General features: G+C 46.3%; 55 protein-coding genes and 2 pseudogenes (2 of these 57 running past the window's edge). 6 read left to right on the plus strand and 51 right to left on the minus strand.

Going from position 1 to position 57671, the window contains the following annotated elements:
• On the minus strand, nucleotides 1-288 hold the beginning of the coding sequence (locus K334_RS0101480; RefSeq protein ID WP_025880841.1) for a DUF4230 domain-containing protein. It extends 357 nt beyond the left edge of the window; only the first 288 of its 645 coding nucleotides appear in the window; it begins with the start codon at nucleotides 286-288; its stop codon lies off the left edge, out of view.
• Nucleotides 278-946 carry a DUF4230 domain-containing protein gene (locus tag K334_RS0101485; protein ID WP_025880842.1) on the minus strand — a complete coding sequence of 223 codons (669 nt, stop codon included), beginning with the start codon at nucleotides 944-946 and terminating at the stop codon, nucleotides 278-280. The genes K334_RS0101480 and K334_RS0101485 overlap by 11 nt, the downstream gene beginning before the upstream one ends.
• A gap of 78 nt (nucleotides 947-1024) precedes the next feature.
• Here K334_RS0101485 and K334_RS0101490 point away from each other — a divergent pair, with 78 nt between their 5' ends.
• Nucleotides 1025-1633 carry a DUF4738 domain-containing protein gene (locus K334_RS0101490; protein WP_025880843.1) on the plus strand — a complete coding sequence of 203 codons (609 nt, stop codon included), beginning with the start codon at nucleotides 1025-1027 and terminating at the stop codon, nucleotides 1631-1633.
• Between the two features lie 141 nt (nucleotides 1634-1774).
• Here the strand turns inward: K334_RS0101490 and K334_RS0101495 are convergent, their stop codons facing one another.
• From K334_RS0101495 to K334_RS0101505, 3 genes are read right to left on the minus strand one after another with little or no spacing between them, the layout of a single operon-like run.
• Nucleotides 1775-2161 carry a hypothetical protein gene (locus K334_RS0101495; RefSeq protein ID WP_021589083.1) on the minus strand — a complete coding sequence of 129 codons (387 nt, stop codon included), beginning with the start codon at nucleotides 2159-2161 and terminating at the stop codon, nucleotides 1775-1777.
• Nucleotides 2162-2172: 11 nt separating this feature from the next.
• Nucleotides 2173-2649, minus strand: coding sequence for a 6,7-dimethyl-8-ribityllumazine synthase (ribH, locus tag K334_RS0101500; protein ID WP_021589026.1), 477 nt, complete (start codon nucleotides 2647-2649; stop codon nucleotides 2173-2175).
• Entirely contained in the window at nucleotides 2649-3347 is a 699-nt protein-coding gene (locus K334_RS0101505) for a tetratricopeptide repeat protein (protein ID WP_027444400.1), read from the minus strand. Before K334_RS0101505 ends, ribH begins: the two co-directional genes overlap by 1 nt.
• Nucleotides 3348-3511: 164 nt before the next feature.
• Between K334_RS0101505 and recF the strand changes: the two genes are divergently transcribed.
• The gene (gene recF / locus K334_RS0101510; RefSeq protein WP_025880846.1) at nucleotides 3512-4624 is read left to right on the plus strand and encodes a DNA replication/repair protein RecF; all 1113 of its coding nucleotides are present in this window, start codon (nucleotides 3512-3514) and stop codon (nucleotides 4622-4624) included.
• A gap of 5 nt (nucleotides 4625-4629) precedes the next feature.
• Nucleotides 4630-4920 carry a DciA family protein gene (locus K334_RS0101515; protein WP_025880847.1) on the plus strand — a complete coding sequence of 97 codons (291 nt, stop codon included), beginning with the start codon at nucleotides 4630-4632 and terminating at the stop codon, nucleotides 4918-4920.
• Nucleotides 4921-4924: 4 nt separating this feature from the next.
• Here K334_RS0101515 and K334_RS0101520 read toward each other — a convergent pair whose 3' ends face one another.
• The 11 genes from K334_RS0101520 to K334_RS0101570 form a co-directional block, all read right to left on the minus strand.
• Entirely contained in the window at nucleotides 4925-5476 is a 552-nt protein-coding gene (locus tag K334_RS0101520; RefSeq protein ID WP_025880848.1) for a 5-formyltetrahydrofolate cyclo-ligase, read from the minus strand.
• A gap of 17 nt (nucleotides 5477-5493) precedes the next feature.
• Entirely contained in the window at nucleotides 5494-7182 is a 1689-nt protein-coding gene (locus K334_RS0101525; RefSeq protein ID WP_027444401.1) for a S41 family peptidase, read from the minus strand.
• Between the two features lie 5 nt (nucleotides 7183-7187).
• Nucleotides 7188-7661, minus strand: coding sequence for a deoxycytidylate deaminase (locus K334_RS0101530; protein ID WP_025880849.1), 474 nt, complete (start codon nucleotides 7659-7661; stop codon nucleotides 7188-7190).
• A complete protein-coding gene (locus tag K334_RS0101535) occupies nucleotides 7636-9723 on the minus strand; it encodes a M3 family metallopeptidase (protein ID WP_027444402.1) in 2088 nt (695 codons plus the stop codon). The genes K334_RS0101530 and K334_RS0101535 overlap by 26 nt, the downstream gene beginning before the upstream one ends.
• A gap of 104 nt (nucleotides 9724-9827) precedes the next feature.
• Nucleotides 9828-10496, minus strand: a complete 669-nt coding sequence (locus K334_RS0101540) for a Crp/Fnr family transcriptional regulator (RefSeq protein ID WP_025880850.1) — start codon at nucleotides 10494-10496, stop codon at nucleotides 9828-9830.
• Nucleotides 10497-10528: 32 nt separating this feature from the next.
• On the minus strand, nucleotides 10529-11563 hold the full coding sequence (locus tag K334_RS0101545; protein WP_021589202.1) for an FAD:protein FMN transferase: 1035 nt from the start codon (nucleotides 11561-11563) through the stop codon (nucleotides 10529-10531).
• Nucleotides 11564-11567: 4 nt separating this feature from the next.
• Nucleotides 11568-12263, minus strand: coding sequence for a DUF6048 family protein (locus tag K334_RS0101550; protein WP_202899926.1), 696 nt, complete (start codon nucleotides 12261-12263; stop codon nucleotides 11568-11570).
• The gene (locus tag K334_RS0101555) at nucleotides 12211-12690 is read right to left on the minus strand and encodes a DUF6452 family protein (RefSeq protein WP_025880851.1); all 480 of its coding nucleotides are present in this window, start codon (nucleotides 12688-12690) and stop codon (nucleotides 12211-12213) included. Before K334_RS0101555 ends, K334_RS0101550 begins: the two co-directional genes overlap by 53 nt.
• Nucleotide 12691: 1 nt before the next feature.
• A complete protein-coding gene (locus tag K334_RS0101560; protein ID WP_021589163.1) occupies nucleotides 12692-13642 on the minus strand; it encodes a glycosyltransferase family 2 protein in 951 nt (316 codons plus the stop codon).
• 20 nt (nucleotides 13643-13662) lie between these two features.
• On the minus strand, nucleotides 13663-14214 hold the full coding sequence (locus K334_RS13245) for a DUF4199 domain-containing protein (RefSeq protein ID WP_025880852.1): 552 nt from the start codon (nucleotides 14212-14214) through the stop codon (nucleotides 13663-13665).
• A 288-nt stretch (nucleotides 14215-14502) separates the two neighbouring features.
• On the minus strand, nucleotides 14503-15084 hold the full coding sequence (locus tag K334_RS0101570; RefSeq protein ID WP_036889786.1) for an RNA polymerase sigma-70 factor: 582 nt from the start codon (nucleotides 15082-15084) through the stop codon (nucleotides 14503-14505).
• A gap of 255 nt (nucleotides 15085-15339) precedes the next feature.
• Between K334_RS0101570 and K334_RS0101575 the strand changes: the two genes are divergently transcribed.
• From K334_RS0101575 to K334_RS0101585, 3 genes are all read left to right on the plus strand, one after another.
• Entirely contained in the window at nucleotides 15340-16359 is a 1020-nt protein-coding gene (locus K334_RS0101575; protein ID WP_025880854.1) for a FecR domain-containing protein, read from the plus strand.
• Between the two features lie 154 nt (nucleotides 16360-16513).
• Nucleotides 16514-19747, plus strand: a complete 3234-nt coding sequence (locus tag K334_RS13250; RefSeq protein WP_161625369.1) for a TonB-dependent receptor — start codon at nucleotides 16514-16516, stop codon at nucleotides 19745-19747.
• 11 nt (nucleotides 19748-19758) lie between these two features.
• Nucleotides 19759-21393 carry a RagB/SusD family nutrient uptake outer membrane protein gene (locus K334_RS0101585; protein ID WP_027444403.1) on the plus strand — a complete coding sequence of 545 codons (1635 nt, stop codon included), beginning with the start codon at nucleotides 19759-19761 and terminating at the stop codon, nucleotides 21391-21393.
• Nucleotides 21394-21643: 250 nt separating this feature from the next.
• On the opposite strand, the pseudogene K334_RS13255 reads toward K334_RS0101585, so the two are convergent.
• From K334_RS13255 to K334_RS0101765, 35 genes and pseudogenes are all read right to left on the minus strand, one after another.
• Nucleotides 21644-22003 (minus strand): annotated as a pseudogene (locus tag K334_RS13255) (transposase); the annotation flags it as partial.
• Nucleotides 22004-22124: 121 nt separating this feature from the next.
• Nucleotides 22125-22790: a WbuC family cupin fold metalloprotein gene (locus K334_RS15435; protein ID WP_025880856.1), complete on the minus strand. Its 666-nt coding sequence runs from the start codon at nucleotides 22788-22790 to the stop codon at nucleotides 22125-22127.
• A 96-nt stretch (nucleotides 22791-22886) separates the two neighbouring features.
• Complete coding sequence (locus K334_RS0101600) at nucleotides 22887-23876, minus strand: MraY family glycosyltransferase (RefSeq protein ID WP_025880857.1); 990 nt, start codon at nucleotides 23874-23876, stop codon at nucleotides 22887-22889.
• Between the two features lie 10 nt (nucleotides 23877-23886).
• Nucleotides 23887-24765 carry an NAD-dependent epimerase/dehydratase family protein gene (locus K334_RS0101605; RefSeq protein WP_027444404.1) on the minus strand — a complete coding sequence of 293 codons (879 nt, stop codon included), beginning with the start codon at nucleotides 24763-24765 and terminating at the stop codon, nucleotides 23887-23889.
• Entirely contained in the window at nucleotides 24762-25886 is a 1125-nt protein-coding gene (locus K334_RS0101610; protein ID WP_025880858.1) for a glycosyltransferase family 4 protein, read from the minus strand. The genes K334_RS0101605 and K334_RS0101610 overlap by 4 nt, the downstream gene beginning before the upstream one ends.
• A complete protein-coding gene (locus K334_RS13260; protein WP_154655517.1) occupies nucleotides 25879-26967 on the minus strand; it encodes a nucleotidyltransferase family protein in 1089 nt (362 codons plus the stop codon). The genes K334_RS0101610 and K334_RS13260 overlap by 8 nt, the downstream gene beginning before the upstream one ends.
• Before the next feature lie 5 nt (nucleotides 26968-26972).
• Nucleotides 26973-28217 carry a putative phage abortive infection protein gene (locus K334_RS0101620; protein ID WP_025880860.1) on the minus strand — a complete coding sequence of 415 codons (1245 nt, stop codon included), beginning with the start codon at nucleotides 28215-28217 and terminating at the stop codon, nucleotides 26973-26975.
• On the minus strand, nucleotides 28202-28525 hold the full coding sequence (locus tag K334_RS14310; protein WP_081658000.1) for an HNH endonuclease signature motif containing protein: 324 nt from the start codon (nucleotides 28523-28525) through the stop codon (nucleotides 28202-28204). Before K334_RS14310 ends, K334_RS0101620 begins: the two co-directional genes overlap by 16 nt.
• Nucleotides 28526-28543: 18 nt before the next feature.
• A complete protein-coding gene (locus K334_RS0101630) occupies nucleotides 28544-29020 on the minus strand; it encodes a DapH/DapD/GlmU-related protein (RefSeq protein ID WP_238318965.1) in 477 nt (158 codons plus the stop codon).
• 119 nt (nucleotides 29021-29139) lie between these two features.
• Nucleotides 29140-30240, minus strand: coding sequence for a glycosyltransferase family 4 protein (locus K334_RS0101635; protein ID WP_027444406.1), 1101 nt, complete (start codon nucleotides 30238-30240; stop codon nucleotides 29140-29142).
• The gene (locus K334_RS0101640; protein ID WP_025880866.1) at nucleotides 30237-30980 is read right to left on the minus strand and encodes a DUF2334 domain-containing protein; all 744 of its coding nucleotides are present in this window, start codon (nucleotides 30978-30980) and stop codon (nucleotides 30237-30239) included. The genes K334_RS0101635 and K334_RS0101640 overlap by 4 nt, the downstream gene beginning before the upstream one ends.
• A complete protein-coding gene (locus tag K334_RS13265; RefSeq protein WP_051218619.1) occupies nucleotides 30980-31915 on the minus strand; it encodes a hypothetical protein in 936 nt (311 codons plus the stop codon). Before K334_RS13265 ends, K334_RS0101640 begins: the two co-directional genes overlap by 1 nt.
• A gap of 162 nt (nucleotides 31916-32077) precedes the next feature.
• Entirely contained in the window at nucleotides 32078-33172 is a 1095-nt protein-coding gene (locus K334_RS0101650; protein WP_025880869.1) for a glycosyltransferase family 4 protein, read from the minus strand.
• Nucleotides 33169-33576, minus strand: a complete 408-nt coding sequence (locus tag K334_RS15440; protein ID WP_025880871.1) for a serine acetyltransferase — start codon at nucleotides 33574-33576, stop codon at nucleotides 33169-33171. The genes K334_RS0101650 and K334_RS15440 overlap by 4 nt, the downstream gene beginning before the upstream one ends.
• A gap of 103 nt (nucleotides 33577-33679) precedes the next feature.
• Nucleotides 33680-33922: pseudogene (locus K334_RS15210) on the minus strand (capsule biosynthesis protein CapG); the annotation flags it as partial.
• A gap of 294 nt (nucleotides 33923-34216) precedes the next feature.
• Nucleotides 34217-35287 carry an EpsG family protein gene (locus K334_RS0101665; protein WP_025880872.1) on the minus strand — a complete coding sequence of 357 codons (1071 nt, stop codon included), beginning with the start codon at nucleotides 35285-35287 and terminating at the stop codon, nucleotides 34217-34219.
• Nucleotides 35284-36147 carry a glucosamine inositolphosphorylceramide transferase family protein gene (locus K334_RS0101670; RefSeq protein WP_025880873.1) on the minus strand — a complete coding sequence of 288 codons (864 nt, stop codon included), beginning with the start codon at nucleotides 36145-36147 and terminating at the stop codon, nucleotides 35284-35286. The genes K334_RS0101665 and K334_RS0101670 overlap by 4 nt, the downstream gene beginning before the upstream one ends.
• Nucleotides 36134-37237, minus strand: a complete 1104-nt coding sequence (locus tag K334_RS0101675; protein ID WP_025880874.1) for a glycosyltransferase family 4 protein — start codon at nucleotides 37235-37237, stop codon at nucleotides 36134-36136. The genes K334_RS0101670 and K334_RS0101675 overlap by 14 nt, the downstream gene beginning before the upstream one ends.
• The gene (locus K334_RS0101680; protein WP_025880875.1) at nucleotides 37234-38778 is read right to left on the minus strand and encodes a lipopolysaccharide biosynthesis protein; all 1545 of its coding nucleotides are present in this window, start codon (nucleotides 38776-38778) and stop codon (nucleotides 37234-37236) included. Before K334_RS0101680 ends, K334_RS0101675 begins: the two co-directional genes overlap by 4 nt.
• Before the next feature lie 7 nt (nucleotides 38779-38785).
• Complete coding sequence (locus tag K334_RS13275) at nucleotides 38786-39994, minus strand: Coenzyme F420 hydrogenase/dehydrogenase, beta subunit C-terminal domain (RefSeq protein WP_025880876.1); 1209 nt, start codon at nucleotides 39992-39994, stop codon at nucleotides 38786-38788.
• The gene (locus K334_RS0101690; protein ID WP_081658002.1) at nucleotides 39991-41055 is read right to left on the minus strand and encodes a polysaccharide pyruvyl transferase family protein; all 1065 of its coding nucleotides are present in this window, start codon (nucleotides 41053-41055) and stop codon (nucleotides 39991-39993) included. The genes K334_RS13275 and K334_RS0101690 overlap by 4 nt, the downstream gene beginning before the upstream one ends.
• Nucleotides 41056-41058: 3 nt before the next feature.
• Nucleotides 41059-42123 carry an NAD-dependent epimerase/dehydratase family protein gene (locus K334_RS0101695; protein WP_025880879.1) on the minus strand — a complete coding sequence of 355 codons (1065 nt, stop codon included), beginning with the start codon at nucleotides 42121-42123 and terminating at the stop codon, nucleotides 41059-41061.
• 3 nt (nucleotides 42124-42126) lie between these two features.
• A complete protein-coding gene (locus K334_RS0101700; protein WP_025880880.1) occupies nucleotides 42127-43446 on the minus strand; it encodes a UDP binding domain-containing protein in 1320 nt (439 codons plus the stop codon).
• 212 nt (nucleotides 43447-43658) lie between these two features.
• Nucleotides 43659-44324, minus strand: coding sequence for an IS982 family transposase (locus K334_RS13280; RefSeq protein WP_450097610.1), 666 nt, complete (start codon nucleotides 44322-44324; stop codon nucleotides 43659-43661).
• 544 nt (nucleotides 44325-44868) lie between these two features.
• Nucleotides 44869-45651 carry a transcription termination/antitermination protein NusG gene (locus K334_RS14140; protein ID WP_154655519.1) on the minus strand — a complete coding sequence of 261 codons (783 nt, stop codon included), beginning with the start codon at nucleotides 45649-45651 and terminating at the stop codon, nucleotides 44869-44871.
• Between the two features lie 493 nt (nucleotides 45652-46144).
• Nucleotides 46145-46783 (minus strand): response regulator transcription factor, encoded by a 639-nt coding sequence (locus tag K334_RS0101720; protein WP_025880884.1) that lies wholly within the window; start codon nucleotides 46781-46783, stop codon nucleotides 46145-46147.
• Nucleotides 46784-46793: 10 nt separating this feature from the next.
• Entirely contained in the window at nucleotides 46794-49394 is a 2601-nt protein-coding gene (locus tag K334_RS0101725) for a DUF5686 and carboxypeptidase-like regulatory domain-containing protein (protein ID WP_027444409.1), read from the minus strand.
• A 59-nt stretch (nucleotides 49395-49453) separates the two neighbouring features.
• Nucleotides 49454-50161 carry an HAD family hydrolase gene (locus K334_RS0101730; RefSeq protein ID WP_025880885.1) on the minus strand — a complete coding sequence of 236 codons (708 nt, stop codon included), beginning with the start codon at nucleotides 50159-50161 and terminating at the stop codon, nucleotides 49454-49456.
• Nucleotides 50158-51114: a CDP-alcohol phosphatidyltransferase family protein gene (locus tag K334_RS0101735; RefSeq protein WP_025880887.1), complete on the minus strand. Its 957-nt coding sequence runs from the start codon at nucleotides 51112-51114 to the stop codon at nucleotides 50158-50160. The genes K334_RS0101730 and K334_RS0101735 overlap by 4 nt, the downstream gene beginning before the upstream one ends.
• Before the next feature lie 32 nt (nucleotides 51115-51146).
• Nucleotides 51147-51935 (minus strand): ATP-grasp domain-containing protein, encoded by a 789-nt coding sequence (locus K334_RS0101740; protein ID WP_025880888.1) that lies wholly within the window; start codon nucleotides 51933-51935, stop codon nucleotides 51147-51149.
• Complete coding sequence (locus K334_RS0101745; protein ID WP_025880889.1) at nucleotides 51932-52660, minus strand: sugar phosphate nucleotidyltransferase; 729 nt, start codon at nucleotides 52658-52660, stop codon at nucleotides 51932-51934. The genes K334_RS0101740 and K334_RS0101745 overlap by 4 nt, the downstream gene beginning before the upstream one ends.
• Before the next feature lie 100 nt (nucleotides 52661-52760).
• Nucleotides 52761-53537 carry a head GIN domain-containing protein gene (locus tag K334_RS0101750; protein ID WP_025880890.1) on the minus strand — a complete coding sequence of 259 codons (777 nt, stop codon included), beginning with the start codon at nucleotides 53535-53537 and terminating at the stop codon, nucleotides 52761-52763.
• A 42-nt stretch (nucleotides 53538-53579) separates the two neighbouring features.
• Entirely contained in the window at nucleotides 53580-56276 is a 2697-nt protein-coding gene (locus K334_RS0101755; protein WP_021588917.1) for a 3'-5' exonuclease, read from the minus strand.
• A 259-nt stretch (nucleotides 56277-56535) separates the two neighbouring features.
• Nucleotides 56536-57615: a relaxase/mobilization nuclease domain-containing protein gene (locus K334_RS0101760; protein ID WP_025880892.1), complete on the minus strand. Its 1080-nt coding sequence runs from the start codon at nucleotides 57613-57615 to the stop codon at nucleotides 56536-56538.
• Nucleotides 57599-57671, minus strand: partial view of a plasmid mobilization protein gene (locus tag K334_RS0101765; RefSeq protein WP_025880893.1) — the final stretch only. Its footprint extends 359 nt past the window's final position; 73 of the gene's 432 nt are visible here — the last part of the coding sequence; the start codon falls outside the window, past its right edge — the gene reads right to left on this strand; its stop codon occupies nucleotides 57599-57601. The genes K334_RS0101760 and K334_RS0101765 overlap by 17 nt, the downstream gene beginning before the upstream one ends.

The following is a 57671-nucleotide window of genomic DNA, read 5'->3' on the forward strand; positions in this document are numbered from 1 at the left end:
GACCAGTTCGCTGTCGCCGAAGAAACCATGGCGCAGCGTGTCGACAAGCTCCTCATCCGTGATGGTGAGAAACTCCCATTCGCCGATGGATTCGATGGCGCGTATCTGCGTAGGAGTCAGCTCTATCTTCTTGTTCTCCGAGATGGAGAGACTGAAATTCCTGTTCACGAAGTGCAGACCTATCGAGAGAAGCAGAACGATGGCGACGCCGCCTGCAACCGCAAGCCATACGTGCCTGCCGATTTGGCCGACAAGACTGTCGACGAAGAGGGAGCGCTTATTTCTCATGTTCTATTGTGGATTTGTCAATCAGCGTTTCTATTTCACTTGCCGTGAACCGCTTTCTGAACGTGATGGTGATGTCGTCCTGCCGATAGCCCATCTGCCGGATGAGCGGAATGAGCGTCTTGGCCGCGTTTTCCTTCGCCACAGTGATGATGTCGAGCGATGAGATGTCCTTGATGATAGCCGCCCTACCCTGCTTTTCCAACGCGCTCAGCTCCTCGTCGGTAAAGCGTGAGCGTGCAAGAGCGACATATTCCTTCACTTCGTCGTGGGCGATTTTGGTGCCGGTCAGCACCAGTTTCGGGTCGGGCAGTATGATTTCGATCTTGTCGCCGTCTTTCCTTACATTCTTTTCAGAGAAGTCCTTGAAGTCGATATAGGCCTTGACGGTGGCGTCCATCGGGATGGCCACCTTGCGATTGCTCAGCGGCAAGTCCAGTTGGAAGCTTCTGTCGAGCAGAGACCCCTTGATGGTCTTGGCGTCGTTGTGGGTGATGATTTTGCGCAGATGACACTCCGTGGTGTACAGTCTGGACGTCTTTTGAATCTGGAGAATCATCATCGGGACCGTGTCCAAGTTACCTTCGGCCGACTCCGATTTGCCGCCGCGACACGAAACCATGGCCACAGCCGCGCATACAACAAGGATAAGATTCTTCATATCAGGCTATCTTATTGTGCAAAGATAGTGCAAAGCACGATATTTTTATTAACTTTGCGGTATTAATTGTACACGAACATGAATAAATCCTTTCATTTTTCGCTGGCTGCATTGGCGGGAGCCGTCTTGCTGACGTGCGCCAGTTGCAGCGAAAAGAAGAAGTCCGATGTCATCATTACGCACAAACCCGTGGTGAAAGTCTCCAAGACGATCGCCAAAGTGGGCGACTACAAGCAGGAAAGAGAAGTGGAATGGCTGGGCGCACGCTACAAGGTGATTGTGGAGCGCAAGGCCGACGGCAGCCTGCCGGTCGTGGACGACGGCACCGGGTCGAAGTTTTACGACAACGTCATCACCGTCACCATCAGGCGAAAGGACGGTTCGGAGTTCTTCCACCGCTCTTTCAAGAAGACGGACTTCGAGAGCAAGGTGGATGACATCTATCGGAAGAACAGCGTTTTGCTGGGGATTGTACTCGACACGGCCCAAGGCAACCACCTCGTCTTTGCCGCAAGCGTGGGTTCGCCCGACAAGATGAGCGACGAATACGTACCCATGGTGATGAAGATAGACAACCGGGGAGGCGTATCGATAGCGAAGGATTCGCAGTTGGACACGGCTTCCGACCGCCCCATGCCCGAAAAGAAGAAGACCGAAGCCGAATTGTCGGAGGAGGAAGGCATTTAGCGCCCCTATCCTCCGTCTGTTTGCCGGGCCGTCATCGCCTTTCAGGAACGACGAGGCGCAATCCCACTTCGCGACGGCCCATCAAAAACGCGGAAACATGTCAGACATGTTTCCGCGTTTTTGATGATTTCGACTTGTCACCTATCGCTTGAGCAACGCCTTGTGGGCCGTTTCAAACTCCCTGGGATAGTCTCCCAAGAAGCAAAGGTTGACCAGACAATTGGCCAAAACCTCCACATCGCTGAGGTCGACGCCCCGCTCCCGGGAAACCTCTTTCCCAAGGCTGACTTCCCATGAGCCTCTGAAATCGGCATCATTCGCCCCCATATATTGCTCACCCTTGCCGCCCGGCACATCCATAATCTTGTAACGTATCGTCTTGCCGGAGGCGACCGGAGTCATATTCGTCAGAATGTCGTAAGCCTTCTGGAGCGGTTCGCGATATTTGGAAGTGCCTGGAAACATCTGGTTGATGGCCGGCATGATTTCGTCAAACTCGTAAGCGAGCAGTAATTGTTGAAGTTTCATAAGCGTGTTGATTAGAACTTGGCCATCTTGATGGCGTCGACGGCACATTCGTCACCTTTGTTTCCCAGTCGACCTCCACTGCGATCCTGGGCTTGTTGCAGGTCGTTTGTCGTCAGCAAGCCATAGATGATGGGGATGTCCTGGGTCGCGTTCAGGTGGGCGATACCATAAGTGACGCCCTCACAGATGTAGTCGAAGTGCGGCGTCTCGCCTCTGATGACACAACCCAGAATGATGATGGCGTCATAGCCGCCGTTCAGCACCATCTGGCGTGCGCCATAGACGAGTTCGAAGCTGCCGGGCACGACCTTGACATGGATGTTCTCGGGGATGGCCCCATGCTTTTGCAACGTCTTGACAGCCCCTTCGAGCAACGTTCCGGTAATTTCGGGATTCCATTCGGACACGATAATGCCGAAACACATGTTGCTTGCGTCCGGCACTTTGGTGGAATCGTAATCGGAAAGGTGATGTAATGAGGTGGCCATTATTTGTTGGAAGTACGTTCGATGTATTTGTCTATCTCCTGGCTTTGCACCAAAGCACTGTTGACATACTTCTCCTTAATATCCCGGTACAGCTTGAGCGCCTCGTCATTCTTGTTCTGGCTCTCAAGAATCTCTGCGGCCTGGAGCAGGAATGTGGGTGAAATGCTGTTGTTGACGCCGTCTTTCGCTTCGCCGTCGGCCATGCTTGCGGCTTTCTTCAGGTTGCTGACAGCCTTGTCAAGTTCGTTCACATGAGCGTAGGCATTGCCCAAAGCGGCAATGGCGGCAGGGCTGATCATCGCGTCATCGGCAGGAGAAAAGGCGTCAAGATACTTGACGGCGTCGTTCCATTTGTTGAGGTTTGCGTAGCTCAAGCCCGCATACAAGTTGGCCAAATTGGCCGCATCGGTGCCGCTGAAGTCAGAAGTAATCTTGACAAAGCCTTGGTATCCGGCTCCATCGCCATTCAAAGCCTTGTCGAACATTTCGTTGTTGAAATATTCCTGACCCTTCGCCAAAGCCGTGCTGGCCTTGTCTTCGCGCGGTCCGGAGTAGTAAGCCTTGTAGAGCATGCTGCCGGCTATGATGACCACAAGCGCGCAAATAACGCCGAGAATCATCTTTTTGTTCTTGTTGAAGAAAGCTTCTGACTGGTTGAGAACTTCTGCCTCAACGCCTTGTTCTTTTTTGTTTGCCATTTGAATTATATGTTTTATTATTACGCTAAAGGAATTGTGTTAAGTCGTGTGATACCGCATACGACGTAAGCGCAGCAAAATTACTTATTAATTCTCACATATTGAAATTTCTTTATTGTTTTTTTCGTCTTTCAATACCAAAAGGACTAACTTTGCAATGAATTATGATACTCGATAAGATTTCAATTATCAATTACCGTAACATCAAGGCTGCATCGTTGCGGATGTCGCCGAAAATCAACTGTTTCATTGGCAACAACGGCGAGGGAAAGACCAACATGCTGGACGCTATTTATTACTTGTCGTTCTGCCGAAGCGCCTTCAATCCGATAGACTCGCAGGTGATTCTTCATGACGCGCCCTTCATGACGCTGGAAGGAAGGTACCGCTTGGACGCCGGAGCCGAAGAAGTCGACGTATACTGCGGCATGAAACGGGGACAGAAGAAGCATGTCAAGCGAGACCGGAAGGAGTACAAGCGGCTTTCACAGCATATAGGGCTGGTTCCTCTCGTGTTCATTGCGCCGTCAGACATGGCTTTGATCGATGGAGGAAGTGAAGACCGAAGAAAGCTGATGGATGTCGTCATCGCCCAATATGACAACACTTACATGGATTTGCTGAACTCCTACAACAAGGCTTTGCAGCAACGGAATGTCCTGCTGAAGCAAGAGACTGCGCCAGACCTTGCGCTGATGGAGCTTTGGGAGGAGCAGATGGCGGAGACCGGGACGCAGATTCATCAAAAACGTGCAACCTTGATAGACCAGTTGACACCTGTCTTCCAAAACGTACACGGCTTGATTTCCAACGGGAGAGAGGCCGTCTCCCTGCGTTACGTCTCACATGGGCAGCGAGGGAGCCTTCTTGAAACGATTCAGCGCGACCGCATGAAAGACATGGCGGTGGGCTATTCACTGCACGGGATTCATCGCGACGACCTGGAAATGCTACAGGATGGCTATCCGGTGAGGCGGGAAGGCAGCCAGGGACAAAGCAAGACGTTTGTCTTGGCACTGAAATTAGCACAGTTCGAGTTCCTTAGACGCACATCCCCCGACAATGTCCCGCTGCTCCTGTTGGACGACATCTTCGACAAACTGGATGCAAGCAGGGTGGAGCAAATCGTCCATCTGGTTTCGGGCAGCGGGTTTGGCCAAATCTTCATCACCGATACCAACCGCGACCATCTGGACCATATCCTGCGGCATACATCGCAGGATTATGCGTTGTTCAACGTGAACGAGGGCGTGTTTGCGCCCGAACAATCCATTTGAAAACCATGTTCAAACGTGAAGTAAAGTCGATAGGAGAATTGCTCCAAAAGGTCTTGCGCGCAGAAGGGTTCGAAACTCCTCTTTTGCAGAAGCGGCTCATGGATTCGTGGGGGACGGTCGTCGGGCCTACCGTAGACCGCTATACATCGGAGAAGTTCATCAAAAACCAGACGCTTTACGTCAAAATACAGAATCCGGCCTTGCGCCAAGACTTGTCAATGATGCGTGCCCAGTTGGTAAACCGCCTGAATCGGCAAGTCGGCAGCCAAGTCATTACGGATGTAAGAATCTATTAGCGCCTCATGGCTGCATTCCGTTGTCTATCACTTCGTCCATTTTGATGTCGTTTTCATCGGTAGGGACTTCCTCTACGCATTGAAAATCAAAGCAAACACCTATTTTATAAGCATGCTTCAATTGTGACAGGAATCTGTCATAATATCCCTTCCCCCGCCCGAGACGATTCCCCTCCTTGTCAAAGCTCATCCCCGGAACGACAATCGTGTCAATGTCTTCCAGCGCACGGAAGCATTCCCCGGCCGGTTCAAGTATGTGGAACGATTGTCCTTGCCGCAAGTCTTCCTTCCCCTTGTAGACTCTCGCCTCGATGTTCCGGTCATCAATCATCTTCGGCAGCAAGACCGTCTTGCCCAACCTGACCAATTCGTCGACCAGCTCGTGCGTGTATATTTCATCCGACAGCGAGTAATAGACCATGACGACGCCCGCTTCCTTGACCCTTGCGTGATTCAACAACTTACGAATGGCAGGAAGCGACAACTCCCTCAACTGCCGTTCGGTAAATTGCCGCTTCCTTTCTCTAATCTCTTTTCTCAACTCTTGTTTCTGCATAGCATGCTCCTATATTGTCACTCCTTGCCGGCACCATTTCTCTTGCCAAGGGCTGCCCCATCTTTGGCAGCAGCCTTGCGGGGGGCAGGCGCTTGTGGGAACGCGACCTTGTCACGGAACACTTTCAGCGCAGTCATGATGACAGGATCATTTTGATTCAGGTATTTGTTCCATGCCTCTTCGTCCAGCATGTTGTAGATAATCCTGCTGTTGATGTATCGCTCCAGCAACGGATAGCTTCTCCTTATCATCAAGTTGCGACGTTGCAGCCCATGCGCATCGGCGTAGTTGGCGAATTTCTCCACCGTATTTTGCTTGACAAGGTAATCGTTCAGTTGCATCATCTCTTTGAAAGTGTTCAACTTGGGACGGTTGTCATCCGTATAGGTGAACGCGAACTGGAGAATCAGGCCACTCATGCTGGCCTGTTTGTAGTATGAAGTGACATTGGTCGTGTCTTCAGGAACGAAGATGTCCGGCGTGACACCTCCCCCACCATAGACCACCCTGCCATTGCTGGTGTGGTAGGCCGGGCCGTTGTGCTTGATACTGTCTTGCGAGAAAAATTCGCCGTGCTGGTATCGCGACATCAAGTCCTGCATGTAGCTTTGATCTTCTCCACTGGTATAGGGCTTTTGGATACAGCGTCCAGACGGTGTGTAGTACCTGGCCACCGTCAGCCGAATCATGCTGCCGTCGGGAAAACCAATCTGCTGCTGCACAAGACCTTTGCCGAAAGAGCGTCGGCCGATGATGGTTGCCCGGTCATTGTCCTGCATGGCTCCGGCAAAGATTTCGGAAGATGAAGCAGAACCTTCGTTAATCAACACCACCATTGGGATGTTCTGATAGCTGCCGTGACCGTCAGACTTGTAATCCTGCCGTGGAGACTTGCGCCCCTGCGTGTAGATGATCAGCCTGTTCTTGGGCAGGAACTCATTTGCAATCTGCACGGCGCTCTGGAGATAGCCTCCCGTGTTGTCGCGCAAGTCTATCACCAGATTTTCAAAGCCATTTTGCGACAATTTAGCCAAGGCTATCAACAGCTCCGGATAGGTCGTCTGACCAAAGCTCTTGATGCGGATATAGCCCGTTGTGTCATCAAGCATATAAGTGGCCGAAATACTCTTTTGTGGGATTTCACCACGTGTCACCGTAAAGAACTTGGTCTTCTTTTCTCCATAGCGGATGACGCCAATCTTCACTTTCGTGTCCTTGGGCCCTTTCAACCGGCGCATGGCTTCATCGTTTGTCACGATTTTTCCAACAAAGGGCTTGCCGTCCACACTTACAACCTTGTCTCCAGCCAGCAGTCCCGCCCGTTCGGCCGGTCCGTTCTTGATGACATTCTGCACGTGGATGGTGTCCTGTCGGATTGTAAACTCGATTCCCACGCCTGAGAACGAACCTTTCAGGTCGTCGTTGGCCGACTGTACATCCTTTGCGCTGATATAGACAGAGTGGGGATCCAGCTCTGCCAATATCTGTGGAATGGCTTGGTCTACCAGCGAGTCGATGTTCACCTTGTCCACATATTGGTCGTCGATAATATGCAGCAGGTTGTTCAGCCGGTTGCTTCCGCTGTTGATAATGTTCAGTCTGTTGCCCGAAAAGTGATTGGCAAAGAAGTTTCCTATCAGTATTCCAATGACAATGCACAGCGTCATCAGGATAGGCATGTATCTGCTTGTCTTTTTCTGATCCATCGTTTCTATTTGTTTTGTTCTGAACCTTGAAGTTCTTCCCGTACAGAAGCTTCTTCCGGATTCATGTATTCCACTTCGACACCGGCTTTCCTCAGCAAGGCGATACCATCTTCCAATCGGTATTTCTCTGCGTACACCACCCGCTTGATTCCGGATTGGATAATGAGCTTGGCGCATTCAATGCAGGGTGCCGCCGTAACATAAAGCGTACTTCCATCACTGTTATTGCTGCTGCGCGCCAATTTTGTGATGGCATTGGCTTCCGCATGCAACACATACGGAAACGTAGTGTTCTCCTCACTCTCACACACATTGGGAAAGCCACTGGGCGTTCCGTTGTAGCCGTCGCTGATGATCATTTTATCCTTGACGACCAGCGCGCCCACCTTCCGTCTTTGGCAGTAGCTGTTTTCCGCCCATATTCGTGCCATCCTCAGATAGCGCAAATCCAGTTTATGTTGCTTGTCTTTTGATTCCATTCCTTTCCAATAAAGCGTTTATATTAGGTTCTCCTCCTCGGAATCGTTTATAAAGAGTCATCGGGTGTTCTGTTCCACCCTTGGATAATATTTCGTCTCTGAAGCGCTGGGCGGTCTTGCGATTGAAGACACCATCCTTCTTGAACACACTGAAAGCGTCGGCATCCAGCACTTCTGCCCATTTGTAACTATAATATCCAGCAGCATAGCCGCCTGCCATGATGTGTGAGAATTGGACGGTCATGCACGTGTTGTCCAATTGCTCTGTAACAATGGCAGCCTTCCAGGCCTCTTTTTCAAATGGAATGATGTCGTCCGTAAATTCATTTTGCTTTGTATAATAGGCCATGTCAAGCAATCCGAAACTCACTTGGCGCATACAAGCGTAGGCAGCCATGAAGTTCCTGCTCTTCACTATCCGTTCAATCAGTTCGTCGGGCAAGGGTTCACCTGTCTGGTAATGGAAGGCGAAGGTTCGTAGGAAGTCTTTCTCTATAGCGAAATTCTCCATAAACTGCGACGGCAGTTCCACGAAATCCCACCATACATTGGTTCCACTAAGACTACTGAAACGAGTGTTGGCAAACATACCATGAAGTGAATGTCCGAACTCATGAAGAAAAGTCTCCACCTCGCCCAATGTCAAGAGGGCAGGTTTCTCGTCCGTCGGCTTTGTCAGATTCATCACCACGCTGACATGGGGACGCACATTGTTTCCTTTGTGGTCGACCCATTGGCCTTGAAACTCCGTCATCCACGCGCCTCCCTGTTTGCCTTTTCGGGGATGGAAATCGGCATAAAAAACCGCCAGATAACTCCCATCATGGTCAAACACTTCGTAAGCTTTCACGTCGGGATGGTAAACAGGGATGTCCTTGTTTTCCCTGAAAGTGATTCCATAGAGTTTCTCGGCCAGCCCAAAGACACCATTTATCACCTTGTCCAATTGGAAATAGGGGCGCAACATTTCAGCGTCAAGATTGTATTTCTCCATTTGCAACTTGTGCGAATAGTAGCTGAAGTCCCACGGCCGCAACTCGAAGTCCTCGCCCTCCAGAGTCCTTGCCAGCCGTTCTATCTCCGCCACTTCTTTTTCGGCCGTAGGCTTGTAGGCGTCTATCAGGTCGTTGAGCAACTTGTAGACATTACCAACATTGGTTGCCATGCGATGTTTCAACACGTAGTCGGCATAGGTTTCGAATCCCAACAGCTGGGCCATCTCCCTGCGCAAGTTCACCAATCGCTTGCAGATGGCCAGGTTGTTTTCGCCGTTATCGTGAATGCACTCGGTATTCTTTGCCATGTAGAGTTCTTCCCGCAGCGTGCGGTCTTTGGCATAGGTCATGAAAGGGGAATAGCTCGGAAAGTCAAGCGTGAACATCCAGCCCTCCTTTCCCTTCTCTTTCGCAGCCAGTCGTGCCGCTTCCTTCGCCGTCTCGGGCAAGCCTTCCAACCTATTCTCGTCTGTTATGTGCAATTCGTAGGCTTTGTTTTCTTTCAGCAAGTTCTGAGAAAACTGCAACGTCAGTATGCCGGCTTCTTCTGTCAGCTTCCGCAACTTCTCTTTATCAGCCTTATCCAGCAGCGCACCACTCCTGACAAAACCGTCATAGCTTGTTTCGAGCAACATCTGCTCTTCAGGAGTCAGTGCCCGATGGTGCTCATATACATATTTAACACGTGCGAACAACTTTTCATTCAGGCTGACGTCGTTGGCATGTTTGGTAAGAATCGGACTCATTTTCTGGGCCAACTCATCCAACTCGTCGTTGGTCTCCGCACTCAGCATGCACGAGAATACGTTCGACACCCGATCCAACAAGTCATAATAATGCTCTCCTTTCGACGTGTCTACCCGAATGACCGTGTTCTCAAACGTAGGTGTTTCAGGATCGTTGATGATCTTCTCTATCTCTTCATCATCGCGCCTGATACCTTCCATGAAGGCTTCTTCGTAATCTTCGGTATGTATCTTGCCAAAAGGGACGGTGTCGTGTGGAGTGTCGTAGGGTACAAAAAAAGGATTGACTCGTTTACTATTCTCTATACGCTTCTCATTCATACTATGCTCACATCTTATATAATAGGTGCAAATTTATAGAAAAAAAGGCAGATGTTTCGTTTCGTATCGGCAGAATTATTAAATATTAATCAATTTATTTTTCTTTAGAATAGTTTTTCCAATTGAGGAATCTCAATGCGTCCCCGAGACAGATGGACAAGTCCTTGGGCCTGCAGCTCATTCAAGACCTTCGATACGTCGAGCCTACTGTCATTCATTTCTTTAGCCAGCTGACTCATCTTGATTTTGAAAGTCACACTCCCGGCAGGCCGCAGACACCGATCAGCTATAAATCTGACAATGTGCTCTGCCAAGGTCGCTGGTGCCTGACGATAGTTTTTCTGCCGTAGTTTCTGGATTTGCGCAGACAACAGATTGAGCAGATTAATCTTGAAAATGTTGTAAGAGTCGGCCAGTTGCAGTATTTCCGCCTTGTCGATTGTGATGAAGTTGCATTGCTCCAACGCCACAAATGTTTTGGTATAACGTTGTCGCAATCCAAACAGATTCTCCGGCTGCAAGATATCAGGGGCGGTCATCACCTCTTTTATTTCATAAGAATGGTCGTCGCTACATGTCGTCACTTCCAGCCTGCCAGCCTGTAGCAAGTAGGTGCTGCAGCACATGTCGCCCTCTCGGACTATCGTCTGCCCCTTGTGATATTTCTGAAATCCCAGCTTTGTACGCTCAACAATCGTTTCCAAATCGCTCTCGTTGAGTCCCAGAAAAAGAGGAAGTTCCAAAAGCCTGTTGTAAAGTCCAATTCCCTCCATACCTTATACAGCCTGTCTGTCCATGCCTTTCATTATTGTTTAGAGTCAATCAATCCTTCTGAATGCCACACCTCGTTGTCACCCTTGCCATTGGCGTAGATGAAATAGGCTTTCAGTTCGGGGTGGTGTTCCAATACGGCTTTGGCCCGCTCTATGCCCATGACCATAAATGATGTTGCATAGGCATCGGCCATGGCACAACTTGGAGCAATGACAGTGGCCGAGAGCAGGCTGTGTTGTACGGGACAACCCGTTTTCGGGTCGATGGTATGGGCATATTTCTTTCCTCCTTTATAATAGAAGTTGCGATAGTTGCCGCTGGTGGCCATCGCCCTGTCTGTTACATTGAGCACAGTTTGCAATTCCTGATTGGCAGAAAGAGAGTCATCACTGGGCTTGCTCACACCTATTTTCCAGGGCAACCGCTTCTCGCTTACACCACTCGTCACCACTTCGCCGCCAATCTCTATCATGAAGTTCTTGATGTCATGGCGTCTCAACAGCCGCGCCACACAATCACTTCCATAGCCCTTGGCGATGGCACTGAAATCAAGCATGACGGCCATGTCTTTCTTCCATAGAGTCCTTTTGCCTCCGACCTTCTTTACTTCCAGTTTGTCCATTCCCACGTGTCGCCGCATGCTCTTCACACTGTCAAGTGAGGGCAGCTTCTGATTCTTGAAACCAAAACCCCACGCATTGACAAGCGGCGCCACCGTTATATCGAAGGCTCCGTCAGTATCCTTGTTTATGTCGACTGCCATTTGAAACACCTCTTCAAACATGGAACTCATATTCAAACGTCCTGTTTGATTGAAAGCGGTTACGCTCGATTGCTTGTTGAACATAGAAAACTCATCGTCCACTTTCTTCAGTTCAGCCTCAATCTTGCCCTGAAGGTCGTCGTTACTCTGATACGTCACGTGATAGACGGTACCAAAGACGAAACCTTCGTTGTGTTGATAGACTGTATTTTTCTGTTGCAGAATGATGGCTACAGTTCCAATGATGAGAAATAGCAGAAACACGATCTGCCAACCTATCTTTTTCTTCTTGAGTGTTGTCATCTGGTTAAATTTCAATGCTGATGTTGAATGTTCCGCCCAGCCGGGTGTTGCCAGATCGTCCGAATCCAGGCACATACCATGCTTCGCCCATGTCACCGTGACTATGCGCAAGTCTCCGCTTGTATCTGACACTCCATCCCATCCTGAAGCCTCCCCATATCTTGGCGTCAATGCCGAACACGGCTTCCAACCAATGGTAGTCGCATTTTACGTCGGTGGCATTGATAGGAACTTTGTCGCGCCATACGGGGTCGGTAATGCCCGGACTTGTCATATCGTAGCTGAATTTGGTGTAGGCATATCTGAATCCGCCGTACAGACGGTAGGCGTCGTGCTTGTTTTTCATCAAATTGAAGTCCAAGCCTGCCCTTGCATAGGGGGCGCTGGTCTTGAAAGTGAGACGTGTCGACGGATCGTCGGCGTCAGCCTTGCCCAATCCAACTTCTACGACGGGGAAATACTTGTCTTTCAAATTTACGCGCACGGCACCCTCATACTGTCCATTGCTGCCGAAAGCCAGCTGCGCCAGACCGACCAAATCCACCGACGCTTGTATGCCACGAAACAATGGTATCGTATCGGCAACCGTCGGCACGATGTTCTTGGCCTGCTGAGCTCCTGCGGGAATCAGTGTAGGAAGCAACAGGCTAATGAATGTTGCTTTTAAGATATAGGTGGAAACTACTCTTGGAAATTTCATTGGTAACCTGTTTGTTATTGACCCCTATTGAGTCAATGAAATGTTTGGTATAGCGCACGTCCGTAATCTCATGAAAGATGATGGGATTGCAGTCCACGGCTTCAAAGTGAGGCTTGTCTTTTTTCGAGACTATCACCGTGTCAAGAAGCGTTCCCGTGGTGCCTTCCGACTTGAAGTAGAAGACATCCTCATGCCTGTTGTAACTCATGGGCAACTGAAAACTGTCCGTGGAGACCAACTTATTTAGGACTACACTATCGTTGCCGTCACCCAAATCTGCCGTCACGGTCAACGGATCGGCCAGCGTCTTGACGTCTCCCATCAATTTGTAGGTTGTCGCCACGCGCGTGTTGAGGGAGCAGTCTATGGTGGAACACGCCCCCACGAACAAAGCTATGACAGCTATAAGCCAAAATGATTTGCGCATGTCAGATTTCTTTTTCTATCTGGTAATCGTTGCGGTTGGGATTCTGTCGGGCCAGCAGGTCACCCAGAAACCCGGCCAGGAAGAACTGACTGCCCAACAGCATCGTCGTCAGCGCGATGAAGAAATAGGGCGAATCGGTGATGAGGCGTTGCGGAATGCCATTGGTCAACGCATAGAGCTTGTCCACACCGATGCACACCACGGCTATAAAGCCAATCAGGAACATGATGCTACCCAGGAAACCGAACACGTGCATCGGTTTCTTGCCGAAGTTAGTCAGGAACCATAGCGACAACAAGTCGAGATAACCGTTGATGAAACGGTTCAAGCCGAACTTGCTTTCGCCATATTTCCGGGCCTGATGGTGCACAACCTTTTCACCAATTTTATCAAATCCCGCGTTTTTGGCCAAGTATGGGATGTAGCGGTGCATCTCTCCATACACCTCTATGTTCTTCACTACTTCGCGGCGATAGGCTTTCAGGCCGCAGTTGAAGTCGTGCAAATTGTGAATGCCACTTATCTTTCGTGCCGTAGCATTGAACAATTTTGTAGGTATGGTCTTCGACAGGGGATCGTAACGTTTCTGTTTATAGCCTGACACCAAGTCGTAGCCGTCTTCCATTATCATCTTGTAAAGTGCCGGAATCTCGTCCGGCGAATCTTGCAGGTCGGCGTCCATCGTGATGACGACATTGCCTTCTGCAACCTTGAAGCCGCAATAGAGGGCCGGACTCTTGCCATAGTTGCGACGAAACTTGATACCTCTCACATTGGTGTCTTCCCGTCGCAATTCTTCTATCACCTCCCACGAACGGTCTGTGCTTCCGTCGTTTACAAAAATGATTTCATAAGAATATTGGTTGGCGTTCATCACGCGCTGAATCCAGTTGTGCAATTCCGGCAAAGACTCATCCTCATTATAAAGAGGTATAATCACTGATATATCCATATCTGCTGTTTATGTTTGTTTTATTTTGTTCGTGTCGTTTCATTGCCATGGCGGCCGACATCCTTTCGCTTGCAAAGCAAGGCTATCACCACGGCAAGCGGCGTGCTTACAATAAGATAGTACATCATGAAGACAAAGGATATTTGCAATGCTGACAGATGACTGATGATGTCGATGGAGTCATACAGTTCTTTGGGGTTGCTGCCCAAAGCTTGATAGATGGCTGCACTGTCCTTGATTCCCTGTAGGAAAGTACTGAAAAACTGGCCTTTGTCAAAAGCATAGAGATAGATGAAAAGTCCGAAAGCAAAAAGAAACGAACCGTTGAAAAAGGTGTAGACACTATAGGCCAGGCCACGTCTGAACGAAATCTTGCCGCCGAGTGCATCATCTCTGAATTTGCGCAACATCCATCCCGCAAAAAAAGGAGTGCAAATCATCATGACTCCGCCAAGAGCCAGGTCAGGAAAATAGAGCGTCAACAGGAAACTTACAATCCAGTAAGCTCCCATAAAGACTCCGTCTTGCCGCGCATACGCCTTTAATTGTCTGATTGTTTGAAAGTCAACCACTTCTTATTATACATATTTAAAGTTCCGCAGAATCCACGTTTTTATAGCTAATGAAGTTGATGGAGTGGAGAGCTTTCAAAAGAAATCGGATTCAGAGAGATCGACTGGCGCCCTCAACTCTTATGATTTCTCATAGCATCATGAACTTGCGAAAGTTTCATAACCATTATGATGTTGCAAAAATAGCCAATTTCAGCCATATAACAGATATCGGTCTTTGAAAATAGTGTTAAATGGCTGTTTCTTCGTTCGGAGCTACATGAACAGCCTGCCTGACGTCAAACTTGCTTAAAACGTACTCGCACCCATACATAACAACACGAATGGATGATAATCCCGCAAATCCCGATGAAGCTGTTTCAACGCCTGCTGTATGCGATAATCCACTGTTTTCGGTGAGACCTGCAATATGTGCGCAATCTCTTTATAGGAATGATTCTGAAAACGGTGCATAACAAAAGCCTCACGGTACGTTGGAGGCAACCTGTCTATGGCCTCTTGAATACGCAGAAGCAACTCTCTTGCTTCTAGTTTTTCATCTCCCGATGGGGTCGTATCGACCAACAGAAGCCGATATTGCGTCTGCGCACGCTGCCGAGCCGACTGACTTTCGATGCACGAGAGGCACCGCAGGTGCACAGCCCGGTAGAGATAGGCCTGCAAACTGGTATGAATAGAAAGATTCTCATGGTTCTGCCATAGCCACAAAAACACGTCCTGCACAATCTCCTCCACATCTTCAAAACTTACATACTGGTAAGCATGGCTGCAAAGCGGCTGATAGTATTTTCGGAAAAGGGCATTGAAACCAGCCCGTTCTCCAGACTGAAGAAGTGAAAGTAGTTCTGATTCTTGATCTGTATTTGACATGTTCATGCGATTAACGGGGGGGCTCTATGCCGGACGAGAATGACAAAATATTTTCAACCCTACAAGTCAGAGTGGCTATTGGGTGCAAACTTACGCAAAAATATCGTGTCAGACACATGTTTTCTGGATAAAATTTGCAGGCTGCCACAAAATAGAATATGAATTGCATGAAAAAAAAAAAAACGAAATCTTGTTTAGGAACATTTCATTTTGCCCCGTCATATTATAAAACGAAAAGACCTAAACGAACCTTTCATGAACCGAACCACACTGCACATCGAAGAACTACTACCCCGCTACATGGAGGGCACACTTGATGAAGACCAAGTCCGCCAAGTGGAAGCCTGGCTGGCCGCATCGCCCGTACACCGGCAGACAGCCGCCGACATGGCGAAGGTCTATCGTAGCTTCGACGACCTCTATATAGTCGGCCATACAGACACCGAAAGCGCACTCCGGAACGTCAGCGCCCGCATACGTCGGACGAGATTGACAGTCGTCATAAGGAGACTGGAGCGCACAGCAGCCGTTCTTTTCATTCCGCTGCTGCTTTCTGCAGGCATATTGTTCTATCAAGCTTTCCACACCAAACCCGCCGAAATGCTTTCGGTAGCCACCAATCCCGGCATGACAGCTACCGCCCTACTGCCCGACGGCACGAAAGTGACGCTCAATTCCAACTCCCAGCTCACATATCCGGCACGGTTCGATGGTGATGAACGGCCGGTCCACCTTTCGGGAGAAGCTTATTTCGAGGTGACAAAAAAACAACGTCAGCCATTCATCGTCAACACCCCCTACCATGCACAGGTGAAGGTCTACGGAACCCACTTCAACGTGGAAATCGACGAAGAAGCGCGCCAGATTATCTCTACACTGGCTGAAGGGTCGATTGGGCTCAATTACCGGACAGCTTCCCACCGATGGGACGAGCGGACGATTCTGCCCGGGCAGCAAATCGTATACTCCATCGACAGACAGAACGCTGTGGTGTGTAATGCCGAGGTGGATGTGGCCACGGCATGGAAAGACGGCAAACTCATCTTCAGAAACACCCCGGTCAAGGCCGTTCTGCACAGCTTGGGCAAACGGTTCGACGTGAAATTCGTCGTGCGCAATCCCAGAGTATACCGCAATTCGTTCACGGGGACACTCGACCATCAGCGTCTCGACCGCATTCTGGAGATTCTTTCCCTGTCGTCAACCATGAAATTCCGACATTTGCCCAACGCCGACATCAGGCAACGGACACAAACGATAGAAATCTACGAATAGAACATAACAGACCTATTATCTAAACTCCAAAACCTTATGAGAACAAGATCACCTGCAATCTTACATGCGGGCGATGCAAAGCGTCGCACCATGTGAATCGGAAATGTTCATCAAATCTTTTTCTGAAATCAATTTTCCAACAAACAATCTCTATATGAAAAAGCCTTTAAATTTATCATTACTACCCGGCAACATCAAACAGACAGTACTGCTGGGAACCTTTGCCATGCTGACCGCATTGCCCACTCTGGCACAAAAGGTGACACTCGGAAAACATGTGCAGACTGTCAAGGCTGCCATGGAAGCCATCGAAAAGCAAACCGGTTACAAGTTTTTCTTCAACAACAGCCTAGTCAACACAGCCCGAAATGTCGATGTCAAGGCCGACAGCAAGGCCCTCAAGACCGTACTGAACGAACTGTTCGCCGGCTCTGATGTCAGCTATGAACTCGTTGACAAGACTATCGTGCTCTCCACAGGAAAACAGAAAGACCAAAAAACACAACAAACCGAGACCACCAAACACAAAGTGACGGGTATCGTCATTGACGCGAAAGGTGAACCCATCGTAGGTGCTACGGTGAAAATCAAAGGAACCAGTACCGGAACGCTATCCGATTTGGATGGCAACTTCACCATCGAAGCCTCAAGCAACAACACGCTCCAAATCTCCTATATCGGTTTTGCCAGCCAGGAACTGGCTGTAGGCAACCGTCATGCCCTCAAGATAACAATGGCGGAAGACGACAATGTGCTGAACGAGGTCATCGTGATTGGCTATGGCAGCGTGCGTAAGGCCGACCTGGCCGGTTCCGTGTCGGTCATGAGCGACAAGGCCTTCAAGGATCAGCCCATCAAAGATGTCAGCGAGGCTTTTCAGGGCCGCATGACAGGTATCAACGTGGTACAGAGTGGCGTGCCGGGTGGAAGCGTCAAGATCCGTGTACGCGGAACAAGCTCCATCCATCGCAACAACGATCCGCTCTATGTTGTGGATGGTATCGTGCGCGAAAGTGGACTCGACGGTATCAACTCCGAAGACATTCAAAGCATTCAGGTGTTGAAAGACGCCTCTTCCACGGCCATCTACGGTAGCCGCGGCTCCAACGGCGTGGTACTCGTACAGACCAAGCAGGGCAAAAAGGGACAGCAAGCCGTCACCTTCGACGCCAGCATGGGCTTTGCCAACGCCTATCACATGCCCAAGGTGATGGGAACGAAAGAGTATGCCCAGGCGCTACTCGACGCCAACAAAGTGACGAACAAGGCCGAACTGCAGCCCTATCTCGACGGAACGAAGCCAGGCATAGACTGGATGGACGAGATTCTCCGCACGGGAACGGTACAGAACTACAAACTGGTCATTTCCAAGGGTAACGCCGATACGCAATATTACATCAGCGGCAGCTATCTGAAAAACAAAGGTGTGGTCGAAAGCACACAGTATGAACGCTACCAGGCCAAGCTGAACGTACACTCCACACTCTACAAATGGTTTGAAGTGACGGGCGACCTCGACTACAGCCACGGCAAGAGCCTGGGCGGAGGATTCACCATGGCACAGGACAATCCGCTGTGGATTGCCCAGAACTATTCTCCCACCATGGAGATGAAGGATGCCTCCGGCAAATACAACCTTGACCCCTACAACTCAATCCAGCACAACCCCTATGGCATGCTTACGGCCAATGCCAGCCAGTATCGTACTGATATCATCAACGGCCGCATTGACTTGAAGTTCAACATCCTGCCTGGACTGACCTTCACTTCCACCAACGGATTCGACTATTTCGACGGAAAGAGCTACAGCTTCTCCACCGCCCGCGTCTTTCCCCAAAGCGGCATGGGCAACAACGACAGCCAGCGCATGATGCTTCAGTCCACCAACAACCTTACTTACATGGGCAACTGGGGCAAACATTCGCTGACGGCCACGGGCGTCTTCGAAGCCAGCCAGAGCACAACACGCATGATGGGCCTGTCGGGCAAGAACCTACAGTCGGAATCCGTAGGCTGGTGGGACTACAACAATGCGTCGAGTCGCTCCGGAAGCAATGGCTACAGCAAGTGGGGACTGCTCTCCGCAGTAGGGCGCGTGATGTACAACTACGACGACCGCTACATGCTGACCGGGACGATGCGTGCCGACGGAAGCTCGCGCTTCAGCAAGAAGAAATGGGGCTACTTCCCCTCCATCGCCGCCGCATGGACTGTGAGCCGTGAGAAATTCATGCAATCCGTCACCTGGATCAGCAACATGAAGGTGCGTGCCAGCTATGGCCTCATCGGCAACCAAGGCGTTCCGGAATACGCGACGCTCGGCAACATGTCGATGACAAGCTATGACTTCGGAACCTCAACCAACTACACGGGCTACTGGGCCGCCAACATCGCCACCCCCGAACTGACATGGGAAAAGAGCAAGCAGTTCGACCTGGGTCTCGACATCAGCTTCTTCAAGAACAGATTAGAGTTGTCGTTCGACTACTTCAACAAGAAGACCACCGACGCATTGCTCCACAAATCCCAAGCCAACTATCTGGGTGGCAGCAAATACTGGATCAACGCGGGTGAAATCAGCAACAAGGGTTTTGACATCGCACTGACCGCCCATGTATTGGAAAGCTCCAACTTCTCATGGACTACAACCCTGAACGGCTCATACTTGAAAAACAAGGTTGAGAAACTGACCTCGGAAGATCCCGTGCTCTATGGCAACAGCCCTTCGCCCGGCACCGTTGAACCATCGACCATCGTCAAGGAAGGAGAATCCATCGGTACTTTCTACGGTTACAAGTGGGCCGGACTCAACGCCGACGGCCTTGACAGCTACTATACGAAGGATGGTTCCATCACGACCAAGCCGCAAAGCGATGACCGCCAGGTGTTGGGATGCGCCAATCCTGACTTCACTCTGGGATGGAACAACACTATCAACTACAAGAATTGGGAGTTTAATGCTTTCTTCAATAGTGCCTTCGGCGCTCAGCGACTCAATCTGGTGCGCTTTGCCATGAACTCCATGGTCGGTGCTTCCAAGTTCGTCACCGACGCCAACTATCTGAAGGAAATCGGCAAGACCATGCCGGCACTCAATGCTGTGGGCAACAACAACCTGGGCAACTCCAGCAAATGGATTGAAAACGCCAACTACCTCCGCTGCGAGAACATCAGCATTGCCTACAACATCGCCCGCAAGTACACACGCTTTGCCGACATCCGGGTGAGCTTGAGCGCACAAAACCAGTTCACCCTGACAGGCTACAAGGGTGCAGACCCCTCCGGTATGTCGTTTGCGGCAGGTAATGTAGACATGGACAATGGTATCGACATGGGTACCTATCCCAACCCGAGAACCTTTACTTTCGACATTCGTTTCAACTTCTAACTGACTCCAACATGAAAAATAAAATATTCGTAGGCTGCCTGCTTGCCGCGTCAGCCTTCACCTTCCAGTCATGCAGCGACTTTCTTGATGAAGCCCCCAAGGGACAACTCACGCCAGGCAACTTCTTTTCGTCGCAGAGCGACATCGACCAAAGCCTCTATGCACTCTACACGCAGGTGAACCACACACAGAACTACACCAACCCCGGCTATCCGCAATGGCAGGGAGACGACATCACTGCCAATCCTGGTTCGAACAAACAGGCCTGTGCCGAAATGGACAAATTCGGCATTTCAGACAACAACAAAGGTGTAAGAGACGCATGGCGTCTGCACTACAACCTAATCAAGGCTGCCAACCTCATCATCGACGGAGCCGAGAAGGCGCCTGTAGCCAAGGAAAACATCGACATCGCCATCGGCCAAGCACGCTTCTGGCGCGCCTATGCCTACTACTATCTGGTGCGCATTTTCGGCCCGCTGCCCATAAATCTCCACAATGTAAACGATAACGGCAAGACGGAGCTGACTGATGTGAAAGGCATTTACGACCTCATCTTGAACGACCTTGAAGCTGTAGACAAGCTCAACTTGCCCTCTTCCTACAAGACGGAACCTGCTCATCTGTTTGGCGTCGATGTATATGTCACCCAACAGACCGTGAAGTCTACGCTGGCAGCCGTCTACATGTCGATGGCCGGCTACCCGCTCAATCTGGGACAGGCGTATTACGCCAAGGCCGCAGCTAAGGCCAAGGAAGTAATCGACGGAGTGAACAGCGGCAAGTATGACGCCAAGATGGAAACAGAATGGAAGAACGTTTACTCCTATGGCAACAACTACAACAAGGAGACGATCTTGGGTATCAACTTCTCGCCGACCAAGAACTGGTCGACCGACTCTGAATTTTCAAGCTGCTGTCTCTTTGAAAGTCTCGGAGGATGGGGCGACGCCTGGGGAGAAATCAAGTTCTGGAAGAATTTCCCCGACGGACCGAGAAAGCGTGCGGTCTACGACCCGCAAATCCGTCTGGCTGACGGGAGCCTTGTAGACTGGTGGGCCCTCGACGACACCGGCAAACCTGTCGTGGCCGAGTATCACCCGATGTTCTCCATTTTCACCATCAATGCCGACGCCAATGGAAAGGAAGTGAAGGCACCATACGACTATACCAAGCCAGCATACGGCGGCATGTGTACCGACACACGTCATCAGTTGATTCGTTATCCTGAAGTTTTGTTATGGTATGCCGAGAGCGCGGCCCGCAGTGGTGGCGACTTGACATTGGCCAAGGACTGCCTGAAAAAGGTCCGCGCACGTGCCGTTGATGGTGCGACCGCCCAAGTCGTGGACGGCACCAACATCGACGCCATGAATGCAGGGCAGCTGGCTGAAGCCGCAGTCAAGGAGCATGGCTGGGAGATAGCTGGCAACTGGGTGGCTTTGGTGACACGCCGCAGCGACGAATTCCGCCTCAACAGGCTCAAAGACAATTTTGAATACCGCAAGGCAAACGCGCCGTTGGAAGTTGCCAAAGACTTCAAGGCCAAGGAAAGTGTTGCCGTGACGGGCAGCTGGACTGAAAACATGAACTACATGCCCTACCCCGGCGGCGAAGTGGAAAAGGATCCAAATTTGAAAAGGTAAGCTGATAATTCAATATCCAGATCCACGGACTTTCTCTTTTCGTGAGAAAACGGAAACGCCCTAAAACAGTGGCCCCTCAACCGTTTTGAGTTGAGGGGCTGTTTTGTCATCATCGAGATATACAAGGTTGTCGGCAACTACCGCCGCCAGTGACCTCATCAGTTCCCAAGCGCTGCATCCCCCGACTCTGTTCACGAAGAACCGAATCGAGAGAAGCTTGTATATGCCTATACTTGAGTTCGGGATAAGTTTAGCATGAAAAAAGTTCCAGCTGCCTTGATTTTTCCACATACACCGGCAGTGCCTCCGGCTTGTTCTCAAAGAAGCAGTATGCCGTAAGGGCAGAACACAAGTTCATGATAAATTTGTGTATCGAGCGGTGTCTCGAGTGAACGAGGTTGGCTTTGTTCTTGAGCAGTTCGTTAATGCACTCGATGATGTATCTTTTCCTCAGCATGATCTTGTCCCACATAGGCATCAGTTTGTTCTTCATCTTAGCCTTGAGCCCATGAACGAGTTGGATACCTTGACCGAACAGGCTCTCGAAGAGTTCCTGCTTGATGTATCCTCTGTCGGCGAAGACCTTCCCATACAAGACCTTTACAAAAATAGCCCCCTATCACCAGGACTTTAAAGGGTCAATCATATCATGGCCAAGGTGGGCTATCCTGTTTGGCCAAAAGGGGCAAAGTAGAGTGGCTTTTCCACCATTACATTATGATTTTAGAAATTTACTCATTCATATCTTTCATCACTTTTTCCACTTCTTCCAACGGTACATTCAGCATTCGAGAAACATAGAGAGGTGTGATGACATCCATACTTCCAGAATGACGTTCCATGCCAATCAGGTACTCGATATTCTTTTCGAGGTCGCCAAGACTATTTGAGAAAGTCGAATAAGTCGGTATTGTTTGTCCTTTCTCAATTTTGAAGGCATCTAAAGTCTCACTACCGTCTTCTCCATACTTGCCGTCCTTTGCCTCGAATATCACGCTCGGTTCAATCACTTCCACTGTATGCCAAGTACCTTTCGGTATCTGGCAACCATATTTTGCTTGGGCAGGACAAATGTGGATGCGCTGCATTTCACGATACTCCACCTTGCGAGTAACGTCTTGTGCATCCATACTCTGTTGAAAGTCCTTTGAAGAAGTATTCTCATACGAAACGACTTCCTCGTAAATCACTTCGTCCAACTTGCCGCACAGACAGACAACCGTCTCTGTGCTGTAGGGATGCCTATGTATTGGCACCACTGTTCCCGGCAGCAGGGCATTCAGCATACGCTGACTTATGTCTGTTGGTGATGTACGCAGGTCGTAGTTCTGACGCAAACGAGGGTTCTCTGTGGCTTGCTCAAAGAGCTTGCCTAAAAAGTCTTTTCCGATTTCCATAGATTTCAAGTGCGCAAAAACACGTACCCTATAAATCATACAACTATTATGGCCTGTATAATTTGTAGAATCCGTGTTCCATGTTGTTTTCTTTTGTTATTTCTTCAGCATAGCGAGGTATTCCTCATGCAAGTGATAGTACTTCTTCATGAACAATACGTATGCAATAACTATCACTGCCAATGCTCCTACCAAGTATATCCAATGGCAAAGTGCCGTATTTGGACAGAGGAATATAAAACCCAATGATACCGCCAACTGCATAGCCATATATAATACGGTGACTTTCATGTGTCCTATTTTCAATTCGTTCGCCATAATCTGATAAGCGTGTTTTCTGTGTGCCTCACCCAAGTTCTCATGCAGCATGATACGATGCAAGATGGTCAAGCAACCGTCCACTCCATATACAAGCAAGAATATCAACCAAGTTATGTCACCAGTTTTCATTATCACATTTCCCAACAGGAAAAGCATAATAAATGCGATTCCTATCGAACCAACATCACCAGCAAAACACTTTGCCTTGCCTTTCGGACGAAAGTTGAAGATGCAGAATACCAATGATGCCAATATGATCGAAGTGATCAGACTTTGCTCGGCATAGCCACCTTTCATATTTACCACAGCCAACGGAACAAGCACCGTCAAAGAATAGCCTGCCGTTATACCATTGATACCATCCATGAAGTTGATAACATTGGTTGCCCCTACATATACAATCAAAGCAATCAACATAATCCACCACATTTCCCAGTGCAATATTCCCAACTGATAGAATGCCATTGCTGCCGCAGCAAACTGTGCCACGAGTCTCACAGAATCCGGCAACGAATGTATGTCATCCACAAAACTCACTCCTGCTACAAGCGTCAGTCCTGCCAAGAACCACGGATATTCAAATCCGAAGAAAAAACTCCATACCCATGCACCTATCAAAAAGATGATACCTCCGCCACGCAATACTATCGTTGAATGTGATGAACGCTCATTGGGTTTGTCGATGATGTTGAACTTGTCGGCAATGCGGAAATAAACAATCTCTGCTATAAGAAGCAATACGAAAACAAGAATATAAGTAAACATTATTTACGACTTAGATGCACCTTAATGATTCTGCCATTATTTTCAAACTATCCCCAAAACTCACAAGTTGATAGTCAAAGTCTGTCTTACTCATGCTTGGGTCATAATAATAAGTAGCAAACATTTTATTGATTGGCTGCAATACAAATGAGCCAAGCCATACAAATGGATTCAATAATCGTGTAATCCACACCTTATGCCCTACCGCCTTGGCAAAGAAGCGGACAATCTCTACGGTCTCAGCCTGTTCGCGATTCTGTGGATAGAACGTACCACGAAGTTCCCGCCATACAGCCTGCTTCACAAACTCGGCCAAATTATCAATGTAGAGCATTGAGCGTTTGTTGTGCCAGTTTGGGAACACCGGCACTTTTGTTGCCAATCGCACCAACCGTGGGAAGTTTCCTTTGGCATTCGGTCCATATATCATACAGGGGCGCAGTATGCACACTTTGAAATCATCCGTCTCCAATTTGTGCAGTCCAATTTCAGCCTGTAACTTTGAATCACCATAAAATCCATTTGGATTTTCCTTTGTGTCATTTGTCAGCACTTCTGTCTTTAGCGACTGACTTTCATGGAACACTATCTGTGAACTCATAAAGATAAATTGCCTAACACCTGCAACCTTTGCCGTCTGAGCCACCTCAATGGTCAAATCTCGATTTATCTTATAATAAAGCGGCTCCATCTTCGGGTCTGCATTCACATGAGCAATGCCCGCCACATGATACACCACATCGTACTTTGTAAAATCTGCCTTCTTCCATTCATCATTCATTGTGCCAACGGTATCTATCTCAAACTCTCCTGGACTTGTTGTCAATATGTATTTGCGTACGCTCTCACCAACGTATGATCCAGCACCAGTAATTAGTATCTTCTTCATATTATCAATTCATCGTATATATTCAAGTGTCCTTCCTTTACTACTTCTATGTCAAAAGACTTTTCAGCATACGTTCTACTTTCTCGCCCCATCTTCTGCCTAAGTTCCGTATTACTGATGAGCAAGTCCAATTTTTCAGTCAACGCATCTACATCCTTTGGCTTTATCAAAAAGCCGTTCACTCCATCAACTACCGTTTCCTTACAGCCAACAGAGTTACTTGTAATAATCGGTCTGCCTATAGCGTCAGCTTCAATCAAGCTCTTTGGCAATCCCTCCATGTAATAAGAAGGGAAAGCTACGATATGGCTTTGTTTCAACAGGTCACACACATCCGTTCTATACCCAAGCCATTGGATATACTTTCCGTCACAAGTCTCTTTCAGCTGTTGCTCTGTGATAGCTCCAGGATGATCATCCAGTCCGCCAACCAACAAGAACTCCACGTTGTCCTCGTATTTACTCCGTAATCTTTCAGCAGCTTCAGTCAACAGAAATATTCCTTTTTCTACAATCATGCGAGCTGTGAGGATTACTTTTATTTTTCCTTCTTTAGGTTCTGGCGTGTAACAATAATCTTTCAGATCAACACCAGAACCTTTTATGAAACGCCCTTGGCTGTGCTTAATAATGCCATGTTTTACATACAAGCTCCAATCATCATCATTTTGGAAAATACAAAGTAAATTTGGACGATTGTGTGAGAACTTTAGGACCTTAGGCATAACCTTACTCAACAGACCATTGTTGTCATCGGCAAAGAATCCCCCCAAACCACTTATAGCATTTACCGCACCATGCACTTTGCTAAACTTGGCAGCAAGTGTTCCCCATAGAATGGTTTTCATTCCTACATGGTGCACTACATCTGGTTTCTCTTTTTTGTATAACTTATAGAGAAATTGCAACGTTTTCAATTCCTCAAATATGTTCATCCCGCTTCGGCTCATCGGCAAGTCTATCGCTTTCAAGCCTTTTTCTTTGATTACGTGTAACTTACCAGTATCTGCCGTAACGATGGCTACATTCCAACCTGCGGCTTGTGCAGCTAATGCCACAGGCAAGCGATGCGATAGGAAAAACCAGTCCACATTGACCACTATAAACAGTTTTTTATTCATTTCTTATGATTTTATTTATTTTCCGTCCCTTCACACTTTTCCAAATCTTGTGGTAAACCAACCAAATGGGAGTCCATACCACTTCCGACGGATAGTGTATTAAGAGGTGAATGCTATGCCGTGTCATCATCTTAAATTTGCTACTTCCTTTATATCTTGTATCGCCTTGTCCGAAGTTTCCTGTCTGCATAATCTCTGCCAACAGAAAACGACCTTCTTTCTCGTTTGGCTGACACAGCAAACAGTCTTCGTCCAACCCAAAACACTCATATAGCACCCACATTACTGCTTCTGCAAAACGCTTCATTCGCAAATCTGTAAGCAAACGGATATCATTCTCATTCTCTCTTTCGTTAGCTTTGTCTGTTTTAAGAACAAAGAAATAGTCCATGATTTGCCGCAGTCCTACGCCCTCGAACAAGAAATGTCTATAAATGTGAGTTAGAATAAAAATACGATTGAAACATGCTGGAGGTACGGCAAAACCTTTCTCTGTCATTACAAAATCCGGACACTCAGCACACCACCTCTGCAATTTTCTATTGTCAAAAAGATTACGCATTAAAGTAGGTCGGAAATGAAGTTCCACCTCCGTTCCCTTGTATATATTATAGTGGAAACGGTGATAGGCAAAATCTTCAGACGGGCAAGTGCTTTGTATATATTCATTCATTTTGCCGAATCCGCCTTTCACCCACATATCAATATCACCACTTTGCCTTAGTCCTGCCATGTCTCCATACAGCAAAGCTATACCTTGCCCTTTCAACAAGGCAGCGTCCAATCCCGCTTTGTCGAGTTTCTTCCACATACCAGCGGACAACTTATCCATCAACTCATTGCGTTGCTGAATATGTACAGCCATACCAAGCCATTGCAGAAGCAGTGCCTGTGGCAAATTTTTCACACTCTCACAACCTCGTTTTTTCAGAAGTTGCACCCCTACAAAGCATACACCTAATAATGCCTGTTTTCCCGCATTGGCATATAATATATTCCATTCTTGTGCGGAAGGTGTACGAGACAAATCATCCAGCGTAGAAAGAGAAACACGGACAAGTTCAAAGAACAAATTGTTCATATTTTTCACTTTTTAGGATCAGCAGCTTGTGGCATGGATATAACCAATGGGGACTTGTCTTTCTTTACCAAAGTCCATACTGTATGCCTTTTACCATTATCCTCTGTTTTGATATCGTGAGTAACCTCTAAGTCACCTATAGAGTTATAGATAGAAAAATTTGAATAGTCAAATATATACTTAAAGAAATCCACGAAGAACTTTTCCATCTTTTCGTCATCCCATTTATCCAACACTTTATCTATTGAGGTTGCATCCGCAGATGATTGAACATTTATATTTCTTACCAACTCAAAATGGCATGTCTTTTTATCCGCAGTAACTTTAATTTTTCCTACATATTTTGGGGAATACTCTATTTGTTGTGTTTCATCTTTTCCATCATCTTTAAGAAGAAGATTCTTTATGCATTTTCTTAAACATATACATTCAGAATCCAATCTGTTTCGTTGAATGTCATCTAAATCCTTTACCCACTTCTTAAACTCTAACAAATGGGTAATGGGTAAATGTTTCAACAAATTGAATTGATTCACATAAAACCCCATCTTCTCGCCATTAGATGTCAAGCAATTGTAACGTAACAATAAAAGTTCATGTTCTGTAAACTGACTTCTCTGCATCTTTGAAAGCATAGCTTTCTTTTCCCCCTTCAATTCTGATTTCCAAATAACTTGAAATATCTGATACAATAGCCTAAAATGCACAGCCATAGAGTCTCTATGAACTATATATTTAGCATCAAACAATTTTCTCGCATTATCAATTCTTATTTCAATAGAGTCATCATTATTCTCATCATACGAATTAAATAATCCTATTGCAATTTCCTTTATTGCATTTCGACCTTCATTATCGCCGATTTTATACGATTTGATGGTGCGATTATATGACTCTAACATTGTAGAAACATCACCATGAACAAGTTGGAGTTCTGAAACCTCATTGCTCCTGTCATTGCTCTCCTTCAAATATCCATTAGATTTTTCTTGTTCTTTCAAGTTCTTTACAAGAAGGCGTAAACTTATATAAGCACATGCTGTTCCTAATACTCCTCCTATAAAATCACCGAAAGTACCCCATTTTAAAGTATCTATTGTATTGACCCAAACAAACCATGGCTGATGTATACAAAACAGAACAACAGCGCATACAAACGAAATACCCATCAACCATTCAGCCCAAAGCAGTTTATTTTCCCATTTTGAGTTGAACTTTGAGTTTTCTACTTGTGTTACTTTACTTCCCATGTTTGCAGTTTTTCAATATTTGTATTATCTTGTGACGATACAATGGTTTGAAAAATAGGATAATTGTCCGACTTCTTATTGTTGTTTTTCCAATGAAGTGCATTAAGGTTTGACAATTCATCTGAGCCACCTTTAGAAGAAGGTCGTAAATGGTCTACCTCCCAGCCATATTTCGACTCTACACCATAATGATCACGCCTTATCCAGGCATCAGCAAAATCCTTACGCCAAATTTGAGAATCATAACCTGCAACTGTAGTTGCTTTTTGCCACACAGCATCTATTATGTAATCTGAGAAATGTGCCATTTTTACTTGCTTAATTTTTTATTCTTTGTATTTGATTATTTTAGCAGGAACCCCAGCCACCACACTGTTGTCTGGAACATCCTTTACTACCACAGCTCCGGCTGCCACTGTCACGTTATTGCCCACATGCACCGGACCAATGATTGTGACATTTGCGCCAAGTGAGACATTATTCCCGATTGTAGGCCGACCTTTGTCGGTATTGCCTAACGTAGTACAATGAATGCAGCGAAAATTGTCTCCAATGGAATCCGCTACCAATATCGTAGCATAAGGGTGGGCGAACCAGAATGACTTACCGATTTTTACTGTTTTACCGATGGTGAAGTATTTATCTCCAGGTCTATACCAATCTATCAATAATGACAATGCAGAACCTATCCGGTGATAATAAACCGTTCTGAAATACCTGTTGTTATGAAGCTGATAGAGCAGTTGCATCATCATTGGCATTTTTATGTTTATCTGACATTCCAATACTTTAATGTCGCTCATGATTAAGCATTTTTTTCCCCCCCCGATTACCAAAAACACAAGAAAATGGGGAATGTACAACCATGAAAAGCAAATTGCCCCGAACAATCTTAGGCAGTCTCTTATTTTGCGCTTGTTCATCATTTCGTTACCTCTTTATAAATATCCATATATTTGTTCACCATCTTATTGATGTCATATTCAGAAGCGCGTTCGCAACAGCGTTTCACCATATTGTCATAGTACGATTTGTCTGACTCTAACCGCAGCAGGGTGCTGGCAAGTTCATCACTGTTGTACAGCTCAAACAATTCGCCAGCACCTTTTACAACCTCACGCAATCCATTCACATCTGTAGCGACAAACGGTTTTCCTGCAGCCATACCTTCAATTGAGGAGAGCGACAAGCCCTCGTATTCAGAAGACATTACCACCACATCAGACGTTTTCAGTATTCTCGGCACATCAGGACGCAAATAAAGGAAATGTATACGGGCAGCGACTCCCAATTTCTCTGCCAACCTTTTCACTTTCAACAGACCTGCATCTGTTTCTTCACTCCCCACAAAACAAGCATGAAAATAGGAAGGCAACTTGCTTATGGCTTCAACAATAGTGTCTTGCCGTTTCATGAACATGAAACGGGCCACCATTGTCACCACAAAGCAGCTATCAGGGATGTTCAACAATTCTTGTTTGGTATAGGGTTCTGCCGCCCAGTATTGTTTAGTGTCTACACCATTGTTAATCGCACACACATTCTTCACGTTAGGATATGTTTGTAGAAAAGTTTCAAGTGCTTTATCAGCACAAGCTATCACCTTGTTATAACAATATTTATAGACGAAGGCATCTATGCGTCGAAGGACAGCATTTTCTCTGCGACGATTCTTTGTAGAATGTTCTGTATATACTATAGGTGTCTTTGAGAAAGAGAGCATCTTGCCCCCCCCCGCCCAATAAAGGGCTGGGAAAAGATGCACATGAGCAATGTCGCACTTTCCGAGCCACGGCAACAGGAGAAACATCTGTAACGGATTATGTAGCCCTATTCTAACAGACAGCACTTCTACCTTCACCCCCTCTGCTTCTATCTTATTCTTCACAAGCTGCCCCTCACAGGGTTCAAGTGCAAGCACAGTTACCTCATTTCCCATTTTCTGTTGTCTGCCAGCCAAACCGATTAAAAGGTTTTGCCCTCCGCCCATCGAAAGGTTATCTATGATATGGAGTATTTTCATTTTATTCCCCTCAGTTTTCTTTGTGTGAAATAAACCCATGACAAAAGTCTACCCAGTATATTCTTTCCTTTCACACTTCGCACATCTATCTCGTCAAAGCCAACAAACTTTTCCTTGTGGCCTTTCAAGAATCTTTCTGTAGTTTCGAAGTTAGCATCTGTCATTGTCGAAGGATGTAAGCAGAATGTCCAAATGCCTTTTATCTTCATCTCCGTACAATGACCACCTAATTGCGGAAGGAATACGAAGTCGCCTTTTCTATAAGGTCTTGTGGCTATGGTATCGCTGATGATGCGTATGTCGGTACACTCTCTTAACGCCTTCAATGTATTCTCATCAAACGTATGACTTGGAGCAAAGAAGTATTTAGGTTTCAGTCCGTGTCCCGAAAGAATCTCGTATCCATCCCGAATCTTCTGCTTCTGCACATCAAGTGGCACACCAGCAAATTCCGAACGTCTCCATAGAGGATTCAGTCCCTCCACCCCCTTGTCGGATATATAGCAATGATTATAGCCATGCAAGGCGATGGCATATTCTTTTTGTTGCCATTGCTTAGCCTTGTTCCAAAACTCTGCATCAGGAGCGTCTATCTCCTGTTTCGGGTCTTCATTATGCGGAATGATGCCCACCATTGGGCGCACGTCATAGCGGTCAAGAATATCAAACATCCTCTGCCACTTTGCTCCGTCCATCGTTGGACAGGCATCATCCAAGCGAATTAAGTATTTATTGTTCATTAATGTTTCAGTTTGTCTATTATAAACTGGAAGAACGGCCGTTTATCATATTTCACATATTCCATAAAAGCTTCTGTTCTGCGTAGGTCTTTCAACCATTTACTCAAAGAAAGTTTACGCTGCAACACCAACTTGAAATCCTGAAATTCTGGCATCATCACGATAGACTTTGGTGTATGCAATTCCGAAGGATAATCCTCATTCAAACATGCCTTCACCCATATTACGGGCAAATCCACCCCACTCGCAGTCACACAAAAAGCATTGCCATCATTGCGGAAATTTGTTTCAAGGAAATAAACCTTATCGTCCTTACCTCTTAAAAATTCTATTGAAAAAAGTCCTGAGTAGCCACAGCCACGTATGTAAGCCTTACTACGTTCTACAACGTCTTTATAAAACGAATCAATAGGTCTGTACTCCAAAAATCCAGTGTTAGTATTAGGTTGTGAGCGAAGAACCTTCGTCATACCTGGGATTATGATATCTTCATTGAGCGAGCAACCAATAAACTGCACCTCTTCCTTTTTGTCAATATAAGGTTGCACAAACACTTCGTCTGTATTGTCAGCTATGAAAGCATCCAACTGCTCGCGGTTTCTGCAGATGACAATATCAGTCTTACCGCCACGACTACTCAAATAAGACTTTGTGATACACGGAAAAGTAACATTATCCTTATCTTTAGGCAACTTCCAGATGCGAGGAGCCTCGATGCCATGTCTTGCTGTCATTTCAATCATGGTGGTCTTGTCCATCAAGTCTACCATTCTGCCTTGCTTCTCAACTCCAGGCAAAATATATCGTTTGGCAAGTTGGTCATAGTGCATATTCAGATGCTCTGTCACCATATCTGCACATGATATAATGATTTCTTTCTCTTTCGTCTGCTTTCTGTACAGCAGATATGAAGCCAATTCCTTAATATCAGCCAAAGCATGATGCACACTTACATACTTACTACTTGCAATGTAGTTTTTGTGCAGACTACCTATGGTAACCAACTCTATACGATAGCCTCGTCTGCCTAAAGCACGCACTACTCCCAGGGCATTGTGATGATTCCCCTCCCGATTACCAAAATATCATAATTCATGTTATCGTTTGTTTTCTATTAGTTTGATGTATTTCTGTACAAAAGCCTCTTTTGAGAAGAGTGTTTCGGCTATCTCTCGACTTTTGCACCCCCATGCAAGGCGTTCTTCCTTTGACATTTCGATAATCTTTTTCAATCCATTGTAAATGCTGTCTACATCTGTTGGATTAAAGAAGAGTCCATTCTTATTCTCTTGCACAATATGCGGATTGTCACACACACGACTGCAAGCTATCGGCTTTCCGCAACTCATTGCCTCACATACTACATTAGGGAATCCCTCATAAATACTCGGCAGACAGAATATATCGCACGCCTGATAATGCTTCACAATACTTGTTGTGGCAGGATGGAAGTCTATAATATCTTCCACACCAAGTTCAACACGCTTGTTGCGACAAACCTCACCATAATCCTCTTCACCTGTTTGCACATCACCATACCAATCGAAATGTACTTTATCTGCAAACCCATCTTGCTTCAATCGTTTGATTGCCTCCAAATAATTCAAAATGTTCTTTTGCTTTGCTACACGTGCAGCAGTCATAATGACAATTTTGTCATTGGGAGGAGTCGCTATAGGCTTAAAATGATCGATATCTGTGAAGTTGGTTATAGTGACTGTCTTATCACTCAACGCAGAAAAGTTCTGTTTTATAAAGTTCTCCTGTGCATAAGCATTCGGCACTACATAATCAGCCCAACGATAAAACCAAAACTTCACTTTGTCTCCACGACTAATGCTTTGGTTAGTATTTCTTTCCGACACTATCAGTTTAAACTTTGCACCCAGCATTTTCAGCATACAGCCTATGATGGCAGGTCCATTTTTGTACGCTATTACCCAGTCATAGCCACCAGCCTGTTTTATATGTCTCTTTACAGCTTGTAATTTCGACCATTTGCTGTCTTTCACATGCAGCGTTACCGATCCAAGTCCATATCTGTCTACCAGTTCAGCATAAAAATCATGGTCATAATAAGTCACCAAATCCACATGACACCCTTTCTCCTTCAAGAAGAGAGCCAAGCCTATCATCTGCCTTTCTGCTCCTCCTATTCCGAGGGTGTCCATCAAACATAATATCTTTTTCATTCTGTCACATTGTTTATATAACCTTCTGTGGCATTATCGCGATGCTTAATGATACATGGATTGCCAAACACTACACAATGTGAAGGCACGTCACAGTTTACATAACTACAAGGGGCTATCAGCACATCATCGCCAATAGTCACATTACCGACTATCGCCGCATTGATTCCCACCCACACTTTGTTGCCAAGTCGCGGTGCGCCTTCGCGTTTTCCTCTATTCTCTCTGCCAACCACAACGCCCTTACGCAGATTGCACCAGTCACCAATGACCGCATTATTGTTCACCGTGATATTGAATGCATGCCCCAAATAGAGTCCCTTGCCTATCTTAGCCTCAGCAGGAATCTCTAAGCCATACTTTAGCCTGTATCGTCTCAGAAGCACCTTGCACAGAAGTTTCACTAATTTATTATTACTATAATGTGCTGTACGTAATATATATAGGAAGCGAGAAATTACCCCCCCGAATTGCGCAGACGATCTGCTTTGATAATATCTTTAATATTCATTTCTTTATAAACTTTTCATCAGGCAGTGAAAGCAAGAACTTTCGTTTTTCCTCTTTCGACATACCCTTACAATGCAAGTTGTATTTCGAGTTTCGCTGTATATAATCTTCTGTAGTGCCTATTACTCTTGCTGGATTTCCACCAACTACTGCATGTGGTGCCACAGATTTAGTTACTATACTACCAGCAGCCACTATCGCACCTTCGCCAATTGTTACACCAGGCATAATCTGAGAGAATGCGCCAATATATGCCCAATCTTCTATTACCACCTTGCCAAATGCGTCAAAATCAGGATATTCTCTCCGAATGGAATTCCCCCCCCATGGCAATGTATGGCAACTCCACGCGTTACCTGTACATGATTGCCTATGGTTATCAAATAGGGTTCACCTGTCATTTCACGAGTAGAGATAAAGCAATCTTTGCCAATATTCACTCCGATATGGCGGAGATACTTCTCTGGCGATACGAGGAAACGCCAATATAGTTCAATAAGTCGTTTAAATGGATTTAGCATAATTATTACCTATTTACCAAGTTCTTGTCGTCTTTTCCCAATAAAAAGAGTACGCATAAGGTTGGCTATTATAAGTTCCCACCATTAAGTATATAACCAAACTTAACATCACACACTTATAAGCAACATACAAAGTCTTTTCTATGCGGTACTTACCCAATAACGTTATTGCAACAGGAAAAACATACATAAAATATAATGTCATTCGTCCCATACCATAAGTGCCTATACCTACCAAAGAAAGAGAGAATCCATATAGTAGAAAGTTCCATATATTTTTATCTATTGAATTTGTTGTTCGTTTATAACCTTTGGAATAGTATAATAGCAATAACAACGAACCTATAAACACAACTGGCACAATATTTCGTTCTTCTGTCTGCACACCATATAAGGATTTATAACGGTCAAGAGACATCAGTATGCTACCCAATAGCATCCTAACCAAAACAAAAACCGACATGATCAACAACACACTTTTACCTATACTTTTGGAATCTCGATTTATGTATCTCCAAATATAAAAGGGGAAAAATATACATGCACTAATATGAAAACTCAAAGCCAACAATGCCCAAAATATAGAGTATTTGAAATTTTCAATATTATATAAAGCCAATAATATAAAACCAACAGCCACATGCTGTCTTATTACGCCAAAGCCCATATAAAAGAATAAAGGATAAAGGAGGTATATTACAATAGTGAACAATATTGATTCTGACGTTTTATAATAAAAATAGAATACAGGTAGCAAACTTATAACCGCCATAATTGCAAACATATTCTGTGGATTATGCGTAAATTGTCCTATTAGCCAATTTAAGAAGACATAACCTATACCCCAATCTGCATATACGTTATTCAAATTTATGGACTCTTTAAACGTAAATGATGCTATTTTATCAAAAGCAAATGCATACACTTCTGTATCGACATAATTATATGGATTGGCTAATGCTCTAAATAATATAGCATGTATTGTTACCGCCATAAAGAATAACTTATTCCCACGCTGACCACCTATCCATTTCGTTATTGGATAATAAATGAGTACAAACAAAAAATTAATAAGGTATATCATAGGATTTTTTTAATTTTCTTCATAATTGCATGCAAAACAGGATGTCTTCTTGCATGTAAATCCACTATCACATATCCTTTATATTGATTATATGTATGCATTCCCATGTAGTTCGCACATGGTGATTTACGGAAAAGTTCTTTTATAGCAAACTGTCCATTATCATCTTTTGTAACTTCTTGGAACACCAATCCTACTCCATAACCACCATTGCAGTTTTGTGCAGGACGAATTATTTTGTTGCCATCCATGAATATATCTCCTGCACTGCGGGCGGTATTATCTGACAATGAAACAGCTTGTTTCGAATAATAACTACCCATCTTATCACTTGACTCATATATGGTTAATTCATTGCTATTCTGAGTTGGTATTTTTGTAGCAAACATATAGTTATGGCCATCAATTTCTGTAATAATGGCATCCGTCAGTGGTAATTCACTTAAAGAGTTTGCAACCACAAGGCTGTCACCCTTTATATCATAGCGATACAAAGTACTTTTACCCGATGCTGAATTTTCTGGATATATGTAAATTTCATCACCCTCACGCATAATTGCCGGAAAAGACAAATGAGTAGATAAATCTAAAATTATCTTTTCACTTTTTATTTTATAGCTTGCTTTGTCTATCACAAGTTTCGCCAAACGTCCTCTGTTTATAGTATATGTAAATTCTTCTACCAATACGATTATGTTATCATCTGTGACATCCAGTATGAAAGGATCTGCATACCATTTATTCTTTGGAGGTTTTACTATATGAAATGTCCAATTAAGAGCATCATATCGATGTCCTTCCGACTTGAGGGCTATACCCAAGTCCCATTTATATTGCCGTATTATTTCAAATATATTCATCGTTTTTTTCTATTATTTTGTGAAACAATGTGTACCAACGATCAACAATACATTCTGTCGAATATTTTTTTATTGTCAATGGAGCTTCCTTTGCCAATTGCTCGCGTAATGCATCATCGCTCATAACACGTGCAAGGCACGCCGTCAAATCTGTATTGTCTTGGTTACGAGCAATTAAACCGCTTTTACCATTCTGTATAATTTCGCGTGGACCTGTTACCACATCAAAACTCACACAGCAACAGCCTGCATTCATTGCTTCAATAAGAGCCATAGGTAATCCTTCCATCCGTGATGACAAACAAAAGACTTTCGAATGTTGCATCAAAGTATACACATCTTTTCTAAAACCAAGAAATTCATAATTACAACACCCCAACTCATTAGCCAAAGAATTTAATTTTCCTAATGCATTCTTATCTGCATCTCCAGCAATCTTTAGTTGCCAACCTGGGTGTAAATGACAAAGTTTTGACCAACATCTTAACAGATTATCAAATCCCTTTATTTCCCATTGATTAACACGTCCAACTGCCAAAACAGTATTTTCTCTATTAGTAGCACCATTAGTCTCTTTCAAGGACACTGGATTTGGCATGTATACGACATTGTCATATTTGTTTTTCCATAGTTTCTTATCATAACGAGTAAGAATAGTAACAACATTAGCCAAAGGATAAAACAAACGTCTCCTTATATCAAGTAGTCTACCTAAATTCCTAGAAACGTTAGTATGTTCAGAAACGACTACTGGTATTCCTAAACCTAAAGTAGATGCAACAACAGTGCATCCTAAAGCCGACATAAAAGCAACAATTACATCAGGTTGCTCTTCCTTGGCTATTTTCCGAACATTTATGCGTAGCTGTATAGAGTTGCACAATTTAGCGACAACATTGTTTGCAACTTTATTTCCGTCATACAAATCATATAATTTTATATTGTTATTTATATCATAAGCAAATGCGGTATGTATATCTGTTGCAATACTAACATTCTCACCTCGAACAGCAAACTCATTAGCTAAAGTCACTAATACACGTTCGCCTCCCCCTCCTGTTATTCCGTGAATGTAAAATAAGATCTTCATTTATAAATTTTAAGAACAATCGTTTCTATACGATTTATTATACCTACCACCATATTCTTTTCCTTCTTATTCAATCCCAACCAATAGAACGCTACGCTTGCAACCAAACACGTTACCACTGTGACGCATGCCAGCCTAAAAAAACCAGACGGCATCAGGCTATAAACAGCGTAAGGCAACGGCAAAGCAACAATGGAGAACGTCATAAGTGGACAACACAACTTAAAGAAATAGCTTCTTAAAGAAATCTCTGTGATTGTCTTGATAACATATAGACAACCCACTTGTACAAATACCGTCATTACAAAATAACTGATAAATGCCGCCTCGGGCGGACATCCCATTCTCAATGCAATGTAGGCAACAGGTATTATAAGAATGTTTATAATGCTGAACGTAACCTCATAGTTGCGCATTTCGCCTGTTGCATAAACAACGTTTGAAAGTGGAGCGTTGAGATTATTCATGAAATTGGTAAATATAACTAACACTATGAAACTGGCCGTATGTTCAGGTACAACATTACCTAACCATAAATGCAAGATATAGTTTATCTCTAAACACACAGGAACAGCCATAATATAAAGAATAAAAAAACTCAATTTGCTCATACTATACATCAAGTGTATGGTACGCTCGGCATTACCCTCGGCAAACGAAGACACCATCTGTGGTTTGGCTGCGACACTCACATTCGATACGAACCCCTGCAATGCCGATGATACTTGATAGGCGATGCCACGGGCTGCATTCACTACAGGTCCGAAGAAGAGATTGAGCACCATATTCAACCCCTGCTCACGAATCATGCAAGCGAATGTGCCGAAGAAGTTCCAACCTGAGAATGTAATCATTTTCTTTAGCAAGCCACGATGAATTTCAAGTTTCAGCTTCAAAGCAGTAAACTCCGCCTTGGCGTACACTACGTACATCATGAAAGATACAATGGAAATGCACAGCATCATTACGCCATAAAACCACAAGTGGTCGCCCTCCACATAAGGTATGACAAGTGCCAGAGCTAATTTCAGCACCACATCTACAATACCAACCACGGCATAGTAGTTCATCTTTTCATAAGCCATAACGGCAGCTGAATAAGGAGTCTGCATGATGACAAGGACTGACGATGCTATGCTGAACTGGTATATCCACATGGCGGCATTCAGTCTGTCCGCAGGTATTACCATTTCGTTGTAGATGTACCAAATACCAATGGTCTCAAGCAAGAGAACAACCAAGACGGCAATACAGCCCTGTATCAGCAATGCAGAGGTGTAAACCAACTGCACACCATTATTGCCAGAAATGCTCATCTCGGAATTGTAAAAACGTTGTATGCCGTTGGCTAATGACGTATTCAAGAAACTGAACATCGCCACAAAACCACATACAACATTATTTATGCCGAAATCCTCCACTCCTAAAGCGTGCAAAAATACACGCGATGTGTAGAGCGACACAAACATCACAAACACCATGCGTATGGAGAGGAATACAGTATTCTTGGCTAATGTCGTATTTTTATTGGATGATGTCATATTCTGCTTATCTGCTTATCATTTGTCTTACACATGATTTTAACTTATTGGGTAAGATCTTGCGTATCACGCTTTTTGCACATGCGGAATATTTTTCCTTCATTACCTTACGCTTTTCTTGCTTTAATGAAGCATTCGATGCTTGTTCAAAATCTCTGTTCTTTATATATTCTTTTTCAAAGACATTACGCAACAAATGTTTCACTGACGGGTGCATCAACTGCTTTTCATATCTGAAAGCCTCTTCTTTTGGGCGTCCTTCTTTATATATATTGTCTCCTACAGCATTCAGCAATTCTGCCCCCTTGTCTGTATTTTGCAGTACACAACTTACATTATGCTTGTCTTGTTCAAATGCCGCTATTCTACCCAATCCCGAAAAATCACCAAGGGTTAAATCTGCAATTCTCTCTTTTCGGGCATATTGGCATTGGTAACAGTTTTCTCTATAAATCAAAGCCCTATGATAGCCTAACTGGTAATTGTCCGTATCAAGTACCTTCTTTTTATAGAAGACTTTTGAGGCTACATTATATAATGTAAATGTATATGTATATGTATAGTATTTCGGGTCGCGGAAGAAAAGCCTGCAAGCATGGTCTTTCTTCTCTTTCTCGATAAGCTCAATATGCTGTTCCAAATAGGCAGATGGGGGCATTCCATGACAAATAATGTCAACTGTAGTGAGATTAGGATGGTCCTTTTTCAGGTAGCCATACAAACCTGCTACTTGACAAGGAACACCGATAAAAAGCACAGACACACCAGACTGCAACTTTTCTTTAACAATCTTATATATCCCATTCGTCTTGCTGAATGTATATTTGGAGTTCTGCACATCGTTTATGTACCTCTCGTCTTCCATCAGAATGAAATGACAACCTTCATCACGGTCATACACAACACCTGTAGCCACACCACCTTTTCGCAGCCAATATTTATACAATTCACAAGCTATTCCACCAGATGCTGATGTTAGACGAATCTTGTCATCATTGCTCCACGCAGCCCAAACTTTTTGCGGGGAATGGAATATCTGTTCCCGATTATTCGGACAGGTCTTATAGCATAGTTGGCAATCTATACATTTGTCTTGGCCAACCGAAGGATGTAATGCCTCCATATTGTCGGCAACCATTGTAATGCATTGTTTAGGACAGACTTCTTGGCAGGCAGAACAACCCGTACACACGTCATGCTTACAAATCTCAATCATAAGGTCAACAATTGTTTTAAGCAACCTACAGAATATGCCCTATATGCCTCGACTGCATTATTCACTGTTCTATAATCAACCTCTGCCATTTCAAGAATGTCTTTCCCCTCACCATCACAATCCTGCACTTGCAATTTACGGGCAAGCGTATTCATACGCGACTTGTGTGCACGATTAAAATACACAAATTGCTTATCGAAATAGATGGAGAATAGCATTCCATGATAAGACGCTGTAACCACTTTCGCTGCGTCATTTATCAAAGACAAGAAATCCTCAAGCGAAACAGGCTTTACATTCTGCACCCCTCTTTGGGGCAACCCATAGTTGATATATTTCACCCTTAGTTTATGGGCTTCTGCATACCGAATGGCGGACTTCAAGCAGTCGCCATTCTTTGTGTCAAAATAAACCAATACATATTCTCCCTTATCACTATGGATATACGTATGCTTCAACCATTCTTGGGCTTCAAGAAGCATTGTCGGGTCACAAACCACGGCAGGATGCTTGCCAGTCAACTCTTCGACCCAACCAGCAGACTCGTCCTCACGTACCGCAATATAATTGAAGTATTCCAATAATGGCTTTATCTTCTCTTTATCTTGTATACTCCAAGGGTTGCCTATTGAAGAAGAAAAGGCTGTCTTTTTATGACCATTTTTTTCAAAATTCAAGAAATAAGTCAAATCGCCATCTATAATATCCATGCCCCACACGATATCACTTCCAACAATAAATTTATCATATTTAGCAGACATTTGACCTACTGAAGATCGGTCGCATTGTGCACTTAAAGACATATTATCGTGCAAGAACCTGGATAAAGCCTTATATTTCTTTCTTTTTACAGATTCAATCAAGAGTTCTTTTACTAAAGCTTTTGGATTTAGTGCTAGTCTGAATGGTTTTGGTATTTCTCGTTTGATTATATTTTCACACTTGTAATCCACCACGTCTATATCGTAGCCCAAATCCTTCACTTTCTTATACAATCCATAAGTTTGGAGCAAAGATCCAAAATTTGTTGTATCATGAAATGTTATAAGTCCAATTTTCATTCTTTAGATATTACTACCATAATACTTTGCATACCACTCTGCAAAGTGTCTTAATCCTTCACTCAAACTTGTATTTGGTTTGAAGCCAAAATCATGCTCCAATGGTGTTGTGTCGGCATAAGTCACAGGTACATCGCCTGGTTGCATAGGTACAAGTTTCTTATGCGCTTCGAAGTCATAGTCCTTTGGCAATACTTCTGCACGTACCAATTCTTCTTGGAGAACACTTACAAACTCAAGAAGATTTTCTGGATGGTTGTTGCCGATGTTGTATACTTTATAAGGTGGAATAGGCAAGCCATCCTCTCCATTCTGCTTTTCTGGAGCGTGCTGCATGATACGAACTACTCCCTCAACAATATCATCAATGTAGGTGAAATCGCGTTTGCAGTTCCCGTAGTTGAAAATTTTGATTGTTTCGCCTTTTACGAGTTTGTTGGTGAAACCGAAATATGCCATGTCGGGACGACCTGCGGGACCGTAGACAGTAAAGAAGCGAAGACCAGTTGACGGAATATTGTAGAGTTTAGAGTAGGCATTGGCCATCAGTTCATTACACTTCTTGGAAGCTGCATAAAGCGATACGGGGTTGTCTACTTTGTCATCGGTAGAATAAGGCACTTTTTTGTTTGAACCATAGACAGATGATGAGGAAGCGTAAACAAGATGCTCTACTTCGTGGTGGCGACAGGCTTCAAGAATATGGTAAAAACCAATAATATTGCTTTGGACATAAGCATCGGGGTTGGTAATGCTGTAACGCACGCCTGCTTGAGCGGCAAGGTTGACAACAACCGCTATTTTGTTTTCATTGAATATCTTTTCTACCACGTCTCTGTCGGCAATAGAGGCATGCACAAATGTCCAGTCACGCTGCAAAGCCTCAATCTCTTTCAAACGCTCATACTTGATGTTTACATCGTAATAGTCGGTGATACTATCAATACCAACAACTTTGATGTTCTTTACATCGTGAAAAAGTCGCTTTACGAGGTTACTACCGATAAAGCCAGCTGCACCTGTTACAAGAACTGTCTTACCTTCAAGGTTAACATTATATTCTACCATAGTTTAGTCTCTTCTGAAAATATCACGTGTATAAACTTTCTCTTCTACATCTTCCAAACAGTCGTCAAAGCGATTGGCTATGATAGCTTTGCTTTGTGCCTTAAAGTCAGCAAGATTGTTCACTACTTTGCTACCAAAGAATGTTGTTCCATCTTCAAGGGTCGGCTCATAGATAATGACCTCTGCGCCTTTAGCCTTTACTCGCTTCATGATGCCTTGAATGGCAGACTGACGAAAATTATCGGAGTTGGACTTCATGGTCAGACGATATACGCCAATGACACAACCCTGTTCCTTCGCTGCATCCCATTGACCATTTTCGGTATAATAACCTGCTTTACGCAGTACAGCATCGGCTATATAATCCTTGCGTGTTTTGTTTGACTCCACAATGGCAGACATCATATTTTGTGGGACATCCTGATAGTTTGCGAGGAGCTGCTTGGTGTCTTTGGGAAGACAATAACCACCATAACCAAATGAGGGATTGTTATAATGTGTGCCGATACGTGGATCAAGACCAACCCCTTCAATGATGGCTTTAGCGTCAAGTCCCTTCACCTCTGCATAGGTGTCGAGTTCGTTGAAGTAAGAAACACGAAGTGCAAGATAGGTATTGGCGAAGAGTTTTACCGCTTCCGCTTCCTTCATACCCATAAAGAGGGTGTCAATATTCTCTTTGATGGCTCCTTCCTGCAAGAGTGCCGTGAAAGTCTTGGCTGCTTCTTGCATCTTCTCTACGTCTGTGACTGACTCGATGGCCTTATTTTCCGCCTTAAATTCTGGTTTATCAATTATTTTCGGATAACCTACGATGATACGGCTCGGGTAGAGATTATCGTACAATGCCTTGCTTTCACGAAGAAACTCTGGCGAGAAGAGCAGATTGAATTTCTTAACTCCTTTTTGCGCATACTTTAAATAGAGGCAGCGGGTATAGCCAACAGGAATGGTAGACTTGATAACCATTACCGCATCGGGATTTACCTCTAGCACCAAATCTATCACTTCCTCCACATGACTTGTATCAAAGTAATTCTTTACAGGGTCATAATTAGTCGGTGCTGCGATTACCACAAAATCGGCATCAGCATAAGCAGACTTTCCATCAATTGTGGCAACAAGGTTTAGTGGTTTCTCGGCCAAATACTTTTCGATATAATCATCTTGGATTGGTGAAATCTTATTGTTTAGTTTTTCTACCTTCTCAGAGATTACGTCTACTGCTGTTACATGATGATGTTGCGATAGCAATGTTGCTATACTCAGTCCCACGTAGCCTGTACCAGCTACTGCGACCTTAATATCTTTAAAATCACGCATATATTATTTGATTTAGTTCCTATTATTTTGAATTTTCTTTATCCCCAAATATCCAATCAGTCTTTTGTAAAAGGGGATGTTATATTTTTTTGTATTCCAATATTCTTCTTTTAGTTTCCGATTTGATATATACAACAGAGAAAAAAGATTGTCAAGCACAAAACGGCTATATCTATACGCGAGTTCGGGATAAGCTTACCATGCAAAGCTCTCTAATGTCTTGATTGCTCCACATGCACTTGCAGTGCTTCCGGTTTGTTGTCAAAGAAGCAGTACGCCGCAAGGGCAGAACACAAGTTCATGATAAAGTTGTGTATCGAGCGGTGTCTCGAGTGAACGAGGTTGGCTTTGTTCTTGAGCAATTCATTGATACACTCGATGATGTATCTTTTTCTGAGCATGATCTTGTCCCACATGGGCATAAGCTTGTTCTTCATGTTGGCCTTGAGCCCATGTACGAGATGGATTCCCTGGCCGAAGAGTTCCTGCTTGATATATCCTCTGCCGGCAAACACCTTTCCATAGAGCTCCTTGGCGAACACTTTCCACACCCGGCCATCCCTGTCGTCGACGTTTGCTCCCGTGAGATAAAAGGTTATAACCTCCCCCGAGTCGTTGCACAGCAAGTGCAGCTTGAAGCCGTGACACCATCCCATGGCACCCTTCCCGTTCCTGGCCAACCCATTGAAGACTTCGTTGAAGTAGCGTCTGACGTTGTGGCACACAGGGATCATGGTGTCGACAAACGAAATGCCCGAGCATTTGCCGAAGGCATTGAGTTTCATGAACATCATCATCTTGAAGAACGCTCTTGGCATGACTTCCACGAAACGATTGTAGGAAACAGCGTCGGGAAACTCCTGCCTGAGTTGTCTCATCAATAATACAGAAAATTTCAGTAACTTTGCTCTTGGTAATCATCGCTTGATCATTTTGCAACTTATTGATTTTCACCTATAAAGATACAAAACATTAACGAGATTACCAACTTTTACAAGCACTTTCTTATCCCGAACTCGCGTTACTTTAGGTGGCATGGTCAGTTTTAGACCTTCCAATAATTGTTTTTGGAGCAATACCATCCTTTACAGCTTCTTTATAAAGCGCCTTTATTTAGCACAAATAAAGGCGGGTAGTGGTTCCTTATGCCCTTTTGCCAGAAACCATTCTTTGAATTGCACCATAATATCAGATGAAAATCCGCCAAGTTTCTTTATTATCATATAGACGTTGCCTATAAAATGCAGTAACGCACTAATAATCCATAAGATAGGCATCCAGAGCCATCAAACAGAGCTATACTCGAACAGAGCCTATTAAAATGTCCCACAGCACCTTATTGACGCTGCCACCGTATGACAGTACAATCGATTGAAATTAATGATACGAATATTGCTTACAACATTTTTTCAAACAACAACATCATTCTGCTATCTCAAAATCCTCATTATGCACATTATTGATAGCAACAGCATAACCACCAAAGTCCATGACAAGCTGGCGGTTTTTCAATATACGCACCACATAGCCTACTTGTCCTGCCATAATTCCTGTTAATACACGGAGTTTCACGTGGTCTCTTGCAAATTTCACAAAAGGGTCACGAAGAAAAGTAATACGTTCTGGGTCTTCTTCCATGATTTGCATGAAAGGACGCATTGTTTCATCTGGAATAGTAGCAGGCTTGCCAGTACTGCAATCGTTTACTAAAAAATATTGTGGATAATTCTGTATAAGGAATAGTCTCAGTTGTCTTGTCTCTCCCTGCAAAAACACAAGACCGCTGACTGTAGGCTTATCTTCTTTGATAATGCCTTTTCCATTAGGATTCTTTTTGTATTTTACAGTACGATGAACAAAGCATTTCGGTTTGAAACCGCCTTCTATTTTACGAGTTTCAAGATTCTTTTCAAAAGAAGCGGCAGACATGTGCTGTATAAATATATATCCCCAAGGTGGTCTCGCTTCCTTCTTTGTTGATTCTGTCCCTTCACCTAAATCGTTTTTGGGGTCTTCCTCACTCTGAATATCCGCATTTTCAAGACGTTGTTCGTCGTTATCTTCTTCATTTTTGGACATTCTTCCCACTTTCGAAATCGATTGCTTATCAGTTCCGAATATGTGGATGCCCTTTGGTAAACGCTTGTTGTTATACATATCATTTACGTCGGCTGTAGAAGAAGAAAGCGAGCTAACCAGCGTCATTTTCTTTATCTACTTTATGTCACTGTTGGCTGTCATCATCTGTGTCGGCAGTGCCAGTTTCGCAATAACATTATTCATAAATTCATACTATTTAAACAGTATATTTGTCCAGTCAAAGAGGAGAATCATTTAACGTATCAACGGAGTGTCAATAATATAGCCTTCACCTCTCATTTAGTTTTGTGTCTCTATCTGTTCATTTGCTTATATCAGAGTGTAATATAGGACTTCTGTTACAAAGCTACTGCTTTTCTTGCATTTATTCCCCATCTTCACCCCAAAACTTTTAACTTTCTGCGAATTTATGCAGAAATGTTTAACAAATCCAACATTTTAGCTGTCTAAACAACTTGATTTTCGGCGTAATGGACATTTGGTAGGCTGGTTGGCATTTTCCAACTTACGGATAATCTCTTTACGTTGTTTCAATTCCCAATCAATCGTTGACAGCCTCTGCGCAGTTCCGTTCTTCCGTCACCATCGTGTGGTATCGTCAAATATAGTATTCGGCAGAATCGACGAGTCCGGCGCGCAAGGCATACTTCGTGGCTTCATGCACATTGTTGACCTGGAGCTTGCGAAAGATGTTCTTGCGGTGGGTGTTGATGGTGTGGAAGCTGCTGAAACGTTTTTCCGCTATTTCCTTGGTCGTCAGTCCCAACGCGATGTCTTTCAGTATTTCCGTCTCAGTCTTGGTCAGCCGAATCGCGTCTTCAGCATGGGGCAAGGGCTGAAGCAGGAGCTCGGCCGTGCGCTGACAGATATAGCGGCGATGGTCGGCGGCAGCGACAAGGGCCGTGTTGATTTCTGCAAGTGACGTCTCTTTGAGCACAACGCCGAAGCGGCTGCCGGCCGCCAGCAGAGTGCGTACAAACTCCTGGCTGAGGTCTTCGCTGAAGAGGAGCCAATGAACGGAAGGGAAACGTTGGCTCAGAATGGCCAACTCGGCAACGCCGTCGATGTCGAAGAGCGTATAGTCCAAGACGACAACGCTTCGGGGGGCAGCGGAAAGCAGCCTGACAAGTTCATCCTTGTCGTCTACGGACAAAGCGTGGGAGCCGGGGATGCGTTCTATCAGATACATCAGCCCGGCACGGGTGATATCCTGCTTGTCGGCCAAAAGGAAATTCATCTCTCGCAACTTAAAAGGTCATGCGCATCATCAGTCGTATGCCATTGCGGTGGGCAATGGGCAGATAGGTGTAGTTGCAGCGGTGTACAAACTCCACATGAACGATTTTGAAGATGTTGTGAACACCCGCCACCAGTTCCACATAGGGCCGTTTGGAGTCCATCACGTAACTACCGCTGGGGAACACCATCAGAACTGGGTCGCCGGCATTCTTCTCCAACGTCGGATTATTCTTGTCGGTCAACGTTCCCCACAGGGTCTTCACTCCGATGTATTCACGCCATTTCAGTTTCTTGAGCAACGGTATGCGGTTGAAAATCTTGCCGTTCAAATCCCAACTGACGTCAAGACTGGCATAACGGTCGTTGAGGAACTCCATATTGTTGATCAGATTAAATGTCTCATTCTGGACAATGTAGCTCAAATTGGCGGCAGGCATGATCAACAAAGGATAGGGCACCTTGTTCCACTGTGCCCCCGCCTTGATGTACGTGTCGATTTTGCCCCATGAATTCATCCAGAAACGCTTGTAGATACCAGCCTCCGTCAGGTTGTAAGTATAGTCGCCGCCCAGCAGTCCCTTGACACCCATCGTATGACGAAGCGTGAAGACGGGTGCGTCGAGGTTCATCGGAATGCGCCGTTGCTTGGTGTTGATGTAGGTACGCCCCGAAGCCAGCTGGAATTGAAGGGTTAGTTCGGTCGTCCGCATCTTTCCGTTATGCAGATATTTGCCGGCCATTTTTTCAGAAAGGCCATTGATATCGGACACCATATCCACATGGGAGTCCAACGTTTGGAAAAAGAGACGGCCGGCAGCTTCGTCTTCCTCGGTCTTCAACTCAAAGGTGGTCTTCAATCCCCACTCCTCTTCAAAGTCAAATTGCAGCTGCTGCCGGTTGTAGAACATCATCTTGTCCACCTTTGCCCATTTGAAAGCGGTGAACACATTGTCCTTGTCCGTGTGCATGAACTTGTCCGATGGAGCCATCACGTCGTATGTGCTGGTGAACGTGAGTGTACGTTTGGGAAACTCGCGGGGCAGATAGTCCTTCTTGTTGAACGAGTAAGTGACCTCACCCTTATAATAGTTTTTATGGCTGTTCACGCCATGTGCGTAATAGCCTGAGAAGAACCAGTGCTTGTTCAGATTGGCCGTTGTCTGGCCGCTGACACGGAAGCGCAGTCCGTCGATGAAGTTCGAGGTGACCATCGTGTTGACTGGACCGACATCCAGCTTGCTCGGATGATTCAGGTCGCCCGTCTCTACAAAGTTCTCAACCAACGCCTTGACACCGAAAATGACATATTTGAAGCCCTTGAGCTGCTCTATCCGATGGATGAAGGCGTTCATGCCGGTTTCGCTCTTCGTCAGTTCCACCGTTCGATACTGGTTCCAGAAAGCCTCGTCCCGCATGTTGGCGTTGGCTTCGCGCCTGCTGGCGGCCTTCCCCTTGAACAACTGTTTGGGCAGAGGGTCGAAAGCATAGTCGCTCAGGCGTGTCGTTCGGGTGACCAAAACCTTGGAAAGGAAGCTGGCCACCTTCATCTCGACAATCATGTCGTCCACGGAAAGCACCCACTCGCCATTCGGCAACTTGGCATATTCCTGCGTTACGCGCAGGTTTTCGACGAAATTGACGTCACTCCGTTTCGGGATGGTCAGCTCGCAGCGTTTCACATGCAGCGTGGAATCCGCCAAGACATATAAGTCTCCCCTGAAGCCGAAGTCCTGCTGGTTGTTGGGCAGGAACTCCAGATGATAGCACAGGTCACGATCCACATACACGGTGTCCGCTATGTAATAACGATAGAAGGCGACGGCATTCTTGCCGATAGGGCTGGTGAAAGGAAATTGGAGCAACCGTATCTGGTCGTCATAAAGGTCTATATCGGTAAACACGTCCTTCAATGCCGTATTGAGGATGTCGCCGGTGGCCAGCAACTGGTTGACACCGGTGCTCTGCTGTCCCATGACGATGTCCTTTTCCGACTTCGGGTCTTTACGATAGATGTGCTGCGTGACCGTCTCATCCACCGAAACGGGCAATATCAGTTTGTGATTGTAAGGACTTGTCTCTATCTGGTCTATCAACCACTGCTTCTTGGCAAAGAAACCGCTGTCTATATCCGATGGTTGAATGTCGTTGACGGCCAGCGTTATCTTCTGATACTTGTTGTATTGATAGTAGGCATGATTGGCCAAGTCGGTCTTTTTCTTTGCAGCCACCACACGCTTCATCAACTCCACGGTCGGATTGTCTTTCCTGCTGTAGCGGCCTCGCTTCTGCCTGACCACCACTTCGGCCAGCGTCTTGGTGTCGGGTTTCAGTTTTATATTGAGCGTCTGTGGCGTCTTTTCCGTTATCGTTATGTTGCGCGACTGATAGCCCACGGCACTGAAGGTCAACACCCATCCTTCGTGGCGTTCAATGCTGTAGCGTCCCTGCGCATTGCCGCTCACGGCGATGTGATGTCCCTTGTATGACGCGCTTGGATAAAGCAGAGTGTCGCCTGTCGCAGCATCGGTGACAACGCCCGACAACTGGGCCCGGGCCGCCATCGACAGTGCCATCAACAATATAATTATATGCAATCGCTTGATCATCATCTCTTCTCTCCTAATACCTATTCCTGAATGTAAAGTGCCGAACGGTCTGTCGGCTTGAACTAAAATGCCAAAATCTGTTCCAAGTCGGTGATGACATAATCGGGAAACGACTCGTCATATTGCCGGTCCGTCCAGCCCTCGCCTTTGAACCAAGCCGTCAGGCAACCTGTCTTTTTGGCCGGTTCTATATCTTTTGAAAAGCTGTCACCCGTCACGAGCACGTCTTTCGCTTTCAGTCCCAACGCCGCCACGCCCAGCTCGAATATCCTCGGGTCGGGCTTTCTGATTCCGACGGCAGCGGACTCCACCACTTCGACGAAAAAACCGTCGAACTGAAATTCTTTCAAGATAGCATTCAGGTTGCCATAGAAATTGCTCACCAACACCATAGGCTTGCCCATTTCCTTCAAACGCCCCAAGACATCACGGCTGTGCGCAGTGATTCGGAGCACCTGCCGATACACGTCGTCCAGTACCGCCACGTGCTTTGCCGTCAACGTCGCTTCGTCGGTGGCCCAGGCATCGTGCCCGCAAAGATACTCCATTTCAAGCCGAATCTTGATTTCCAAAGTCTTATGAAAAGTGAACTCGGGGCCGATGATGGGGTTGCTGCCCAACACACGCTCCACAGCGACATAGGCCTCGCGGAACTGTTCTTCCATCACGGGAACTTCCTGACGTTCATAGGCATGCCACAACAGCATGCCCCAATGACGGCCGGCCGTATCGAGCGTTGCGCCATAATCAAATATATAACCTTTTATCATCTTGATTTCGTATGCGTTTCCAACTTCTCCAACATCATGCTACAGAGCCGTTCATGCTTCCGGTGCATGTAAATGGCCATCACCTGCATGACCGTTATCTCAAACAAAGGATAGATCCAAGGCAGATTGATCAGACAGGAAACATAGCATACGATTGCCCTGAGGTTGAAAGTGAGCAGGTTTGTGTAAGTCATCAGGGGCCTACTGCCCGCCAAAAAGGCTTCTCTTATAACCCCAACGCCCATCTCTTGGCCTCCCGGAAAGGCTCTCAAAGCCTCCAAAAGCTTCTGGAACGCGGGGGTGCGCTGCTCCTGGCTCTTGCAATAGTTGGCATAATTGAAATAGAACACATGGGGCCAAAAGGCTCCCCGCTTCGGCAAAGCAATCAAAGTTTGCTGCTGGTCGGCATAGCTGTCAAGCTCGCTGCCTTCCTTTCCCTTCAGAAAGTACAGGTGAATCTGTCGATAATAGTCGGCCAAAGAACTCTGACGCGAATGGCACAACACGCCTGCCACCATGCACAAGACCCATATCCACATTCCCCAATTCATGTCGAGGCCGGGAACAGGCTCGTCCATCAACCTCACACAGATGGCCACGTAGATGCAAAAGAACCACACTTCGCCCGAAAAGCCGTCGAGCATGCGTCCGACCAGTGTCTTCTTGCCCGTCAACCGTGCCATCTGCCCGTCGGTGGAATCACAGAAATTGGCCATCATCAACAAAAAGACACCCCACAGGTTCGACGCCAAATCGGAATAATGAAACATCCATCCAGCCGCCATCCCCAAGAAAATGGAAACGATGGTGATTACATTGGGGTGGATGCCAAGCTTGTCCCACAACAGGGCGAAAGCCAAACCTATCGGTCGGGTAAAGTGAACGTCCAGCCATTCTTCCGTATCATTCGACTTGAAAGAAGCCTGCAAAAGTTCCTTGAAATTATTTCTCATCTTGACAAAGGCCTCTTCAGACCATCATTACATTATACTATTATCAAATCACAGACAGCCTGCGCGGCCTCGGCCCTGCAACGCGAGAAACTGGGCCATTCGTTGAAGTCTATCAGACAGAAACCGCCGTCTTCCCTGACGATGGCGTCACCACCGTAGATGTCCACCCCCGTCAATACCGACACGGTCTCTGCCACTTGCCGAAGCTCTTCCACTTCAAAAGCGTAATGATGCGCGGCGCCATTGCGCGCCTCATCACCATACTTCGACATGCCGTCATCGGCCGGATAATAACAGCGGAAGAAGCCGCCACGCACCGCATAGAACTTGACAAGGTCGCCGGGGACATGCGCTTGCACCACCCAATCGGTCACACCACGCATGACAAAGGAGGCCTGCATGGCCACCAATGCCGCCCGGTCCTTGCAAAATACGACGTCATCGTGCGACTGCGCCGCCTGGTCGCCACGCTTCAGCCAATAGCCGTCGGCACCATCCGTCGCAGGGACCGGTATGCCATGGCGCAACAACAGTTCATTGAGAAGGCTTCTGCCACACCGGACGACGCCGAAAGCAGAATTGAGGACGCGCGCACCTTGCTTTTCCTTTTGTTCCAGCAATGCCAACGTCCGAGGCAAACGGGCCATCGACAGAAAGACATCGGCCTCATCGTCCGCAGAAAGGTCGCCTTCCGCCACCATCCGAACATCTCCTACGCCCCGCCGTCTCAATCCTTCGCACACAGCCGCCAAGATGGCTTCATCCTTTTCGACAGAGTTGGGCGAGAAAGCTTCATCGCGTTGAACGGCAATAACTTTCATATTTCTTGTTTCAGGAAGCGCTCCGCCTTCACGATGTCGGTTGCATGGTCTATGTCCATCACCTTGCTGAAGGTGAAAGCCCGAAGTTTGCGGCCATCCCTGATGAGCGCCCGCTGGAAATTACGCATACGACTCTCCCCCCGCTCCATACATCTTTGCAAGGTGTCGATGGCCGACGGCGCAAGACCGTATATTCCTCCCGAGATGAAACGGCAACCGCATGCGTTGTCGTCATAGAACCCTGTGACGTCCATCCGCTCGTCCGTACCTACGTAAAGCGGCTTTTCGTCATCTATATAATCGGTCACGCCCATCACTCCGTCGCATCCATCGGCCATGGCTTTGCGGAACGAGGCGATGTATTCCTTGAACTCTTCTTCTTTAAACAGGGTGTCGACGGTGGTCAACACAAAGGGACCGTCGGTCAGATAGCGACTCAGTTCATAAAAACTGTGCATGGAACTGGGCGTGCTCTTTACCAAAAAACGCAATGGAACAGGACGGCCATGCAGCCCGTCCTCTTCCATTTCCATCAAATGCCGGCTGACCAGTGTCGTATGGTCGTTGCAAATGACAACAATCTCTTCGGCGTGATTGTCGGTAAAAATGCGAATGAGCCTGTCTATAAGCTGTTCATCCTGAACCTTCACCAACGGTTTCGGAGCCGTTATGCCCTCTTGGGCCAGTCTGGAGCCTTCACCTGCCGCGATAATCGCATATTTCATTAAAATGCTATACTATTTTCGATAACACGGCAAAGTTACTAAATATTCCCCGAAGAGGAAAACTATTTTGTTTTATTTTGTTTTGTACACGGCATATAGCCTACTTCCGCGTTGTCGAATCGGAGATGTCGCCCGACCCGCGCACATTCTTGACGACGTTCCGAACATTTCCTTTCAGCGAAATGTCGCCGCTGCCGATAAGGTCGGCTGTCAATGTTCCACAGTCATGGCACACGATATCCAAGTCGCCGCTGCCCCTCAGCGTGGCTGTCGTCTTCTTCACGTTATACTGTCTGACATCCAGGTCGCCACTACCCATGAGAGTCAGGTTGGCCGTTTGGGCCACAATCTTCTTTATATCCATGTCGCCGCTGCCCGACAACTTGGCGGAATAGCTGTCGCAAACCACGTTGTTGAACAGAATGTCGCCGCTGCCGGTCAATGCCAGCACCAGGTTGTCGGTGTCGACCAGCCGCGGGGCCTTGAACGAACCCGAACCGGTGACCGTCACGGCAATCAAGTCGGGACTCGTCACCTTGATGACCACGTCGTCAGTGCTTTTTGAAAAGCCGAAACGGAATGAGGAAGAGAGGTTGCGCTTGGGGCGGATGGTCAGCGTCCCGCGGTTCACTTCAAAGGCCACCTGCCCGACATTCTTCTCCGGCCCCACCACCTGGATGGAATAGCCGTTGCCTTGTGTGTAGACGACATCGTAGGAACCGGCCAGCGCAATCTTGTCGAAATTCTTCAAATTCACCTTGCGGACAACACGAGACGACTTCTGCGACAAGCCCTCGACGGCTTTAGAACAAACACCGGCAGCCATACAGGCCATGCCCAAACCCACACCCAAGCAAATCAACAATATCTTTTTCATATGCCTATAACAATTAATGATTTCATTTATACAGGATAGACGTCATACATCGGTCGAAAGTTGCAGATAAGAGAAATATTTCAACAGCGGCCGCATGAAGGGTGTCAGACGGCGCTCGACGGGCTGATGGGTTCTGTAGTCCATGCGCACGGTGCTCTGCATGACCACCAGGCGGCGCTTGGCGCGTGTCATGGCCACATAAAACTTGCGTGCGTCTTCGGCCATCGACTGCGGATTGCCCTTGCTGAAATAGTTCGGATAGCGGTCTTCGATGGCGTCGAAGATGAGCACATTGTCAAATTCAAGCCCCTTGGCCTTATGGACGGTCGACACGAAGACACGCTCCGTCACGGCACTGCTGCCGCAAAGGTCGGCTTCTTTCAGCGTGTTCATCTCCACCAAGTGGCCTGCCAGCTGCGTCACCGCCATGCCGTCGCGCTCCTCTCCCAGCAGGTCGCGCTCCACATAGCGCAGTATCAGCGGCAACTTCCCCACCTCGTTCATGAGCCCTTCGGCCACCATTCCGTCGTAGAACGACCGCAACACCTCCGTCACTCCAGCCGTGTAAAGTTGTCCACGCGCCGCAAGGTAGCGTTCACGATAGTGCTTGCGCAAGACTTCCACACGTGTGGCGACGCGCTTTTCGGCCATGAAAGCTTGCTGGGCAGGGATGACCTCCATGGCCTTTCGATGGCAATATTCCACCAAACTGCGTGTGGCATTGACGTCGGCGTCGGCCAAATGCGAGTTCTCGCCTTCCAAATGGAGTGCCTGCAGCAGGTATTTCAACTTGTAACTGGGCAGTCCGGGCGCCAACAGCCTTGCCAGTTTCAGGGAGTCGAAATAAGCGGGATGGTGTTCGGCAAGCCTGTAGTCGGGTAGATGACGCCGCAGATTATAGTCCAAGATATGGTAGTCGTAATCGGCGTTATGCCCCAGCAGCACCCCACCCTCCGCATACTCAACAAAACGCCGCAGCGCTTCGGCGGGTGACAACAGCTCATGGCGCTGCCGTTCCTCGACGATGGGATTGACCACATCGCCCAACATGCGGGGAATCTCACGGTCGGTTTGGAGATAAACACTGAATGCCGAGCCGTCCACCACCCTGCCGCCACGCACCTTGACCGCCGCAATCTGCAAGATGTCGTCATGGAAAATGTCGAGTCCGGTGGTCTCCGTATCGAAGATGACAACCGTCTGTCGCCCATAGGCCTCGGCAAACCGCTGCACGTAGGTGGCGTTGTCGAACAACAGAAAGTCGGAGGGCAACATGGCACGGTTGAGCAATGAGCGGACAAAATTGCGTGCGGACGTGTTCGACTCAAACACCCGGAGCCCGCGCAGCAGGCGCGTCCAGGCCAAAAAGTTCGTTTCCGTGGCCAGCACGTTGAGATGTGACAACAACGTCTTCACCTCGAAAGAAGAGAAAATGTCGTCGCCCGACACCTTGAAATGGGGCAAATGCTGTTCCAGCAAAGCCTGACTGACGAGGTCGGCGTCGCGGTTGGCATTCACGATGACCGCCGTCGTCTGGTCGGGAAAGTCATGTGACAGCCGGGCCACAATCTGAGCGGCGTCGAGATATTCCGTTTCTATGACCGTCGAGGGTGCTATCTGCAATTCATTGCCTATCGTAACAGGCTCATAGTCGGTCTTCGGCAGGAGCGAGGCGTCGATGTGCAGAATCTCCTCCGCATAGGTGTTGAAGACATCAAGCAGATACTTGGGGGAGCGATGGTTCACCTGCAACGAATGGATATGCCCACGGCAACGTTGCCGCAGCACGTCGAGCGTCGACAGCTTGGCACCCATGAAAGAGAAGATGGCCTGTTGCGAGTCGCCCAGATACAAGGCGCAGCCATGCGGTTCGGGGCGTTCGGGGCGTGGACCGACCAGGTCGACGATGGCCAGTTGCAACGGATTGAGGTCTTGCACCTCATCCACCTGCATCCAGGGATAATGCGGATTAGCCTCGTTGTCTTTCATCAGTTCGTCATAGGCCATCATCAAGAGGTCTTCAAAGTCGAGCAGCCGGTTCTCCCGCTTGTATTCTTCATACCGACAAGCCAGCTCCAACTTGCGGAGCAGCGCAAGAATGGCTTGCCGCTCCCCCACGTCATAGCCCACATTGCGAGCGGCGTCGCGGTAGAAGTCGGCATGGCGATAGACGTCGAGCATGGTCTGGGCGGTGAACTCCATTTTCTGTACACGGCAAATCACCTTCATCGCTTCGATGTCGTTGCCGTCCAGGCTCTCGGGATGCGCCCGCAAAGCCCGTGGGTGGTCTTGCGCAATCTGATACATGAGGTGCGACAGCTGCATGACCGTGGAATATTCCCGTCGCCGCCGCGTGTTCTGGGCCACCGCCAGCTCGTCCTCACCCGTATAACGGGCTATAATGCTGATGACATCTTCATCGTCGATGATGGACGAGTCGGCCGCGACGAACCCATTGTCGAAGAGGTATTTGGCGCAGAACCGGTGGACATTGCCGATGAACAGCTCCCCGATTTCGTCCTGGCCAATTGTCTGTCCTATGCGGTCGCGCATACCTCGGGCGGCGCGGTTGGTAAACGTGAGGCACAGCATGTCGCGATAAGGTACGCCGGCAGCGTGCGCGCGGTGAATGCGCTCGGACAATATCTGCGTCTTTCCACAGCCGGGCGAAGCCAGAACAAGGTGGAAACCGCTCTGCGCGTCAATGACTTCCTGCTGAAAGGTATCGGGATGAAACATATTTGTAGTCTATATATGATAAGGTGGACGTCTTTCTGTCGCCAGCGGCAAGCCATTTCAACCGGTGGCCATTTGCCGTCGTTTCATATCCAGCCTTTTATTTCCAGCCTCAAATGTACAGTTTTTATTTAGGACAGATATAGAAAACATGTTAAAAACAAGGATTACGAGGACAAATAACGTAAAAGGGAATGCTGCCGCCATACTTTGACACGCCGAAAGCACAGCGAATGGAAGCAGAAAGAAATGAGGAGAATGGTTATATTCCTCTTCCTCGCTTCTTCTTTTTCTTGGCTTGATTTCTGAGTTTGTGCTGCCATGCCGTTTCGGCATAATCATCACCGTGTGTCTGTGGATTGATAAGTCCACCTGCTCCCGAAATCATTTCTTCGGCTGCATTCAAGGCAGTGCTTGCAACATTTCCTACAGCTTGTGCAATAGACGAATTGACATTTGTATTTTTCGGCGGTGTGTACGAACGGCTGGGAGGAACAAGTTGATAGCCTGTATCCGGTTGAGTTTTATTCTTTGCGGTCTCGTGCGTCATTGCGGGAGTTTTTGTTATCATCTCCTTTAATTCGGCTTTATTAGCTATCTCAAAGTTCTTTTGCAAAGAGTGGTAGCCGAACTCCCTGCCGATTTCGGAAGCCTTGAAACTTTGTCCACCAAAGGAGAACTTCAAACCATAGACTTTTCCCTGCTTGTTTTTCATGCGCTCTATGATAATGTTGCTCTTATTCAATTCGTAGAGAAACATGGAGTGCCCTGATATGCCACCGCCTTTATATTTATCCAACAAGGCATAACAAATCTTTTGTACCTGCTGCTTTGTTTGCTCTCTCGTAGGATTGGATTTTGCTTTCTGATACATCCTTTCCACCTTTACTTCCTTTGCAATGGTCAAGCCTTTCGAGCGGCTGATTTCCTCCGCCACTCTTGCCGCCCTGTTGCTCACAAAAGTGGTATCATAGACCTCTCCGTAAAGGCTGATGCGGTTGGCAATAATATGGATATGCCTGTTGTCGGTATCCTTGTGCGTTACTGCGACCCATTGGTGGTTGTCAAGTCCCATTTGTTTGGCAAACAGATGAGCTATCCGCATGAGTTCTGACACAGGTAGCTTTCTTTCATCCTGTGGTGCTATACCGATTTCGATGCGGAGGAACTTGTTTCTGCATCGTGTGTTGTAATCGCTGACCATCTTCATTTCCTCGTAGATAGCCTTCGGTTCTCCGCTGCAAAGATTATGGAAGACAAGCCGACTGCCAAGCTTTCCCTCTCTGAAAATATAGTCTAAAGCCGTACTTCCGTGTGCTATCGCCTTACATTTTCCTATCATTCTCCATCAAATTTAAGAGTTTAATTGCCCTTTCTTCAATACGGTATTTGGGATTA

Origin of the sequence: Segatella baroniae DSM 16972 = JCM 13447 (assembly GCF_000426585.1) — a bacterium.
Classification (GTDB): Bacteria; Bacteroidota; Bacteroidia; order Bacteroidales; family Bacteroidaceae; genus Prevotella; species Prevotella baroniae.

What these genes read in the sequence shown, in the direction of transcription:
- K334_RS0101550 (WP_202899926.1), bottom strand. Translation starts at nt 12,263, where the DNA reads ATGAAATTTCCAAGAGTAGTTTCCACCTATATCTTAAAAGCAACATTC.
- K334_RS0101680 (WP_025880875.1), bottom strand. Translation starts at nt 38,778, where the DNA reads ATGACATCATCCAATAAAAATACGACATTAGCCAAGAATACTGTATTC.
- K334_RS0101505 (WP_027444400.1), bottom strand. Translation starts at nt 3,347, where the DNA reads ATGGCAAACAAAAAAGAACAAGGCGTTGAGGCAGAAGTTCTCAACCAG.
- K334_RS0101570 (WP_036889786.1), bottom strand. Translation starts at nt 15,084, where the DNA reads ATGTCAAATACAGATCAAGAATCAGAACTACTTTCACTTCTTCAGTCT.
- K334_RS0101485 (WP_025880842.1), bottom strand. Translation starts at nt 946, where the DNA reads ATGAAGAATCTTATCCTTGTTGTATGCGCGGCTGTGGCCATGGTTTCG.
- K334_RS0101520 (WP_025880848.1), bottom strand. Translation starts at nt 5,476, where the DNA reads ATGCAGAAACAAGAGTTGAGAAAAGAGATTAGAGAAAGGAAGCGGCAA.
- K334_RS0101490 (WP_025880843.1), top strand. Translation starts at nt 1,025, where the DNA reads ATGAATAAATCCTTTCATTTTTCGCTGGCTGCATTGGCGGGAGCCGTC.
- K334_RS0101670 (WP_025880873.1), bottom strand. Translation starts at nt 36,147, where the DNA reads ATGAATATATTTGAAATAATACGGCAATATAAATGGGACTTGGGTATA.
- K334_RS0101610 (WP_025880858.1), bottom strand. Translation starts at nt 25,886, where the DNA reads ATGAATAAAAAACTGTTTATAGTGGTCAATGTGGACTGGTTTTTCCTA.
- K334_RS0101700 (WP_025880880.1), bottom strand. Translation starts at nt 43,446, where the DNA reads ATGCGTGATTTTAAAGATATTAAGGTCGCAGTAGCTGGTACAGGCTAC.
- K334_RS0101555 (WP_025880851.1), bottom strand. Translation starts at nt 12,690, where the DNA reads ATGCGCAAATCATTTTGGCTTATAGCTGTCATAGCTTTGTTCGTGGGG.
- K334_RS0101495 (WP_021589083.1), bottom strand. Translation starts at nt 2,161, where the DNA reads ATGAAACTTCAACAATTACTGCTCGCTTACGAGTTTGACGAAATCATG.
- K334_RS0101695 (WP_025880879.1), bottom strand. Translation starts at nt 42,123, where the DNA reads ATGGTAGAATATAATGTTAACCTTGAAGGTAAGACAGTTCTTGTAACA.
- K334_RS0101600 (WP_025880857.1), bottom strand. Translation starts at nt 23,876, where the DNA reads ATGTTTACTTATATTCTTGTTTTCGTATTGCTTCTTATAGCAGAGATT.
- K334_RS0101755 (WP_021588917.1), bottom strand. Translation starts at nt 56,276, where the DNA reads ATGTTTCATCCCGATACCTTTCAGCAGGAAGTCATTGACGCGCAGAGC.
- K334_RS0101585 (WP_027444403.1), top strand. Translation starts at nt 19,759, where the DNA reads ATGAAAAATAAAATATTCGTAGGCTGCCTGCTTGCCGCGTCAGCCTTC.
- K334_RS0101545 (WP_021589202.1), bottom strand. Translation starts at nt 11,563, where the DNA reads ATGACAACACTCAAGAAGAAAAAGATAGGTTGGCAGATCGTGTTTCTG.
- recF (WP_025880846.1), top strand. Translation starts at nt 3,512, where the DNA reads ATGATACTCGATAAGATTTCAATTATCAATTACCGTAACATCAAGGCT.
- K334_RS0101560 (WP_021589163.1), bottom strand. Translation starts at nt 13,642, where the DNA reads ATGGATATATCAGTGATTATACCTCTTTATAATGAGGATGAGTCTTTG.
- K334_RS0101535 (WP_027444402.1), bottom strand. Translation starts at nt 9,723, where the DNA reads ATGAATGAGAAGCGTATAGAGAATAGTAAACGAGTCAATCCTTTTTTT.
- K334_RS0101540 (WP_025880850.1), bottom strand. Translation starts at nt 10,496, where the DNA reads ATGGAGGGAATTGGACTTTACAACAGGCTTTTGGAACTTCCTCTTTTT.
- K334_RS0101690 (WP_081658002.1), bottom strand. Translation starts at nt 41,055, where the DNA reads ATGAAAATTGGACTTATAACATTTCATGATACAACAAATTTTGGATCT.
- K334_RS0101750 (WP_025880890.1), bottom strand. Translation starts at nt 53,537, where the DNA reads ATGAAAAAGATATTGTTGATTTGCTTGGGTGTGGGTTTGGGCATGGCC.
- ribH (WP_021589026.1), bottom strand. Translation starts at nt 2,649, where the DNA reads ATGGCCACCTCATTACATCACCTTTCCGATTACGATTCCACCAAAGTG.
- K334_RS14310 (WP_081658000.1), bottom strand. Translation starts at nt 28,525, where the DNA reads ATGGCACATTTCTCAGATTACATAATAGATGCTGTGTGGCAAAAAGCA.
- K334_RS0101620 (WP_025880860.1), bottom strand. Translation starts at nt 28,217, where the DNA reads ATGGGAAGTAAAGTAACACAAGTAGAAAACTCAAAGTTCAACTCAAAA.
- K334_RS0101650 (WP_025880869.1), bottom strand. Translation starts at nt 33,172, where the DNA reads ATGAAAAAGATATTATGTTTGATGGACACCCTCGGAATAGGAGGAGCA.
- K334_RS0101740 (WP_025880888.1), bottom strand. Translation starts at nt 51,935, where the DNA reads ATGAAAGTTATTGCCGTTCAACGCGATGAAGCTTTCTCGCCCAACTCT.
- K334_RS0101575 (WP_025880854.1), top strand. Translation starts at nt 15,340, where the DNA reads ATGAACCGAACCACACTGCACATCGAAGAACTACTACCCCGCTACATG.
- K334_RS15435 (WP_025880856.1), bottom strand. Translation starts at nt 22,790, where the DNA reads ATGGAAATCGGAAAAGACTTTTTAGGCAAGCTCTTTGAGCAAGCCACA.
- K334_RS0101605 (WP_027444404.1), bottom strand. Translation starts at nt 24,765, where the DNA reads ATGAAGAAGATACTAATTACTGGTGCTGGATCATACGTTGGTGAGAGC.
- K334_RS0101675 (WP_025880874.1), bottom strand. Translation starts at nt 37,237, where the DNA reads ATGAAGATCTTATTTTACATTCACGGAATAACAGGAGGGGGAGGCGAA.
- K334_RS13250 (WP_161625369.1), top strand. Translation starts at nt 16,514, where the DNA reads ATGAAAAAGCCTTTAAATTTATCATTACTACCCGGCAACATCAAACAG.
- K334_RS0101665 (WP_025880872.1), bottom strand. Translation starts at nt 35,287, where the DNA reads ATGATATACCTTATTAATTTTTTGTTTGTACTCATTTATTATCCAATA.
- K334_RS13275 (WP_025880876.1), bottom strand. Translation starts at nt 39,994, where the DNA reads ATGATTGAGATTTGTAAGCATGACGTGTGTACGGGTTGTTCTGCCTGC.
- K334_RS0101515 (WP_025880847.1), top strand. Translation starts at nt 4,630, where the DNA reads ATGTTCAAACGTGAAGTAAAGTCGATAGGAGAATTGCTCCAAAAGGTC.
- K334_RS0101525 (WP_027444401.1), bottom strand. Translation starts at nt 7,182, where the DNA reads ATGGATCAGAAAAAGACAAGCAGATACATGCCTATCCTGATGACGCTG.
- K334_RS0101720 (WP_025880884.1), bottom strand. Translation starts at nt 46,783, where the DNA reads ATGAATTTCCTTTTGGCCGACAAGCAGGATATCACCCGTGCCGGGCTG.
- K334_RS0101630 (WP_238318965.1), bottom strand. Translation starts at nt 29,020, where the DNA reads ATGAGCGACATTAAAGTATTGGAATGTCAGATAAACATAAAAATGCCA.
- K334_RS13260 (WP_154655517.1), bottom strand. Translation starts at nt 26,967, where the DNA reads ATGAACAATTTGTTCTTTGAACTTGTCCGTGTTTCTCTTTCTACGCTG.
- K334_RS0101725 (WP_027444409.1), bottom strand. Translation starts at nt 49,394, where the DNA reads ATGATGATCAAGCGATTGCATATAATTATATTGTTGATGGCACTGTCG.
- K334_RS0101735 (WP_025880887.1), bottom strand. Translation starts at nt 51,114, where the DNA reads ATGAGAAATAATTTCAAGGAACTTTTGCAGGCTTCTTTCAAGTCGAAT.
- K334_RS0101730 (WP_025880885.1), bottom strand. Translation starts at nt 50,161, where the DNA reads ATGATAAAAGGTTATATATTTGATTATGGCGCAACGCTCGATACGGCC.
- K334_RS0101760 (WP_025880892.1), bottom strand. Translation starts at nt 57,615, where the DNA reads ATGATAGGAAAATGTAAGGCGATAGCACACGGAAGTACGGCTTTAGAC.
- K334_RS0101745 (WP_025880889.1), bottom strand. Translation starts at nt 52,660, where the DNA reads ATGAAATATGCGATTATCGCGGCAGGTGAAGGCTCCAGACTGGCCCAA.
- K334_RS13280 (WP_450097610.1), bottom strand. Translation starts at nt 44,324, where the DNA reads ATGAGACAACTCAGGCAGGAGTTTCCCGACGCTGTTTCCTACAATCGT.
- K334_RS0101635 (WP_027444406.1), bottom strand. Translation starts at nt 30,240, where the DNA reads ATGAAAATACTCCATATCATAGATAACCTTTCGATGGGCGGAGGGCAA.
- K334_RS14140 (WP_154655519.1), bottom strand. Translation starts at nt 45,651, where the DNA reads ATGACGCTGGTTAGCTCGCTTTCTTCTTCTACAGCCGACGTAAATGAT.
- K334_RS0101530 (WP_025880849.1), bottom strand. Translation starts at nt 7,661, where the DNA reads ATGGAATCAAAAGACAAGCAACATAAACTGGATTTGCGCTATCTGAGG.
- K334_RS0101640 (WP_025880866.1), bottom strand. Translation starts at nt 30,980, where the DNA reads ATGAACAATAAATACTTAATTCGCTTGGATGATGCCTGTCCAACGATG.